Below are 45,775 nucleotides of genomic sequence, written 5' to 3'. Positions count from 1 at the left end.
GAGACTGCAAATCCATCGTCGGCAGCGGCGCCGCCGTCGTTGGTGGAGCGCTTTCTAAACACCTCCAACCAACCCGTCAACCGTTTTTTCACCGTTCCAAACTTTTTTCTCCGCAGCGCCGAAACGCTACAAAAAGCATAGAACCAACCCGGTCAACGGACCATCAAGCAATCAACCCACCAGAACTAAGTCCAGCAGACACAATGCCCAACAGTACGATAGATAAATCCACTTGTCCGAAGGCCTAAACCTTCAAAGAACCGTCGGTGATACTGACCAAAACCACCATCACCCCGTCCCACAACTTGACAAACCAACCGGCCCGCCGTCGTGGGAGGCGCTGTATAGGCGCACAGCAAAACCGATGCAACATCTTTTTTGAAGAAAATTACTGCCCTTCTTTTTCGGCATCGGGCGACGCGGCGGGAAGCGGAAAGCCGCCGCGTCGCTGTCGGTGATATAAGGAGGTGAAGCCCCCCATCAGGAAGGAACCCCCGATGAAGATCCTGATTACCCCGGATTCCTTCAAGGAAAGCTTGGCCGCACAGGCCGTGGCGGAGCAGATCGCGGCCGGCATCCGCGACGCCCTTCCCACCGCCGACTGCCGGATCGCCCCCATGGCCGATGGGGGGGAAGGGACAGTGGCGGCCATGGTGGCGGCCCTGGATGGGCAGACCCGCCAGATCAGTGTCACCGGCCCGCTGGGGGAGCCGGTCATGGCCTGTTATGGGCTGAGCGGCCAGACGGCCATCATCGAAATGGCTGCCGCCGCCGGTTTGGCGCTGGTGCCACCGGCCCGGCGCGACCCGTCGCAGACCACCAGCTTCGGTGTGGGGGAGTTGATCCGCGATGCGCTGGGCCAGGGGGTCCGGCACCTGATCATCGGGATCGGCGGCAGCGCCACCAATGACGGGGGTGCCGGCATGGCGCAGGCGTTGGGGATCAGGCTGCTGGATGCCGAAGACAGGGATTTGCCATTTGGCGGCGGTGCGCTGACGCGACTGGCCCGGATTGATATGACGGGTCTGGATGCACGGCTGCACGGTTGTCGGGTGGAGGTGGCCTGCGATGTGGATAATCCCTTGATCGGGCCGCACGGGGCCTCGGCCATTTTCGGCCCGCAAAAGGGGGCAGATGCCGCCATGGTGCAGCGGCTGGATGAGGCACTTTACCATCTGGCCGAGATTATTCGGCGGCAGAGGGGGCTGGATGTGGCGAATCTGCCCGGCGGCGGGGCCGCCGGCGGCCTGGGCGCCGGGCTGCACGCCTTCCTGGGGGCCACGTTACGCCCCGGGGTGGATATTATCAGCCAGGCCATCGGCCTGACGGATCGGATTGCCTGGGCCGATCTGGTCATCACCGGCGAAGGAAGGCTGGATGGGCAGAGCCTGCATGGCAAGGTGCCGGTGGGCGTGGCCCGGCTGGCGGCAGCACAGGGCAAGCCGGTGATCGCCATCGCCGGCAGCCTGGGGGATGGGGCCGAGCGGCTGCGGGAAATCGGCATCAGCGCCATGGTCAGTTGTGTGCCCGGCCCCTGTACCCTGGAAAAGGCGCTGGACGATGCGGCAGCGAATATCCGCCGCACCGCCCGCACAATGGCTGAGTTGTTGCGCCTGGGGGCGGGGATCAACCCCTGAGCCCCCTCACCGCTCAGCCCAGCGCTTCCGCAGGCCCGAAGAACTCGAAATGGCGGCGCTCCGCCGGCACGCCAATGGTGGCCAGCGCCTTGTTCACCAGGGCCATGAAGGGTTTCGGCCCCAGGAAATAGGTATCCGCCGTTGCCGGCACCCAGGCGCGCAACTGCTCCAGGGTCGGCCGGCCCGCCGGGTTGCCAGGGCTGCCCCCTTCTTCATGCACCAGATGGGCGGTGAAACGGCCATGGTCCCGCGCCCAGGCGGCCAGCACGGGGCCAAACGCCTGGACGGCCGGGTTGCGCGCATAATGGATGAACAGCACGTCGCGCCCGCCGGCTGCCAGCGCCGCCTCTGCCATGGCCAGGGTGGGGGTGATGCCGACACCGCCGCTGATCAGCACCAGCGGATCGCTTCCCGGCTGCAAGGTGAAGGCCCCGGCCGGCGGGAAGACATCCAGCACATCCCCCACCCCCAGCACCTGATGCAGATGGGTGGAGACGAGCCCGCCCGCTTCACGCTTCACGCTGATGCGCAGGTCGCGCCCATTGGCCGCCTGGGACAAGGAGTAATTGCGCCGCACCTCCTGCCCATCGATCACCAGCCGCAGGCCGAGATATTGGCCCGGCTGATGGGCCAGCACCGGGCCGCCATCCACCGGCTCCAGATAAAAGGAGGTGATCTCGGCACTTTCCGGCTGCTTGCGTGCGATGCGGAAGGGCCGCGCCCCCCGCCAGCCGCCAGCCGCCTGGGCCAGCTTGTCATATTCACCGGCTTCCGCGCCGATCAGCAGATCGGCCAATTGTCCATAGGCCGCCGCCCAGGCATCAATCACCGCATCCGTGGCAATCTCCGCCCCCAGCACCTCCCGGATGGCGCGCAGCAGGCAGGAACCGACAATCGGGTAATGTTCGGCCTGGATCTGCAGCGCCACATGTTTCTGGATGATCTGGGCCGGCAAGGCGCCCAGCGCGCCCAGATTGTCGATATGCCGGGCATATTGCAGCACCGCATTGGCCAGGGCGCGCGGCTGGGTGCCGCTGGCCTGATGCGCCTGGTTGAACAGCGGCCGCACCGCCGGATGTTCAGCCAGCATGATCTTATAGAAATGTGTGGTCAGCGCCTCCCCGCCGCTTTCCAGCAGCGGGACGGTGGCCTTGATAATCACGGTCTGGTCGGGGGTGAGCATGGGGGTCATCCTTGGATTGCGGGCGCAAAAAGCCCGTTCCCGCCGGCACAAGGCCGAGGGAATGACATGAAGCCAGGAAAAGCAGAAATGCCCGATCAGGGCGGATCGCGGCGGGCCGGTGGCGCGCCAATCATGGCCGCCCGCTTCATCCACATTCCAAATCATGCATCTGGGATGCTATATATCAGGGAGCGATATAAGATGCAATATAGATGCATGTTTAGGAGCGGCCGTGCGCCTGACCCGATTTTCCGATTACGCAGTACGCGTCATGCTGTTTCTGGCGGCCCATCCCGACCGGCTCTGTTCCATCGGGGAGATCGCCAACGCCTATGAGATTTCGCAGAACCACCTGATGAAGGTGGTGAGCGATCTGGCCGCCCATGGCTATATCCTGTCATCGCGCGGGCGCAGCGGCGGCATCCGGCTGGGAATGCCGGCCGGGGAGATCAATATTGGCAAGCTGATCCGCCATACGGAAGGCCAGATCGATCTGGTGGGCTGTGCGGAATGCAAACTGGCGGGGGCCTGCCGCCTGCCGGGGCCGCTGGATCTGGCGTTGGATGCGTTCTTCGCGGTGCTGGAACGCTATTCCCTGGCCGATGTGCTGGGGGATGATGCCGGGTTGCGGCTGCTGGGCCGGTTGGGGCCGCCGCATGATTAAGGGGAGGCCACCCCTTAAAAAGTACCGCCGCCTTCCACATGGCTGCGGGCAAAGCGCCGGGCCTCTGTCACCAGGGCGGCGGTCAGCGGCGTCATCGGTTCCCGGTTGGGCACCACCAGCCCGATCGTGTGTACGGCATCCGGCTCCACAATGGGGATAGCGCGAATCGGGTCGGTCAGGCCCAGGGTGCTGGCCAGCACCTCCGGCATCACGCTGGCCCATTTGCCGGTGCGCACATGGGAAAACAGCACGATCATCGAATTGCTTTCCAGCGTCGGCGCCGGACGGGCCCCGGCGCCCAGCAGCAACCGGTCGATGATGCGGCGGTTCTGCATGTCCGGCGTCAGCAGGCAGAGCGGGATATGCCCCACCTCCGCCCAGGTGACCTGATCACGGTCGCCCAGCGGGCTGTCGCGGGAGGTGAGCAGGCGGTAATGTTCGCGGTAGAGCGGGATGGAACGTACCCGGCCCAGCGGTTCATTATCCAGATAGGTCAGGCCGGCATCGATCTCCAGATTCTCCAACATGCCCAGCACCTCCTGCGAGGTGCGCGACAGGATGGAGAAATGCACCCCCGGATGGCGTTCACGATAGGGGGTGGTCAAGGCCGAGACCATGGCCAGCGCGGTGGGGATGGCGGCCAGCCGCAAATGCCCCATCAACCCATGGCGCAGGGCATGAACCTCCTGTCGCATGGCGCGGGTATCGCTGACGATGCGCCGCGCCCAATCCAGCACGCGGTCGCCCTCCGGCGTCAGCCCCATGAAACGGGCACCGCGATTGACCAGCAGCACGCCCAGCGTGTCTTCCAATTGCTTGATGCCGGCGGACAGGGTGGGCTGGGTGATGCCACACGCCTCTGCCGCCTTGCCGAAATGCTGTTCGCGGGCCAGCGCGATGAAGAATTCCAGCTTGTCGATCACCGCAAAACGGCTCCGGTCGGGGGCGGAGGCGTCAGCGTGGCATCGCAAAGCCGCTGGGGCAAGCCAAGAGATGTAGAGGATAATGGCTGGATTGAATGGCGGAGAGGGTGGGATTCGAACCCACGGTACCCTTGCGGGTACTTCGGTTTTCGAGACCGACGCGTTCGACCACTCCGCCACCTCTCCGCATAACCCCGCGTGAGGCCATATCGGGAATGGTCAATCCCGGCCGTCGCTGCGAAGTGGCGGGGAACCTACACAAAGCCAAAGGGTGATGCAACAGGTCTTTTCATGATATCTTCAATACGCTCCGATGCTGGTCGGTGGGGGCTATGACGCACCGTTACCATCGCGCCGATGGCTTCATGCGATCCTGCGGCGGCACCCCTGCACCGGATGAAGGGCCAAAACCCTAGGCAGAGAGTCGGTTCCCGGTTGACAGGGCCGTCATGGCGGGTATATTCCCGCGCCTCTGGAACGGGGCTCTTTCGGGTCGCCGATTTCCTTTGTGCGGCTACAATGAAAGGGACCGCCCCAATTGCGGGGTTTCCCGGATCTTTGAAGAAGTGGTGGTTAGAATGTTCGCAGTCATCCGCACCGGCGGTAAGCAGTACAAGGTCGCGGCCGGCGACGTCATTCGTGTTGAAAAGCTGGCCGGCGAGGCTGGCGCCTCGCTGAAGCTGGACGAAGTGTTGCTGGTGAGCAATGCTGGCACCACCACTGTCGGGTCGCCGCTGGTTGCCGGTGCCGCTGTGACGGCCGAAGTCGTTGCCCAGGACCGCAATGACAAGATCATCATCTTCAAGAAGAAGCGTCGCCAGAACTACCGCCGTAAGAACGGTCACCGTCAGGAAGTGACGGTGCTGCGTATCACCGGTATCCAGGCCTGAGCGCCTTCTTGAAGCTATCGTTTGAGGAGTAAGATCCATGGCACATAAAAAGGCAGGCGGTTCGTCCCGCAATGGTCGCGATACCGCTGGCCGCCGTCTGGGCGTGAAGCGCTTCGGCGGTGAGCTGGTTCTGGCTGGCAACATCCTGGTTCGCCAGCGCGGCACCAAGTTCCATGCCGGCGCCAATGTCGGCATCGGCAAGGACCACACCCTGTTCGCGCTGGTCGACGGCAATGTCGAGTTCAAGACCGGCCTGAAGGGTCGCACCTTCGTTGCGGTCAACGAGCTGGTTGTTGAAGACGCCCCGGCGATCGCCGCCGAGTAAGGTGTCCGCCGCCGGCCCCGGCCGGCAGCACCAGAAAAGAGTCCGGTCGGGGGAGCGGGAAACCGTTCCCCCGATTTGTTTTGTTTTTGATTATGCTTTCCAGCGTCCTCAGGCAGCGGTCCCGCGCCAAAGGCCTGTTCCTGCCGTTTTCCATCCCGTGGTGTCGTCATGAAGTTCCTCGATCAGTGCAAGATCTTCCTGAAAAGCGGTGATGGCGGGCCCGGTGCGGTGGCATTCCGGCGGGAAAAATTCATCCCCAATGGCGGCCCCGATGGCGGCAATGGCGGCCGGGGCGGCGATGTGGTGATTGAGGCGGTCGATGGGCTGAACACCCTGATCGATTACCGCTATCAGCAGCATTTCAAGGCTAAGCGCGGCGGCCATGGCATGGGCTCCTCCCGCTCTGGCGGGCGCGGGGAAGATGCGGTGCTGCGCGTGCCCGTGGGCACCCAGGTGCTGGACGAGGATCAGGAAACCGTCATCGCCGACATGACCGAGGTGGGCCAGCGAATCGTGCTGCTGAAAGGCGGCGATGGCGGCTTCGGTAACGAACATTTCAAGACCAGCACCAACCGCGCGCCCCGCAATTTCGGCCCCGGCTGGCCGGGGGAAGAGCGCTGGGTCTGGCTGCGGCTGAAGCTGATCGCCGATGCCGGGCTGCTGGGCCTGCCCAATGCCGGCAAAAGCACCTTCCTGGCCGCCGTTTCCCGCGCGCGGCCCAAGATCGCCGATTATCCTTTCACCACCCTGGTGCCCAATCTGGGCGTGGTGAAGGCCGGTAATGAGGAGTTCGTCATCGCCGATATTCCCGGTTTGATCGAAGGTGCCCATGAAGGCCACGGCCTGGGCACCCGCTTCCTGGGCCATGTGGAGCGCACCCGCGTGCTGCTGCATCTGGTGGATGGCACGCAGGAAGATGTGCAGCTGGCCTATCGCACCATCCGGCGCGAATTGCGCATGTATGGCGGCGGGCTGGCCGACAAGCCGGAAGTGGTGGTGCTGAACAAGGTCGATGCGCTGTCGGAAGAAGAGATCGAGTTCAAGCGCACCAAGCTGCGCCGCTCGGCCAAAAAGCCGGTGCTGGTCATGTCCGGCGCCTCTGGCCAGGGGGTGCAGGAGGCGCTTTATGCGCTGCTGAACCATATCAAGGAAAGCCGCGCCCAGGATGAGGAAGCGGCGGTTGATGCGGCCTATAAGGCCCGCTATCGGCCGATTGAAGAGTAAAAAGCAATAAAATCCCAGGGGCCGCGAGGCCCCTGGACCCCGGATATTTGCGGGGAGAGGCAAGGCCTGATAACAGGGACTGGGACCAAATGGAGTTTCCAGCCTATGAAGAAGCGTTTCCTGCTGGCATCCGTCGCCCTTTGCGCCGGCTTTGCCGCACAGGCCGCCGAACCCACATTCGATATGCAGCGGTTCAGCGGCGATATCCGCACCCTGTCCAGCGATGCCTTTGAAGGCCGTGCCCCCGCATCGGCGGGCGAGGTGAAGACCGTCGATTTCCTGATCCAGCGCATGAAGGAAGCCGGGCTGGAGCCGGGCGGGCCGCAGGGGTCCAACGGCGTGCGCAGCTGGACCCAGGATGTACCGCTGCTGAAATCCGATATTATCGGCACGCCCAGCCTGAGCCTGACAGTGAATGGCAAGGCGAAAGCCCTGAGCCAGGGCAAGGAAATCGCCGTACGCGCGGCGCTGACCGGTGACACGGCCGTGTCACTGAAGGATGTGCCGCTGGTCTTTGTCGGCTATGGCGTCAAGGCGCCGGAACGCGACTGGGATGATTTCAAAGGCGTCGATCTGCGCGGCAAGATCATGGTCGTGCTGGTCAATGACCCGGATTTCGAAGGGCCGGCAGGCCGATTCGGCGGCAAGGCCATGACCTATTACGGCCGCTGGACCTATAAGTTTGAGGAAGCGGCCCGCCAGGGGGCCATCGGCACCCTGATCGTGCATGAAACCGATGCCGCCTCTTATGGCTGGGCCACGGTGGCCAGTTCCAACACCAACACCATGTTCGATATTGTGCGCGACAAGCCGCGCAGTGCCCACAGCCCGCTGGAAGGCTGGATTCAGCGTGACGTGGCGGTGGAGCTGTTCAAAGCCTCGGGCCTGGATTTTGAAAAACTGCGCGTGGCCGCCCGCAGTGCCGATTTCCGGCCCGTGGCCCTGAAGGCCACGCTGGATGCCACCTATCAGGTGAAGCCGGAAACCATCATTTCCAAGAATGTGCTGGGCCGGATCGCCGGCACCAGCCATGCCGATGAAACACTGATCTATTCCGCCCACTGGGACCATCTGGGCGTCGGCGCACCCGATGCCAAGGGCGACCGCATTTTCAACGGCGCCGTGGATAATGCATCCGGCACCGCCGCCCTGCTGGAACTGGCCCGCGCCTATAAGGCCGCCCCGGCCCCGGCCCGGTCGGTGTTGTTCCTGGCGGTGACGGCGGAGGAAAAGGGCCTGTTGGGTTCCAGCTATTACGCCGCCAACCCGGTCTGGCCGCTGGCCCGCACAGTGGGTGTGCTGAACATGGATGCGGTGATCAGCCCCGGCCCGGCCAAAGATTTCACCATCTCCGGTCAGGCAAAGCTGGACCTGCTGGATCTGCTGATTGCCGAGGGGGCCAAGCGCCACCGCACCTATACGCCCGACCCGAAGGTGGAAGCCGGCGGCTTCTTCCGGTCTGACCATTTCCCCTTCGCCAAGCAGGGCGTGCCCGCCATCTCTTACGGTGCCGGGGATGATCTGATCGACGGGGGCAAGGCAGCGGGCAAGGCCTGGGGCGATGCCTATGTGAAGGCAAAATATCACCAGCAATCCGATGAATGGTCCCCGGACTGGAACCTGGAAGGTACCCGCCAGGATCTGGGCCTGCTCTATGCCGTGGGGCGCAATCTGGCCGACAGCCGCATCTGGCCGAACTGGAGCCAGGAGGCCGAATTCCGCGCCATCCGCGATGCCAGTGCCGCCGAGCGGCAGCAATAAGGAGAGTAACCGATGGTTCCCGCCCCCTTTCAGACCCTGGTGCGTGTGGCCAAAGATACGCCCGGCGTGCCGGTGACGCTGGCCGATTTCAACCCGGCCTTCCTGCCGCGCTTTTTCAGCTTTGCGGCGGAAAAGGCGCTGGGTCGCTTTGCCTTTTGCCTGATCAACCCGCTGGGCCGGGTGGTGCTGTCCTATGCCGATCCCGCCACGGTGCTGACCGCCGACCGCACCGCCTTTGCCAAGGCCAGCACGGCGGTACAGATCGGCTATGGCTCCGATATCTGGGGCCAGGGTTTCAACCCGCAACTGGCGGGGATGCCGGGCCTCTGTGCTTATAAGGGGTCCCGCGCCCTGCTGGTGCCCAACGATCCGCAGCCGCTTTATCTCGGCTGTCTGGGGGTCAGCAGCGGGGCGGCAGGCGATGATGATCCGCTGTGCCAGACCCTGGCGGATTTCGTGCTGGAACAGGCCGCCCGCGACCCGGCCAGCGTCATCGCCCTGGCATAAAGAAAACGCCCCCGGAAGTGCCGCTTCCGGGGGCTTTCTTTTACCGGTGCTGCATCAGCAGCCGGGTGACGCCCTGGCGGATCAGCGGCAGGCCGGCGGCGGCGCGCAGGGCGGCATGGCGCACCAGCCGTTGCGGCAGCCTTTCATCGGTATAAAGCCCGACAATCAGGTTGGTGGCGGTGTAAAGCGGCCGGGTGGCCAGCCGGTGCTGCATCTCATACCGGCGCAGCAGCAGCGGGGCTGCGATATCGCGGCCCTTTTCCGCGGCCTCGCGGATCAGGCCGGCCAATGTCTCCTGCCCCTGCAGGCCGAAATTGAAACCATGGGCGGTGACGGGATGCATCCCCACCGCCGCATCACCGATCAGGGCCGCGCGGGTACCGACGAAATTGTGCGAATAGGTGGTGGCCAGCGGATAGACGTAAGGCGCACTGACCGGGCGCATCCCCCCCAGCCGTTCCCGGTAACGCTGGGTCAAATCCTGGCCCAGCGCTGCCGGCGATAGCCGCATCAATTGGTCCATCGCCGCCGTCGGCAGGGTCAGCACCGCCGATGACAGCCGGCCGTTCAGCGGCAGCATGGCCATGGTGTGCCCATGTTCAAACCATTCGGTGGCGACCCCACCATGGTCGCCCTCATGGTCCACCCGGCAGACCATCATGGACCGGCCCAGCCGGTTGATCTCCGCCCCGATGCCCAGCCGCCCGCGCACGTCGGAGAAGCGCGAATCGGCACCGACCAGCAGCCGCCCGGTCAGACAGCGCCCATCGGCCAGCCGCACCAGCCCCTGGTCACGGTCGGCCCGCACCTCCGTCACCGGCTGGCCGGTGATCAGGCTCAGCCCTTCCTGCCCTGCCACGCTGTGGAACAGGCTGCGGCGGATCAAATGGTTGGGCACCAGATGGCCCAACCTGTCCTGCCCCTCCGCTTCCCCGCCAAAGCTGAGCGCGAAGGGGGAGCCGCCATTCAGCACCACCGCCTTGCGCAGCGGGGCAATTTCCGCCGGATCGATGCGATCCCAGGCGCCCAGCGCCGCCATGATGCCGGCGGACCGGTGGGTCAGGGCGATTTCCCGCCCGTCAAAGGCCGGGTCGGCCAGGGCTTCCAGCGGCTGGCGTTCGACGATGGCGATATCCAGGCCACAGCCGGCCAGCGAGCGGGCAAAGGCCAGCCCCGCCGGGCCGCCCCCGATGATGATGACATCGTGATGGGTGCTGGCCTTGTCACGCATGTTCGCTCTCCTGTCCCGGCGCCGATCGATCATTCCTGAAAATCTTGTAGCGCGCGGCGGCGGGCGGGTAACTGCGTCACAGTCACCTTTTGATGCAGCGGGAAACGGTTTCAGCCATTGAACTTTCCCGCCCGTTCCGTCAGTCCTCTGCCCCAGCATTCCCGGTGCGCCGGTGGATCATGAAGTTTCTTTGAAACTTCTTTTGCGATCACCGCCGCAACATGTTCCCCTCCTCCGCCGCGCCGGTTTCTCTAGCGTCAGTCCCACGGAGCCTCCCAGATGGATTTCTTCCGCCGCTTCAATTTCCTGGTCTGTGCCCCCGCCTTCGAGGCCGATGAGCTGGAGGGCACGCGGCTGCACGACATCATCAGCGAGGTGGAGCGGCTGGGCTTTGAAGTCACCAAGGCGCGCCGCATCGAGGATGCCGAACTGGCCATCCGCACCGATGCCGCCATCGGCTGCATGGTGCTGGACTGGGGCAAGCGCTGGTCGGAAGGCAAGGCCGCCGCCCTGATCTCCCTGGTTCGGTCGCGCGGGCTGGAAATGCCCATCGTGCTGCTGGTGCGGCGCAAGCGGCTGGAAGATATCCCGGTGGAGGTGATGCGGGAGATTGACGGCTATGTCTTCCTGGCCGAGGAGACGCCGCAATTCATCGCCAAGAACCTGATCAGCCGGCTGCGCCAATATGCCGAAACCCTGAAGACCCCGTTCTTCGGCGCGCTGGTGGATTATGCCGAAGAAGGCAACCAGATGTGGACCTGTCCGGGCCATAATGGCGGCATCTTCTATAGCCGCAGCCCCATCGGCCGCATCTTCGTGGAACATCTGGGCGAGGCGATCTTCCGCGACGATCTGGATAATTCCGTCGTCGATCTGGGCGATCTGCTGGTGCATGAGGGGCCGGCCCTGCGCGCCCAGAAGGAAGCCGCCAAGATTTTCGGGGCGGAGCGCACCTATTTCGTGCTGAACGGCACCTCGGCTTCCAACAAGGTGGTGCTGGGCGCTTTGGTGGCGGAGGACGATCTGGTCCTGTTTGACCGCAACAACCACAAGGCCGCCCATCATGGCGCCCTGCTGCTGGGCCAGGGTACGCCCATCTTCCTGGAAACCGACCGCAACGCCCATGGGTTGATCGGCCCGATCGATTATGAGGCGCTGGACGAGGACAAGATCCGCGAGAAGATCCGTACCAACCCCTGGGTGAAGGATCCCGATGCCTGGAAGAAGCCGCGCCCGTTCCGCGTGGCGGTGATCCAGCAATGTTCCTATGACGGCACCATCAATAATGCCGATATGCTGGTGCAGAAGCTGGGCCCGCTGTGTGATTACATCCTGTTTGATGAGGCCTGGGCCGGCTTCATGAAGTTCCATCCCCTGTTCCAGGGCCGCTATGGCATGGGGGTGAAGAATCTGGGGCCCGACAGCCCCGGCATCATCACCACCCAATCCACCCACAAGCAGCTGGCCAGCTTCAGCCAGGCCTCCCAGATCCATGTGAAGGACAAGCATATCGGCGATATTGAACGGCGCGTCGAACATCGCCGCTTCAATGAAAGCTTCCTGCAGCACGCCTCCACCAGCCCCTTCTATCCCATCTTCGCCTCGCTGGATGTCGGCGCGCAGATGATGAAGGGCAAGTCGGGCGAAGTGCTGTGGGACGACACCATCCGGCTGGGGATTGAGACGCGCAAGAAGCTGCGCGCCATCGCGCGGGAATTCCTGGACAAGGAAAGCGATCCCGCCCGCCAATGGTTCTTCGACCCGTTCGTGCCCGATCTCACCCGGTTCGAAGGGCGGGACATGCGCTGGGAAGATGTGCCGACCGACGATCTGGCGCGCGACCCGTCGCACTGGATGCTGGAACCGGGGCGGGGCTGGCACGGGTTCAGCCATCTGGGGCCGGATTACGCCATGACCGACCCCAACAAGCTGACCATTCTGACGCCCGGTTTCGATCGGCGCACCGGGGCCTATCTGGAACAGGGCGTGCCCGCCCCTGTGGTGGCGGAATATTTGCGCGAAAACCAGATCGTGCCGGAAAAGAACGACCTGAATTCACTGCTGTTCCTGCTGACCCCCGGCGTGGAAAGCAGCAAGGCCGGCGGGTTGATGAGCGCGCTGATCTTCTTCAAGCGGCTGCATGATGACAATGCCCTGCTGGATGAGATCATGCCCGATTTCGTCCGCCGCCGCGCGCCGCGCTACAATGGCGTGCGCCTGGGCGACCTGTGCCGCGATATCCACAGCTTCTACCGCGAGCATAATATCAGCAGCCTGCAGCGCCAGCAGTTCCGCCCCGAACATCTGCCGGAAATGGCCATGCTGCCCCATGTCGCCGCCAAGCATCTGGTGCGCAACAAGGTGGATTTCGTGCCGCTGGATCAGGTGATGGGCCGCATCGCCACCACGCTGATGCTGGTCTATCCGCCCGGCATCGCCACCGTGCTGCCGGGCGAGCGGTTGACGGAACAAGCCAAGCCGATGATCGATTATATGCGGGTGTTCGAGAAGGGGGCCAACCTGTTCCCCGGCTTCGACAATGAAATCCAGGGCGTCTATCGCAAGCAGGATGCCGATGGCCGCATCCGTTTCTATACCTACGTCGTGCGTGAGTAACAGCGGGCGGCCCCAGGGTATGGACCTTGGGGCCGCCGTGATATCAGGACCATTCTTATCCATGAATGAAACGCCAATACCAGCCGCCCCCACCCTGATCGTCCGCACCTCCACCGATGCGGATGTGGAAGCGATGCTGGCCATCTACAGCCATTACATCCACCGGGGCATCGGCGATTACGAGCCGGAACCGCTGGATGAGGATGATATCAAGCGGCGGCGCAAGAACATGCTGAACAAGCGGCTGCCCCATGTGGCGGCCGAGCTGGATGGCGTGGTGGTGGGCTATGCCTATGCCGTGCCGTTCCGCAAGCGCCCGGCCTATCGCTATGCGGTGAAACATTCGATCTATGTGCATCCCGACCATCTGTCGGCGGGCATCGGCCGGCAGCTGATGCAGTTCCTGATTGATGCCTGTGCGGCAGCGGGATACCGGCAGATGATCGGCTATATCGATGCCGCCAATGAACGGTCACTGCGGCTGCATGAAAGCTTCGGCTTTGCCCGTGCCGGCTATCTGCCCGCCATCGGCTATAAGTTCGGCCGCTGGACGGATTCGGTGCTGGTGATCCGGCCCTTGGGCGAGGGCAGCAGCACCCCGCCGGCCCCCCTGCCGAAAAAGACCAAGGCAAAGGCCCCAGCCGCAGCGGCGGGCGGCACCGGCACTGAGGACGGTGTGGCACCGGTCGCCAGCTGAGAACACAGCGCGGCGACAGCCGCCGGGCCACCCCCGCAAGGTTCGCTCATGACACCCCAAAAACCAATTGCGACCCGTTCGCAGGAATGGGACAAGGGGGGCATGAGCGACCAATCCATGCCCCGCCCCGCCGCCGCCCGTCTGCCCCTGCTGCGCCTGCCATCCGGCTGGGCCGTCACGCTGAGCCTGATCGCCCTGCTGGTGGCCCTGCCGGTGCTGATTGTCGGCAGCCGCATCTTCCTGCCCAGCCATGGCGTGTGGGAGCATCTGGCCGGTACAGTGCTGGGAACCTATCTGGCCAACACGCTGACCCTGGCGCTGGGCACGGCGGGCGGGGTGCTGGTGATTGGGGTGGGTACGGCTTGGCTGGTCACCATGTGCCGCTTTCCCGGCCAGCGCTGGCTGGAATGGGCGTTGCTGCTGCCCATGGCCATGCCGGCCTATGTGATGGCCTATGTCTATACCGACCTGCTGCAGTTCATCGGCCCGGTGCAGACGGCCCTGCGCGATCTGTTCGGCTGGACCCGGCATGATTACTGGTTCCCCAATATCCGTTCCCTGGGCGGGGCGGTGGCGGTGCTGTCCTTCGTGCTGTACCCCTATGTCTATCTGCTGGCCCGTGCCGCTTTTCTGGAACAGTCGGTCTGTGTGCTGGAGGTGGCGCGCACGCTGGGGGCGGGGCCCTGGCGCAGCTTTGCCCGCGTGGCGCTGCCGCTGGCCCGCCCCGCCATCGCCGCTGGCCTTGCTTTGTCGATGATGGAAGTGCTGGCCGATTTCGGCACCGTGCAATATTTCGCCGTCGATACCTTCACCACCGGCATTTACCGTACCTGGTTCGCCCTGGGCGAACCGGTGGCCGCCGCCCAGCTGGCCTCTGTGCTGATGCTATTCGTCATGGCGCTGGTGGTGATGGAACGCTACAGCCGGGGCCGGGCACGCTATTTCCATTCCACCGGGCGGTACCGGGCCCTGCCCAGTTACCGGCTGCATGGTCTGCGCGGCGGGCTGGCATTGCTGGCCTGCCTGCTGCCGCTGGCGCTGGGTTTCATCATTCCGCTGATGGTGCTGACCCGGATGGCGGTGACAGAGGGGGATTCCCTGTTCGGCCCCACCTTCATGAATCTGGCCGGTAACTCCTTCACCCTGGCCGGCATCACCGCCTTGCTGGCGGTGGGTCTGGCCAGCCTGATGGCCTATGGGCTGCGGCTGCAGCCCACGCCCTGGCTGAAGGGGGCGGCACGGGTGGCCGCCATGGGCTATGCCGTGCCCGGATCGGTGATCGCGGTCGGCATCCTGATCCCGGCGGCACGGCTGGATAATGCGCTGGATGGTTTCATGCGCGCCCAGTTCGGCCTGTCCACCGGGCTGCTGCTGTCTGGCACGGTAACGGCGCTGATCTATGCCTATCTGGTGCGCTTCCTGGCCGTGTCCTTCAACACGGTGGAGGCCAGCCTGGGCAAGATCCGCCCCAGCCTGGATCAGGCCGCCCGTGTGCTGGGCCGCACGCCGGGTGCCACGCTGGCCCGTGTGCATATGCCCATCATGAAGGGCAGCCTGCTGACGGCGGGCCTGCTGGTCTTTGTCGATGTGATGAAGGAATTGCCGGCCACCATGATCGTGCGGCCGTTCAATTTCGACACGCTGGCCGTGCGCGTCTATACGCTGGCCAGCGATGAACGGCTGGGGGAGGCCAGCACCGCCGCCCTGATCATCGTGCTGGTGGGCATCATCCCGGTGGTGCTGTTGTCACGCGCCATCACCAAAAGCCGGCCGGGTTCCAGCAGTGAGCCATCGTAAGACAAGAGGGCGTCACGCCAGCGTGTTGATGGCTTCGCGCTGCATGTCATCCTGGGTGCGGATGACGGCCAGATTGGCCTTATAGGCGGACAGCGCGCCGATCTGGTTGGTGGTTTCGGTCACCGGGTCCACATTGGGCGCAGCGACCAGCCCATTGCCATCGGCCTGCGGGCTGTCGGGCTGATATTCCGGGATATAGGCGGGGGTGACGGGGCGGGACACGGCCCGCGTGCCACCGCCATCGGCCGCCACCGTATCGGTGGCGCTGGGGGCATAGGCCGCATTCTTGCCCGCCGGCACCGTGCCATCGGCACCGGGAATGGCCCCGGTGCTACGGGCATTGGCGACATTGCCGGCCGAATTGGACAGGCGCTGCGTCTGCGCCAGCGCGCCGGAAAGCGCGCTGGTCAAACTGCTGCCAAGTCCGTTGATGCCAGCCATTGCCCCTACCCCCGATCAGGCCGCGCCGTCGGCCAGATCCTGCAACGCGTCGCGGTCATTGATCTTGACCTTGCCGCCTTCCATCAGGGCGATGACGCGGCTGGTCTTCAATTGGGTAAAGGTGCGGCTGACGGTTTCAGTCGTCAAGCCCAGATAGTCGGCTATATCCGAACGGCTCATCGGCACATGCACCGGATTGTCCTTGAAGCCACGCCGCACCGCGCGCTGGGAGAGCAGCAGCAGGAAGGAGGCGATGCGCTCCTTGGCATTCTTGCGCCCCAGCAGCAGCATCTGATCCTGCGCGGCAGCCAGCTCATTCGAGGCCATGGCGAACAGGCGGCGCTGCATCTTGGGATAATCTTCCAGCAGCGCCTCCAGCCGGCGGCGCGGGAAGCGGCAGAGCGTGGCCTGGGTCACCGACTCCGCCGAATAGGCATAGGTGTCATTGACCGACAGGCCCATGAAATCACCGGCCAGCAAGAAACCGGTGATCTGCCGCCGCCCGTCGGGCAGCAGCTTGTACAGCTTCATGGTGCCGGAAGTGACGTTGAACAGCATGTCGGCCTTGTCCCCTTCCGAGAACATGGTGTGGCCGGGTTCAACCTTCATATTAACCAGGATTTCGGCCAGACGCCGCAATTCCTCCTGCTCCAGCGCGGAACAGACGGAGAGGGAGCGCACCGGGCAGGCGCTACAGGGGTTGATATCCGTACCTGCCGCATTGTTGGCAGGGATCGGGGCCAATGCCGCGTGCGTACCCGTCGCTGGTTCCATGAAGCCACCCCCCATCCTGATATACCCCGGCAACCCAATGAACAACGCAGGCTGCGCAGCCCCGGGGCAGCGATGATAACGCTTCCAATCCGGGCCGCGGCCTGCTGTTCAACCGCCGTGGTCTGGTGGACCATATTGCCACCAATTGAAACGATTCCACAACCGTTCAGCCGTGAACAGATATACTTGCCCATCATGGCCCTGCCTTGACCTGGATCAAAGCTTTTTCGCGGAGGGTCTGGCATCAGGTTACGTCAGGGGCGGTGGCTGTCCCGTTCCTCCAGACGAAGAATTCGACCCCCATGATGTCCGACCGTTTCACCGTTACGCCCCTGGACCGGCGCCGCATCGATCAGGTCTATCCGCTGATCCAGGCGGGGAAATCCGGCATCAGCCGGGAGGAATGGCGCGATTATGCCGCACGCATGATCGCGGCGACCGAGGGCGGCATCCGCGTGGCCCAGGTGGATCATGGCTATATCCACGGGCTTTACGCCTTCCAGGCCATGCCCAGCCCCAAGCACGGCACCGTGCTGCAGGTGGACATGTTCCTGGCAATGGACCTGTTTGAGCCGGAGGTGGCGATCGACCTGCTGCTGGCCGACATGGACCGGGAAGCGCTGGACAGGGGCTGCGGGGCCGTGCATCTGCACCTGCCGCAGGCCGATGGGCCGGCGGCCCCGTCGCGCGCGCTGGAACGCGCCATCAGCCATGGCCATCATCGGGAAGATCTGCGCCTGTGCCGCGTGCTGGTCTGACGCGCAAAGCCTGAACGGGTGCCGCCCTTGGCGGGGCTGGGGCGGCATTGTATTTTCCGCCCCATGACTGAGAATGCTGCCGCGACGGCCCCCGACACCACCCCTGTTGCCAAACCTGCCGCCCTGCCGGTGATCCGCCTGCAGGCGGGCCGGCACAAGCGCGCCCAGCATGGCCATCCCTGGGTCTATTCCAACGAAGTGGATATGGACAAGGCGACCAAGGCGCTGCCGGCCGGCTCCATCGTGCGTGTCACCGATGCCGGCGGTACGACGCTGGGCATTGCCACCTTCAACCCGCATACGCTGATCGCCTCGCGCTTTCTGTCGCGCGATGCCGCCACGGTGGTTGATACTGGCTTCTTCGTGAACCGCATCCGCCGCGCCGTGGAAATCCGTGACCGGCTGTTCGACCGGCCCTTCTATCGCCTGATCCATGCCGAAAGCGACGGGCTGCCGGCGCTGATCATCGACCGCTATGGCGATGTGGTGGTGGTGCAGGCCAATACGGTGGCCATGGATCGCCGCATCCCGATGATCCTGGCCGCCCTGGACGAGGTGCTGAACCCGCGCGCCATCGTGCTGCGCAATGACAGTGCCGCCCGCACCTATGAAGGTCTGCCGGAGGAGGTGCGCGTCGCCAAGGGCAGCATCGAGGGGCTGATCCCGCTGGAAGAAAACGGCGCTACCTTCTTCGCCGACCTGTCGGAAGGCCAGAAGACCGGCTGGTTCTTTGACCAGCGCGACAACCGCGCCTTCATCGCCAACCTGTGCAAGGGCAAGTCGGTCGTCGATTTCTATACCTATGCCGGCGGGTTCGGCGTGCTGGCGGCCAAGCGCGGTGCGTCCCATGTCACCCTGGTCGACCGCTCGGCCCTGTCGCTGTCCATCGCGGCCAAGGCGGCAGAGGCCAATGGCGTGGCCGACCGGGTGGACACGGCCAAGGGCGATGCCTTCAACCTGATGGATCAGTGGGTGACGGAGGGCCGCACATTTGAGGTGGTGATCGCCGATCCGCCGGCCTTTGTGAAATCCCGCAAGGATCTGGCTGTGGGCAGCCGCGCCTATCGCCGCATGACCAAGGCCGCCGCGCGGCTGGTGGCACCGGGCGGCATGTTGCTGGTGGCAAGCTGCTCCCACAACATGGAACCGCCCTTGTTCCACCAGGAGGTGGCGCGCGGCCTGGGTGAGGCTGGCCGCCAGGGCCGCATCCTGCGCTTTGCCGGCGCCGGGCCCGACCATCCGGTGCATCCGCTGCTGCCGGAAACCCAGTATCTGAAGGCCATGGTCTTCGCGCTGGATTGAGACCAATCTGCCTAAAGGTTGACCTTTAGGCAGATTGGAGGCCGGCGACCGCCGGCCCGCCGCCCATGCGGCGCAAGCCAAGCCGCCGGATGGCGGCGCCCGGCGCCTGAGGGAACGCGAAATCTCCCTGGATCGGTCACGATCAAGGGAGATTGGTAGAAGCGAAAGGCATCCGTCGGGCTGGCTTGTCGGGGGGCTGCCGGGTACGAGGCCGCCCCCTATCCCTGCGCGTAAGCCGCCACGATGGGCAGGCGGGCCGCGCGCAGGGCGGGGAAGAAGCCGCCAATCAACCCCACTACCAGCGCCAGCACCACCCCCTGCACCATCAAAGCCGGGGTCAGTGACAGGCTGAAAACGATCTGGGTGAAGCCCTGGCCCAGGGTGGAGGTGGTGAAGCCATCGAACAGCAGCCAGACCACCAGCGTGCCCAGCAACCCGCCGATCAGGGAAAGCGCCAAGCTCTCCACCAGGGTGCCGACAAAGGCCGGAAACCCACCAAAGCCCAGGCAGCGCAAGGTGGCAATCTCCCGCGAGCGGGAGGCGACCGAGCTGTACATGGTGTTGAGCGCGCCGGCCAGGGCCCCCACGGCCATGGCGATGGACAGCGGCCAGCCGGCATATTGGATCAGCTTCACCGTGCCCGATGACTGGCCGGCGAAATATTCCTTTTCCGAGAAGGCCTTCAGCTTCAGCCGGGGTTCATTGTCGCTATAGCCCTGCAGCCCGGCCAAAGCCTCCGGCCCGGTCAGGCGCAGCCGCACCGTCTGGGTGATGGAGCCCCGGCGGAACAGGCCCTGCACCACCGGCAGGTCGGCCCAGAGTTCCGATTCGAAGACCGATCCCTGCATGGCGAAAACGCCCACCACCTTCCAGGTGACGCCGCCGATACGGGGTTCCTGGCCCAGATCGAAGCCGGCAAATTCCTTGGTCAAGGCCTGACCGACGATGATTTCATTGCTGCCGGGCTGCAGCATCCGGCCCGCCACCAGGGTGAAGCCGTCGCGCAGGGCCGGCGCATCCTGCCCCACCCCGCGCAGGGGGATGTTGGATTTCAGCCCGCTGGCCCGCTTCACCGCATCGACAATGACATAAAGTTCCGCCGACATCAGGGCGCTGCCATCCGGCTTGCGTACAATCCCCGGTGCCTCCGCAATCAGGCGGGTCTGTTCCAGGGTGATGGTGCTGTTCACTTCCTGCTGTGAGCCATCGCGCAGCAGCAGGGCGACATTGGCCGAACCGGTGCCGTTCAGCGTCTGCTGGAAACCGGCGGCCATGGCCAGAAAGGCCAGCAGCACCCCCACCACCAGCGCCACCGCCATCACGGTGGAGAGCGACAGCCAGAAGCGCTGCGGCAGGCTTTTCAGGTTGATGGTGCAAACGGCGATGATCTGATTGAGGATTCGCATCCGCCCCTTCCCCCTATTGCCGGCCAAGCGCGGTGACGATATTGAGCCGCAGCGCCTTCCAGGCCGGGATCAGCCCGGTGATCAGGCCCAGCGCCAGCATGAACAGAAGGCCCAGCGCCAGATAGGGCGGGGAGAGTTCCAGCCCCGGCAAGGCAACGAGCTGGCGGATCATCCCCAGCATCACCGCCGCCAGCCCCAGCGCCGGCAATCCGCCCAGCAGGGCCAGCAGCAGCGATTCGCCCAGCACCAGCCGGAAGATGCGGGCATCGCGGAAGCCCAGCGTCTTCATCACCCCGATTTCCCGCGTGCGTTCGCGCACCGCCATCACCATGGTGTTGCCGACGATCATCAGGATGGTGAAGAAGGCCGAGCCCACCACCAGCAATATGATCAGGGTGATATTGCCCAACTGGCTGGCAAAGGCCTTGTTGAAGGCCTTTTCGGTATCGGTGGCGGTTTCGGCCGGGGAATTGGCGAACATGGCATCAATCTTTTCCGCCACCGCCGCATTGACCGATTTATCCACCGTGCGCAGCAGCGCATAACCGGCCGTGTTCTGGCCAAAGGTCACCGATTCATTGAAATATTTATGGTGGAACAGCACGAAATTGGGGTTCGCCTCTTCCTTCACCGGTTCCAGCAACCCGACCAGGGTGAAATCCCAGACGCGCTTGCCGGTCGCCTTGTTGGTATAGATATTGGAATTCAGCGGGATCTTGTCCCCCACCTTCCAGCCATTCTTTTCCGCCAGCTTGGCCCCGGCCACCATGGCCGTGCGGTCGGCCAGAAAGGCGGCCTCGGCCGCCGGTGTCAGGGCGAAATCGCTGCGATAGATATCGAGATAGGTTTCCGGCTCCACCGCAAAGGTCACCAGCACATTGCGCGGTTCCTGATAGAAGCCGCCGAACCAGTTGGCATAGGTGACCTTCTCCACCCCCTCCACCGCGCGGATGCGGTCAATATAGGAAATGGGCAGCGGCTGGGTGAAATTGATCTTGTTGGTGGTGACCAGCCGGTTATCGGCCCCGCTATTGCCAATATTGTCCCAGCCATTCTGCACCCCGGCCAGCACGCCGAAGATCAGGAAGGCGAAGAAGATGGCCACCAGCATCAAACTGGTGCGCAGCTTGGCCCGGAACAGGTTGGCCAGCACGATGGAAAAATCATTCATGCCATGGCCCCCTGCTCAATGAAGCGGCCCTTGTCCAGATGCAGCACCCGGCTGGCATAGCGGGCCGCTTCCGGATCATGCGTCACCATGATGATGGTCTTGCCCATCTCCCGGTTCAGCAATTGCAGCATGGAGAGGATTTCATCGGCCGTCTTGCGGTCCAAATCGCCCGTCGGCTCATCGCAGAGCAGCATCTTCGGGTCGGCAACGATGGCGCGGGCGATGGCCACGCGCTGCTGCTGCCCGCCCGACATTTCGCGCGGGAAATGTTTGGCCCGGTCGCCCAGGCCGACAATTTCCAGGGCCGCCTGCACCCGGCGGGCGCGATCCCCCTTGCCCAGCCGGGTCAGCAGCAGGGGCAGTTCCACATTGCGGGCCGCGTTCAGCATCGGCATCAGATTATAGAACTGGAAGATGAAGCCGACATTGGCCGCCCGCCAGCCGGAAAGCTGGCCTTCGGTCAATTGATCCAGCCGAGCGGCGCCAAAGCTGATCTCCCCCTCCGTCGCCCGGTCGATGCCGCCCAGCAGGTTCAGCAAGGTGGTCTTGCCCGATCCGCTGGGGCCCATGATGGCAACGAAGTCGCCTTCATTGATCACCAGATCCAGCTTGTCGAAAATGGTGATGGTCTCGCGGCCCTTGACGAAGCGCTTGGAGGCCCGCCGGATATCGATCAATGCGCCCATGAACCTCTCCCCAAGCTCGTCCCCTGCCGGCCTGCCCGCATGGGCGGCATCAGCTTTCGATGAATGTCACCTTGGCGCCCATTTCGGGCAGCACGCGCGGATCCGTCTCCGCCAGCCCGATCCGCACCTTGATGGTGGCCTTGTCGCGGTTGGCGGTGGGAATGATGGCAATGACGCTGGCCTTGATCTTCCAGTCGGGATAGGCGTCCAGCACGGCTTCCACCGGCTGGCCGGGGCGGACGCGGCCGATATTGGCCTCGTTCACATCCACCTCCACCTCCAGGCTGTTCATATCCACCAGGGTACAGACGCCGGTGCGGGTAAAGCCGCCCGACGACATGGGCGAGATGATTTCCCCCGGCTGGGCATTCTTGTCGATCACCACCCCATCGAACGGTGCGCGGATGATATGGCGGTCGACGGTTTCAGCCTGCCGTTCCACGGTGATGCGGGCAACCTCCAGATCGGCCCTGGCCCCCTTGATCTGGGCCCGCAGCGTGTCGGCCCGCGCCTGGGCGCGGGTCAATTCCGCCTCAGACGCGTTGGCGGCACGTGAGAGGGAGGAAATGCGCTGCAAAATGCGTTCGGCATCCTTCAGATCGGCGGTCAGTGCATCGATCTGCGCAGCGGCAGAGGCCACCCGCGCCTTGGACAGCTCCAGATCGATGCGGGCCAACGTGTCATCCAGGCGCGCCACCTCCTGCCCCTGGCGGACCACCATGCCATCATCCACCAGCACATCCTGCACCCGGCCGGTGATTTCCGCCGAGACGGTGGCCGTGCGCCGGGCCACGACATAGCCCGAGGCAATCAGGCCAGACGCACGGGTCGCCGCCGGTGCGGCGGGGGAAGCGGCTGCCGGTGCGGCCGCACCCGTGACCGAAGGCGAAGGCCGGCTGACCAGAGGGGCCGCCGGTTCCGGCGCAGAGGCCCGGCCCAACATATAGGCACCCCCGCCCACCAGCAGCAGCAAGACGGAAACCAGCGTCAGCGGGGGCCGACGGCGGGGTGGTGCCGATGCTTCATCGCGGCGCTGGTCCGGTTCGATCCGCAAGGACCGCAGCAATTCCCGTTTATCGTTCATCATCCACCGTTCAGACCGTGGAGCGGCCAAACCCCGCATCACCCAAGGAGAAAACCGGCTGAGAGTGTAGTGCGGAATGGATAGGTGGAAAGGGCCGGTCGGAAACAGGGCGGGACGTCCACTGGGAGACGTCCCAACTTACCATGGACCATAGCAGGGTGCGGCCCTTTTCAACCGATATCGTCAGCCGACATCGATGGCCGCTGTGGCCAGGGTACCGCGCTGCCGGTCCAGGCGCAGCGTATAGCGGACCAGGGCGTCCGGTCCCCCGGTCAACTGGTCATAAAGGGCGCGGGCCGGCTCATTATTGACACGGGTCATCCAGTAAAGCCGGCTGAGACCCTTTTCCCGTACCTGCTGGATCAACCGCAGCAGCAGCGCCCGTGCCACGCCCTGGCGGCGGGCCTCGGGTGCGACGAACATATCCTCCAGATACAGCACCGGTTCGATGGTCCAGGTGATTTCATGCTGGATGGTATGGCAAAAGCCAATGCCCCGGCCATCGGCATCGCGGGCGATCAGCCCTTTGGTCGCGGAGAGCGGGTCCAGCAACCGATGCCAGACCTTATCCGTCGTCGCCGGCGCCACATCGACCTCATAGCGGGTCAGATAGAGCGCCCAGTTCCGCCGCCAGTCGGCTTCGTCTGAGGGAACCGGTGCTGAAATCGTGAAATCCGCCACGGCCACGCATCCTCTGCTGCTGACAACATCCCTCGCAGGGCTCACAGCAGGATACGTCTTTTGCGTGCAGATAGACAATGACGATACTCTCCCGCGGATAGGATGCGGGGGCCGGCGGGTTCAATGCCCTGTCGGCCGCACATCCATGGCCAGCGTCAGCCCATCCCGCCGGTGGGGAAAATCCAGGCTGGCGCGCATTGCCCATACCCGCCCGCTATGGACCAGCGGAATCAGCGGCACATCCGTCTGCTCCAGCATGGCAACCTGGTGATAGATTTCAGCCAGGGCCGGGGCATCGTCAGCCAGTGTCATGGCATCGGTCACCAGCCGATCCATGACCGGGCTGTCATAGCCGCCATAATTCAGCATGGCATAGCCGGCCCCCAGGCGGGCAGAGCCCAGCAGGGACCGCATCAGGCCAGTATAGTCGGTCGACAACATATTCACGGACACCAGCAGCAGCTGAAACGCCCCCGACCGCGCCCGATCATGATTGGCGGTCAGATTATTGACCCGGATGTCGGTACGGATAGCCAGCTGGGAAAGCGACCGGGCCAGCACCTGGCCCAGCTTTTCGGCCATTTCCGGCACATCCAGGGTCAGCGACAGGCCGGCTTGCAGCCCGGCCTGTCGCATCAGGGTCTGCGCGGCCGGCAGGTCAATATCCAGCCGGGGCAAATCGGGCTGAAAGCCGCTATGCCCGGACGGGATCAACTGCCAGCCCGGCTCCGCCCCGGGCATCATCAGCCGCTCCGCCAGCATCGGCCGGTCGATCGCCAACATGATCGCCCGGCGCACCCGCGCATCGGCCAGCGGGTTGGCCTTGGCATCCGGAAGGGCCCCCGGGCGCTGGTTCAACAGCAGCAGCCAACTGCGCTGCAGCGGTCCATAGACCAGCTTGATGTCGGGTCGGTCCGCGAAATGGGCCAGACTTTGCGGCATCACCGCATTGACCAGATCAACCTCCCCCGACAGCAGGGCGCGGTTGCGGTCAGTCGGATCATCCATCCGCAGCAGTTCCACCAGCGGCCAATCCGGCTTCCTGCCCCAATAACCGTCAAAACGGCGCAAGCTCGCCCGCGCCCCCGGGCTGAAGGCGGTGAGGATATAGGGACCGGTGCCATTGGCGATGCTGAGATCATCGACCATGTCCGCCTTATCAGTCACCGGCTGATCACAGCCGCCGTCACGGTAATGACCGGCCCAGCCGGGCGGGGCATCCAGGATGAAGATGGTTGACAGATTTTCCGCCAGCGCCGGGTCCGGCAGGGACAGGTGCAGCAGCAGGCTGTCTGCCGCCTCCACCTCCACCTCCCGGACCCGCCCCACCAGCGGCACCCGCGCCGTGCCAATGGTAGTCAACCTGCAGAAACTGTAGGCGACATCCCAGGCATCGAAACGGCCGCCGCGATGGAATGTCACATCATGGCGCAGATGAAAGCGCCAGAGCGTGTCCGACAGTTTTTCCCAGCCCGTCGCCAGGGCCGGCTGCGGCCGGTCTTCCGGGTCCAGCACCGTCAACCCGTCGAAAATATGGGTGGAAAGGGTGCGGCTGGTCAGGACGAAAAAGCGATGCGGATCGGCCGTTTCGGGCAGCGCTTCCAACCCGATCCGCAAAATGCCGGCCGGGGTGCCGGCCCGCGCGTCCATTGCACCGGGCAGCAGGGTCAACAGGCAAAGCAGCAGCGGCAGCAGGCGGCGGCAATAAACCAGACACGCCATCATCGGTCCGCAGGCGTGACGCAGTAGCGCACGAAACGGTCACGGCCACCGGTCACCTTGTCATAAAGCCGGCGGGCGGTGCTGTTGCCCTCCTCCGTGTGCCAATAGACACGGCGCCAGCCACGCGCCACTGCCAGATCGCACAGATGGTCAATCAGCGCCCGGCCCACCCCGGCCCCGCGCCGATCCTCCCGCGTGTAGAGATCTTCCAGATAACAGAGCAGGTCCGGCGACCAGGTATGGGGGTGCAGCACATAATGGCAGATACCGACAATCTCCCCGCCACCATCGAGGGCCACCAGCCCGTTGACGGGGCTGTTGGGGTCGCCCAGGCGGCCCCAGAGCAGATCGGTGGTGCGGGGCGGCACGTCCGTCTTATAGAAAGCGCAATAGTTCGCCCACAAAACTTGCCAATCAGCACGATCCACCGGCTGGATTGGCCGCACCACCACCTTGCCCGTCATCACCATCTATCCCGAATAGCGGGTGCCGCTTTTCCACCCTGCGGTTAGCATATGGCATTCTTTACCCGTGCTGTCCATGCGGCGGCCCGTCCCGGCCGGGGCACCGCCAACGGGTAAAGGGGTAGCTTTGCCTTGTCAGCGCCGGCTGGCCTGTGGCACAGCTTTGTATGATCCGCCGGGCCAAATCCGGCGGCAGCGGAGCGTTTTTACGGATGCGGACACTTTTCCACCACCCGATTTCCCCCTTTGCCCGCAAGATCCGGCTGGCGCTGGCGGAAAAGCGCCTGGATTTCGCGCTGGCGCTGGAGAAGCCCTGGGATCGGCGGGAGGAATTCCTGGCCCTGAACCCCGCCGGCGAGGTGCCGGTGCTGGTGGAGGAGGATGGCGCCATCATTGCCGATCAGGCCGCCATCACCGAATATCTGGAGGATGCCTATCCCTCCATCCCGCTGCTGGGCCGCGACGTGTTGACACGGGCGGAGGTGCGCCGTCTGGTCGCCTGGTTCGACGTGAAATTCACCCGCGAGGTGACGGACCTGCTGGTGGGCGAAAAGCTGATCAAGCGCTTCTCCGGTCAGGGCACGCCCCATGCCCAATCCATCCGCGCCGGCCATGCCAATATCCATTACCATCTGGATTATATTGGCTGGCTGACCGAACGGCGGACCTGGCTGGCCGGGGATGCCTTCTCCATGGCGGATATTGCGGCGGCAACCCAGCTTTCCTGCCTGGATTATCTGGGGGATGTGCCTTGGGACGATCATCCGGACGCCAAGGATTATTACGCCCGCATCAAAAGCCGGCCCACCTTCCGCCCGCTGCTGGGTGACCATCTGCCGGGAATGCCCCCGCCCAAACATTATACCGACCTAGATTTCTGACGGGGCCCCAGCCCCTCAGCCCAGCCAGCCATTCAGGGCGAACAGCACACCGCCGATCGCGGCCCCCAGGATCGTGCCGTTGATGCGGATAAATTGCAGGTCACGCCCGACACGGGTTTCCAGCCGGCGGGTGAACTCCCCCACATCCTGCGCCTTCAGCGTGCCGGTGATGAAACGGTGAATACCCCGTCGCCAGCGGGGAATCGCCGCCTGGAACGCCTGTTCCACACTATGGTTGATGCGCCCGCGTATCGTCGGGTCGGCCAGCTGCTGGCCCAGCGAGCCGACAAAGCCCTGGACCAGTTCACGGATGCGGCCATCATCGCGGGCCATGTCGCTGAGAATGGCTTGCCGCAGCCCGCCCAGCAGATCACTGATCAGCGGCCCCATGCTGTCCGGCCCCAGCAGGCGGCGGGCGGCGGCGATCAGCCGGTCAGCCAGGGGGCTGCCCTGTTCAATCTCCGCCGGCAAGGCGTCCAGCCAGCGGCGCAGATCCTGCCCGGCGGGGCTGTGCGGGCTGCGCAGATCATAAAGATGGCCCAGCAGCGCCTCTGTCATCGTGTTGGCCAGGGATTTATCCACCGAGGATGGCATCCACCAGCGCGACCGGCCCGACACCACCTCTTCCAGCCAGCCGCGCCTTGTATGGACGAAATCGATCAGCCGGTCGGCCAGTTCCGTCAGCAGCGGTTCCAGATTGTCGCTGCGCAGCAAGGCGCGCAGGGCCTGGGCCAGCACGGGCCGCAGGTCGGCCAGCTCCATGCCGCGCGCCATGGCGGTCAGCAGCGTGTTGCGCACCGCCGCCTCATGGTCCGGGCGCAGCAGCCCCGGCAGGGCGCCGATCAGCAGGGCCGTCAGCCGCTCCCGCGTCTGCGGATCATCCAGCAGGCGGCCGATGCGGGCGGCCGGGTCCATGCGGCGCACCTGCTCCACCAGCATGGTGGGTTCCAGAAATTCCCGGTCAATATAGGTGGCGATGCCGTCGGCGATGCGGTCGCGGTTGCGCGGTACCAGGGCCGTGTGCGGGATGGGCAGGCCCAGCGGCCGGCGGAACAGGGCGGTGACGGCAAACCAGTCGGCCAGCCCGCCGACCATCCCCGCCTCTGCCACCGCCCGCAGGCCCGCCGCCGCGCCGGGCGGCAGCAGGCCGGCATGGCTCACCCCCCAGCCCGCCGCCGCCACGGCCAGACAGCCACCGGCCACCCAGCGATATTGGCGCAGTTCCGCCACCAGGGCGGCATTGCCATCATCGGGCGGCAGCGACACGGGGGCGGGGGCGGCAGGTTCGGCCATGGGCATCGGCTCCGTTCTTGGTCCTTCCATAACAGGTTAAGCGCCGATATGGGGCCGGCGGGCCGGATTTACCCGCCGGTTACATGATTTTTTCCGGGAAAGCGTGACGCCACTCCCGGAAAGATGAGGCAAGACTCAACAAAATAGCGCATATCAAGCCACTTTAAGCCGATTTTCCCGCTCAAGCCTTGACCCAAGACTCAACTTGTTCGGCCAGCACATCCAGCGGCAACCGGCCATGGCGCAGCACAATATCGTGGAAGCCCTTGATATTGAACCGGCTGCCCATCTGCCGCTGGGCCGCCTGCCGCAGTTCCAGAATCTTCATCATGCCGATCTTGTAGGCGGTGGCCTGCCCCGGCCAGCCGATATAGCGGTCAATTTCCCGCGTGGCCCCGTCCACATCCATCGGGGTGTTTCCCGTGAAATAATCGATGGCCTGCTGGCGATCCCATTTCTTGGCATGGATGCCGGTATCCACCACCAGCCGCACGGCGCGCCACAGCTCCGCCACCAGCCGCCCGTAATCACTATAGGGGTCTTGGAAGCCGCCCATCTCCTTGGCCAGCTGCTCGGTATAAAGCGCCCAGCCCTCGCCATAGGCGGAATAGCCGCCGCCGAATTTCTGGAAATCCGGCACGCCTTCCAGCTCTTGGGAAATGGCGACCTGCATGTGATGGCCGGGAATGCCCTCGTGATAGGTCAGCGTCTCCAGCCCGAAGATCGGCCTAGCCCGCATGTTGGACAGGTTGGCATAGAAGATGCCCGGCCGTTTGCCATCGGGCGACGGGCCGTTATAGAAGGCGCTGGGGGCCGATTTCTCCCGGAACGGCTCCACCGCCCGCACCTCCATCGGGGCCTTGGGCTGCAGGCCGAACCAGCCATCCAGCCGGGCGCGGATGAAATCCGTATAATCCTGCGCCTGTTTCAGATAGGCGGCCTTGCCCTCTGCCGTATCGGGGAAATAGAAACGGTCATCGTCGCGGGTATAGGTGAAAAAGGCCGTCAGATCGCCCTGGAAGCCGACCTTGGCCATGATGGCGCGGATTTCGCCCTGCACGCGGGCCACCTCTGCCAGCCCGATGCGGTGCACCGCCTCAGCGGTGAGCGGCAGCGAGGTCCAGCGTTTCAGGCAGGCGGCGTAATAGGCCTGGCCATCTGGCAGGCGCCAGACCCCATGATCCGGGTTGGCACGCGGGGCCGCCCCCTGCAGCCATTTAATCAGCGATTGATAGGCGGGCGCCACCGATCCGGTCAGCGCTGCCTCCGCCGCGGCCAGCAGGGCCGGCTGCTCGCCTTCCGGCAGCTTGGCCAGCTTGGCTTTCAGGTCGGCATAAAGCGGGGCATCCACCGGGGCCGAGGGTTCGAAGGGTCGCCCGTCAATCTGGTTACGGCAAGCGCTGATCAGGTCGGGGAAGAAATAACGCGGCGGCAGCACGCCCGCCTGATCGGCCAGCCGCAACCGTTCCTCCACCTGCCCGAAATAGCGGGGGAACTGGTTCAACCGGCTGAGATAGGCCTGGAAATCGGCCACGCTCTCCACCTTATGCTGGTTGATCAGCTGGACGGGCAGGTTGGTGTGCGGGCCGCTGACCAGTGTCAGGGCATAATCATGGTGGCGCCAGGGATAATCGGCCCGCGCCTGTTCCAGCCGCAAGCGCAGCAGCCGCGCATAAAGCCTTGCCTGGGGCGACAGGTCGGGCGTGGTCAGCCGGGCCAGTGTGGCCAGATCGGCCGCATCGCGTTCATGGTCGGCGGCGCGGCGGGCGGCACTGATATCATCCAGCTGGTCATAGCCGGTCTTGCGGCCCAGCTGCAGCGCCCGCAGCGGGCTGGCGGCGACGTCGCGTTCAAAGCTGGTCTGGAAGAAATCATAGAGCGCTCTGTCCGCCGAACCGGGCGCGGCCTGGGCTAGGGCGGCAAGCGGTAAGGCAGAAAGGCAGGCGCTGGCGGCAACAGCGCCACCAGCGGCCAGAAAATCACGGCGATGCAGCATTTTTTTATCCCTGTCCGACGGTTTGTGCCGGCAAGGGTGCTGGAAAAGGGCCGGAAGCGTCAACCACCGGCGAGCCTCGCCCTTTTCCAGCCGGCAACGCTTATCCGGCGCGGATGCGCTGGATGAAGCCATCCACCTCCCGCCGCAGGGTTTCCGCCTCCCGCGACAGGGTGCCGGCGGCATCCAGCACATTGCCGGCCGACTGGCTGGTGCTCTGCGCGGTTTCCTGAACCCCGCTGATATTGCTGCTGATTTCCTGGGTGCCGACGGCGGCCTGCTGCACATTGCGGGCGATTTCGCGCGTCGCCGCATCCTGTTCTTCCACCGCCGCCGCGATGGTGGTGGCGATCTCGTTGATCTCCCCGATGGTGCGGGTGATTTCCAGGGTGGCGCTGACGGCGCTGTTGGTGGCCTGCTGGATGCTGTTGATGCGGGCGGAAATATCCTCCGTCGCTTTCGCCGTCTGGCTGGCCAGGCTCTTCACTTCCGATGCCACCACGGCAAAGCCCTTGCCGGCATCGCCAGCGCGCGCTGCCTCGATGGTGGCATTCAGCGCCAGCAGGTTGGTCTGGCTGGCGATCTCAGCGATCAGCTTCACCACGGCGCCGATGGCGTCGGCCTCAGCCGCCAGATTCTGGATGGTCTGGTTGGTGCCCTGGGCCCGCTCGGCCGCCGTGCGGGCGATATTGGCAGAGGCACCAACCTGACGGGTGATCTCCCCGATGGAGCTGGTCATCTCTTCCGCCGAGGCGGCGACCGTCTGCACATTGGCGGAGGTCTGTTCGGTCGCGGCCGACACGATGCTGGTCTGGCTGCGGGCCTGTTCGGCCCCGGCGGCCAGCGATTGGGCATTGGCGTTCAGTTCCGTGGCGGCGGAGGCCACCAGCGACACCACCCCCATCACACTGGATTCGAAATTATCGGCCATCTGCAACATGGTGCGGCGGCGTTCTTCCGCCGCCCGTTCTTCGGCCCGCTGGGCCTCCGCCTCCAGTTCCCGGGTGCGAATGGCATTGGCCTTGAAGGTTTCCAGGGCAGCGGCCAGCTGGCCAATCTCATCCCCCCGGCCCAGGCCGGGCACGGGGATGGTCAGGTTGCCGCCGGCCACCCCCGTCATGGCGTCGGTCAGGCGGCCGATGGGGCCGGAAATGGTGAAGCGGGCGATATAAAAGGCAAGACCGCCGAACAGCAACAGCCCGGCCAGAGCCACACCATAGACAAGGTTGCGGGTATCCACCGCCATGGCGGACAGCCGCTTAGACTGGGCGAACATGGCATCCCGGATGCCATCCGCCACCTGCCGGCTGTCGTCGCGCAGCGCGTCAAGCTGGGGGTCGAACCGGCCGGTGATTAGCGGCAGCGCTTCCGCGTCCTTATCAGCCAGCAGTAAGGGGGCGATGGTGCGATATGTCGTCACCACCTGATCGAATTCCCCTTCCAGCTTGCTGATCTGGGCGGTGAATTGCGGTGCCACCTCCCGGCTACGGCGAAGAGCTTCGCGCTGGTTGGTGATATTCTGTTCCGCCCGGTCCGCCGCTTCTTTGATGGTGTCGGCATCATCGCGGGCCATCATGCGGTAAACCTGCCGCCCCAGCGCGGTCACCTCCCGGCTGCCGCGCGCCAGTTCCACCGCTGCCGATGCCTCCTCCCGGGTCAGACCGGAATATTCAGCATCGGCCTGCGTCAACCGCATATTGGCAAAGATACTGATCGCTAATACCAGCACGCCCAAAAGCGCGATGATCGACAGTATCCTGACGGAAATGCTGAAATCCGAGAGCTTCATCGACCCACTCCTTAAGCAAAGCGCGTGTTAAACTGGGTTTGTTTCTTATTTGGAAAACAAACAACAGTTAAACATTACAAAAGTAACCTATTCTATGTTCTCGAATGAGAAATACGATCAGTTTGGTTGTTTTTAATAATTAAAGTCATAGATAAATTGTCCTATTAATCCATTTGTCCTATGCCAGTCGATATTAGGGTGCCCATGGCTGAACAGGCGGAACACCCCCATGCTCTGGCGACAGTGGCAGTCATGGATGGCGACCGCCTTTCTATCGCCGGCGCCATGGGCAGTGACTGATAACGCGGCAGGCAATTCTTTCATGGCGCTGTGCTATCTTTTCAGCACAACAGGGGCCGACACGGCCCTTCTTGAGCCCTTGCCAGCCGAATGGAGTTGAAAAACAGTATAACCGCCCTTCCCACTTTCCAAAGGAAAGGCGGGCAGCCCCCCTTTAATGCCGGGCGATATACATCAATGCTGCCCGACAGAAAGCGGACCTAAACAAGTGGCCAGCGGCCCCGGCATTAGGACGGCGGAGAGGTTTTTGCGTCTTCAGGGTTCCATGGGGAAATGTCCAGAAATGCTGACGAAGCTAGAGATGCATCAAAAATCACTCTATTTCAACCATAAAAATTTCCAAATAGCATCAGAAATTGGACAGTCCAATGCAGGAACTTTCCAAAAATCACATCCAGACCCCACCGGCAAAAATGGCTTATCTCCTCGATTTTACTACATAAATAGAATGTCATGCTGGCATGTCGGATTGGGGAGGGGAACGATATGACCGTCTCCAATCGTTTCCGCTCCCTGCGCGAAAAATGGTGCCTTAGCCAGACAGATATGGCCAACCGAGCGGGTGTGACGCGCAACAGCTGGCAGCGTTACGAGAAAGGCGAACTGCCAAACGGGGAGACCTTGCTGCGGCTGGCGGAACTGGGCGGCAATGTGCAATGGCTGTTGACCGGCCAGGGGCCGATGCTGGTGGAGGCCGTCGCGCCCCCGGATGCCGCCAGCATCCCCGATAATGGGGATGCCAGGGCCGTGATGTCCTATCTGCAGGCGGAGAATGCGCGCCTGACTGTCGCCCTGTCCCAGGCGCAGGGCGCCCTGCTGGCGGAACGGGCCCGACGACAGCAGGGGTTGGCGGAGATGCGCCCCTTGTTGGCTGCCTGTGTCACAGCGGTGGATCACCTGAAACAGCAGCCGCATGTGCAGATGAATGCGCAGCAGACGGCCGATCTGATCGTGGGGATGCTCAATCAGATACAGCTGGCGCCCAGCGACAGTTTGGCGGTCCCGGACGTCACCCCAGCAGCCCCATAAATAAAACCCGGCCGGCATTGGGGGTGCCACCCAATGCCGGCCGGGCCGGTGCCGATTGTTGCCCCCTTTCCCGCTGGGGGAAAGGGGGGCGATATGATGATCAGGCGGCGCGGACACGCTGAATGAAGTTGATCACCTGCGCCCGAAGGGTTTCTGCTTCGCGTGACAGGCTGCCGGCGGCACCCAGCACGCTGCCGGCCGACTGGCTGGTTTCGTGGGAAGTCTGCTGCACGCCGGTGATATTGTCGGCGATTTCCTGGGTGCCGACGGCGGCCTGCTGCACATTGCGGGCGATTTCGCGGGTCGCTGCATCCTGTTCTTCCACCGCCGCTGCAATGGCGGTGGCGATCTGGTTGATCTCCGCGATGGTGCGGGTAATTTCCAGCGTCGCGGTCACGGCATTGTTGGTGGCCTGCTGGATGCTGTTGATGCGGGCGGAGATATCCTCCGTCGCTTTCGCCGTCTGGCTGGCCAAGCTCTTCACTTCCGACGCCACCACGGCAAAGCCCTTGCCGGCATCGCCGGCGCGGGCGGCCTCAATCGTGGCATTCAGGGCCAGCAGGTTGGTCTGGCTGGCAATCTCGGCGATCAGCTTCACCACGGCGCCGATGGCGTCGGCCTCAGCCGCCAGATTCTGGATGGTCTGGTTGGTACCCTGGGCCCGCTCGGCCGCCGTGCGGGCGATGCTGGCAGAGGTGCCGACCTGGCGGGTGATCTCCCCGATGGAGCTGGTCATTTCCTCCGCGGAGGCGGCGACCGTCTGCACATTGGCGGAGGTCTGTTCGGTAGCGGCCGACACGATGCTGGTCTGGCTGCGGGCCTGTTCGGCCCCGGCGGCCAACGACTGGGCATTGGCGTTCAGCTCGGTCGCGGCAGAGGCCACCAGGGAGACGACACTCATCACGCTGGATTCGAAATTATCCGCCAGGGTCAGCATGGCACTGCGGCGTTCTTCTTCCGCCCGCAGCTCGGCGCGCTTGGCCTCTTCTTCCAGTTCACGGGCGCGGATGGCATTGTTCCTGAACGTTTCCAGACCGGCAGCCAGCTGGCCGATTTCGTCACCCCGCCCAAGGCCCGGCACAATGATGGTCAGATTGCCACCCGCCACCTCTGCCACGGCCCCCGTCAGCTTGCCGATGGGGCCGGAAATGGTGAAGCGGGCGATGTAAAGGGCCAGACCGCCGAACAGCAGCAGACCCAGTGCCGACAGTGACAGGATAAGGTTGCGGGCGAAAATAGAGTCTGCCGTAAGCTGGTCGGAATTTTCGTTCATATTCTTACGAACCAGATCGGTCAGCTTGACATTATTATCCCGCAAAGCATCAAGCTTGGGATCGAATTTTGCATTTAAAATAGACAGGGCTTCTTCATTCTTGTTGGCCAATGCCAAAGGCTTGATCTGATCGTAATCGCGCATCAAGTCCTCAAACCGACCCCGCAACTGTGCAATTTCATCGGCATGTTCGGGTATAATTTTGGCGACACTCTCATAAGCCGTCAGCACAGCGTCACGGTTGCGACTGACGTTCTCGATCGCTGCCTGCATCCGGGCATCGTCTGACTGGGCAATAAGCTTGTAGGTCTGGCGACCAACGGCGGTGATGGCGCGGTTGGCGCGGGCCAGTTCAATCGTGGCCGTGACGTCGCCGGCCAACAGGTCACTGTAAGCATCATCGACCTTCGTCAGCCGCTGGCTGGCGAAGAGAGAGACAAACAGTGTCAGCAGTCCCAGCAAAATGATGACGCCGAGAATGCGGGCAGAGATACTGAAGCGAGAGAGGTTCATCACGGCACCCGGACAGGAGGTGGATAAATCCCGAGCAGGATTAGGCGCATTCCTTCAATAGTCATGGACGAAACAGATTACATATACGTCGGTATAGGAAATTATCGCTTTGATTGCGCTAACATTCATCTGGGATCAGTAAGTTTTCTGGCAAATATAATAATCCCCCGCCCCATCATTATTTTATTTCAATCATGTTGAAATTTCCCGTCCCTTCAACACGGTCCGCCCACCCCCGTGTGCCCCATCACAGCCGGCCTGGGCTGCCGGCCTTATGCTGATGGTTCATTATTGAGCCGGATGCCGCCGCTATGAATGCCATCCCCTTTTCCGTGCTGGACCTGTCGCCCGTACCGCGCGGGGCCGATATCGCCCAGGCGCTGCGCAACAGCGCCGATCTGGCCCGCCATGCCGAGGCGCTGGGGTACCGGCGCTATTGGCTGGCCGAACATCATGCCATGCCGGGCATCGCCAGTGCCGCCACCGCGGTGGTGATCGGCCATGTCGCCGCTGCGACCAGCCGCATCCGGGTGGGGGCGGGCGGCATCATGCTGCCCAACCATGCGCCGCTGCAGGTGGCCGAACAGTTCGGCACGCTGGAAGCGCTGTTCCCCGGCCGGATCGATCTGGGGCTGGGCCGCGCACCGGGCACCGATGGGGCGACGGCGGCCGCCCTGCGCCGCACCCTGGCCGGGTCGGGCGACAGTTTTCCGCGCGATGTCGTGGAACTGCTGGGATATTTCGGCCCGGTGGATGCGCTGGCGCGGGTGCGCGCCGTACCGGGGGAAGGGATGGATATCCCGGTCTGGATTCTGGGATCATCCCTGTTCGGGGCGGAACTGGCGGCGGAACTGGGCCTGCCCTACGGTTTCGCCTCCCATTTCGCGCCGGATTATGTGGTGGAGGCACTGGAGCTGTACCGGTCACGCTTCCGCCCGTCGGCCCGACTGGCCAAGCCCCATGCCATGGTGGGGCTGAATGTCTATGCCGCCGATGATGATGAAACGGCGCGGCTGCTGTTCACCTCCATCCAGCAGCAGTTCCTGGCCCTGCGCCGGGGCAACCCCGGCCTGCTGCCACCGCCCGATGCGAATGTGGAAGCCGGCATGGCCCCGCATGAGCTGGCGGGCATCCGCCGCGCCCTGGGCTTTGGTGCGGTGGGCGGGCCGGAAACGCTGCGCGACCGGCTGACCGCCCTGCTGGCCCTGACCCGGCCGGATGAGGTCATCGTCGCTGCCCAGATCTACGACCATCAGGCCCGCATCCGGTCATATGAAATCCTGGCCGGGGTGCTGCGGGAGATGGGGCTGATGCCGGTCGGTGGACAGTAAAATTCCGCCTTGAATTTTATTAACAGACTGGAAAAGAAGTGAAAACTCTTTGAGAGGCTCTTAAAGATACGATAGAAATTTTCCTCCAGAATATCGTCTGTTGTCGAGACGAACTCCAACCCCTTCTACCACTTAGATTCCAACCCATCGGGAAATCATAGCCCAAGGATTCTTCCAGCATTTGGGTATATAAAAAAGGGGGGCGGTGGCAATACTGCCCCCCTTTTTTTGGGCTTTTGTTATATCAACGGTCACCATTGATGACCGTTGGTAATGCTGCGACCGCCGCCGCGCCGCACGTGCTGCGTAGCCAAGCCAGCGGAGGCTGCGCGGCGATTAAGGGGCGCGAAAGCGTGACCATCGGCCATGATTTCGTGCCGCTGGTATTACTTGGCGGCAAAAGCGGCCTTCAGTGCGGCAGCGCCCTGGGCAATGGCGGCCTTGGCGGCGGGCGTATTGGCCAGCCCGTTCAGCATCACGAAATCATGAATGGTGCCGTTGTAACGGGTGCTCATCACCGACACGCCGGCCTGGGTCAGCTTGCGGCCATAGGCTTCGCCCTCTTCCCGCAGCAGGTCATTTTCCGCCACCAGGATGGTGGCCGGGGGCAGGCCGCGCAGCTGTTCCACATCCGCTTTCAAGGGGAAGGCGATGGGGCTGTTGCGCGTGTCGGCCGGGAAGGTGGCATCCAGGAAGTAATGCATGGCCTTTTCCGTCAACCACGGCCCTTCACCGAAGGCCTGATAGGAGGCATTGGCCGACACATCATCGGTCACCGGATAGAACAGCAGCTGGTGGCTGATCTTCGGGCCCTTGCGCTCCTTGGCCAGCAGGGTGATGGAGGCGGCCATGTTGCCGCCGGCACTGTCGCCCGCCACGGCCAGCCGGCTGCCATCCAGCCCCAGGGAGCGGGCGTGCTGCACCACATATTCCACCGCGGCATAGGCCTGTTCATTGATGGCGGGGAATTTCAGTTCCGGGGCCCGGTCGTAATCGACAAAGACGACGGCGGCTTGGGCGGCGGCGGACAATTCGCGGATCAGATGATCATGGGTGTTGCGGTCGCCCATCACCCAGCCGCCGCCGTGGAAATACATCACCACCGGCAGGTCACCCTTGGCCCCGGCGGGCCGCACGATCCGCACATTCACCTTGCCGGTGGGGCCGGCCGGGAAGCTGGTATCCTGCACAATGGTGGCGGCACTGGCCAGTTTCTGCGCCTGGGCGCCGGCCAGCACATTGCGGGCCTCTTCATAAGACAGGCTGTAGATCGGCCTGCCGCCCGATGCCGCGACGGCATCCACAAAGGCCTGGGTGCCGGCCTCCAGCACCGGGGCGGCGGCGGCCCCCGGCAGGCTGCTGCCCAACAGGGCGGCGGCGGAAAGGGCAATGGCGGCGACGGTGGAACGAAGCGTGTTCATGGGAAATCTCCCTTTGTCTCTGGCGCTGCGGCGCGGGTTGCACCGGCTGATGGGAGATTGGTAGCGCCAAATTAGATCGTGCACTATGTATTATATCGGCGCAGAGCCATGCGATAATAAGATAACGATTATATCGTGTGCTATTTATTATGGCGGGTTTGGGACTGCGCCCCCTGGCCGTTCACTCTCCGGGGCCGGGCCCCAACGGCTCGCGGCCGCGGGTGGCCTGGGGCAGCAGTTCGACAATGGTCAGGCCCAGCCGGCCATCCACCACCACCAGTTCGCCGCGCGCCACCATGCGGTCATTGACGAAGACATCGACCGGATCGCCCACCACGCGTTCCAGATCCACCACATCGCCCGGCCCCATGCGCAACAGCTGGCTGATGCGCAGGCGACGGCGGCCCAGGCGAACCGACACCTGTACCGGCACCGACATGACGGAGGAACGGTCGATATCGTCGCCGGACAACAGGTCATTCATGGGAGGACGGCTCCGGCACGGGGCAGGGGGCACCGCCCGGCGGGCGGCAGGGCTTGAACTATAGCGGTAATGGCCCCACCGGGCCAAGCCCGGAACGGAAAAGGCCCGGCCCCGCATCACGCGGGGGCCGGGCCTTGCTCGGGCGGGTGGATTCCGGAAGGGGCCGAAATCAAGCCGCCTTATCAGCGGGCCGTGCTGGTGGCGGTGCTGGTGCTGGTGGCGGGCGGGGTGCTGCCGTTCGGTTCATCATCATTCCCACCAGAGGCGGCGACGGCGATGATGCCGGCAGCCGCAACGGCCCCGACAACGGCGGCGGTGGTCAGGGTGCCGCTGGCGACACCGGCGGCACCGGCCCCGGCGGCACTGCCAGTGGCCTGGGCCCCTTCCGCGGCGGCCGGCGTGGAGTTGCTCTGCGCCAGCGCCGGCAAGGCACTGCCGGCGGCGAGAAGGACCGCGAGCGCGGCGGCGATGGAACGACGCATCTGCTTTTCCCTATATTCTGTGGAACGCCGCCAAAATGACGGACGCATGGGGTTCGAGCCGAAACCCTGCCACAAACAAACGCCGGGAAGCTGTGATCGGACGGGGACATGCCCGTCTTTTACTGAGTAGCCCAAAGGGGTTAGGGTGCTGCTGCGGGGCTGGATCGGCCCGTGATGGCACCCTGGATGGCGGGATGCCACAGGCCGATATTGCCGCCGGTCCCGGCGGCGATGTTCAGGCCGACCACCCGCCAGACGCCGCCTTCCTGCTGCAGCACCGGCCCGCCGCTGGTGCCCCGGCTGGCCGAACAGCCATGGATCAGCAGCCGGCCGGCATCGGTTTCCTGCAGGTTCCGCAGCGGGCAATCGCGGTCCACCATCAACAGATGCGTGCGGTCCTGGCTGAAACCGGCCACCGCCACCATCTGCCCCGCCATCGGTGCCGTACCCTGCCAGGGCAGCGGCCGCACGCCAGCATCGCCGGACAGGCGCAGCAAGGCCCAGTCGCGCCCCAGGCTGGCCCCTGGTTTGGTACCGTCATAGCCGGCCCCCACCTGCAGCGATTCCACTGTCAGATGGGTGCGATACTCCCCCAGCGCATAGCCGAACAGCACATGCAGGGAAACCGGCTGCAACAGCTGGCGGGTGCGGTGATTATAAAGGCAATGCGCCGCCGTCAGCACCAGCCGGGGCGCCACCAGGGTGCCGGTGCAGCGGCTGCCGATATTGGTCTGCACCCGCGCCACGGCATCCCAGGGCGGGCTGTTGATATCAACAATGCGCCGCGCATCATCCGCCGCCACGCCGGGGGCCCGCAGCGGCGGCGCATCGCCCACCCCCGCCAGGGCGGGAAAGGGGCTGAACAGCAGCAGCGCTGCCAGGACAACCGAACCCGGAAAGCAGCGACGCCGCCCGCCGCCTCTCAAAGCCGGTGGTCGGGACCACCCGGATCGCCGGTCAGCATCATCCAGATGGCGTAATAGAAAATGCCGGCGAACGGCAGGCCGATCAGCAGCCCGAGGGCCATGTAAATCACGTACATCGCAAACATTATCCATAGATCGAACCCCGCTGGTGGTCCGGCATCGGGGGGACGGTTTGCCGTTCCAGTAACCCCGCCGCACCAGCGGTCGAACAAGCATGATGGGGCGACACCTGCCTTCGGCACCCGGACATCACGTTCCACGTCTTTATAATGATGTTCCTGGCGCACCACCAGTCGGCCCTGATGCCGCACCCCCATGCGTTGGCGAGGCGTACCATCGTGTGCTGCCCGCAATTGTCACACCCCCGATCCCCCGGCACCCTTGTTGCGCCGCAGGGATGGGGTTGTTAAGAGAGAGGTAGATCATTCCGGCACCGCCCGTCACCGGGACCGGTGCCGGCATCGGAGGGGCTGGGGCCAAACCGGCAGGGGAGCCATGGCGGATCATCACGGGCGATCACAGGATATGCGCGACATGGCGGGGGCTGCTGCGGCGGAACCGCCGCCGGTCGCCGGCCCGCGCCATGTCGGCGAATGGCTGCGCCAGCAACGCGAGGCGCTGGGCTATGGGTTGCCGGAGCTGGCGGCGGGCCTGCGCATCCGCCAGCATTACCTGGAAGCGATTGAAGAGGGGCGCTGGGGCGACCTGCCCGGTCAGGCCTATACGGTGGGCTTCCTGCGCACCTATGCCCAGACGGTGGGGCTGGATGCCGGCGCCGTTTTGCAGCGTTTCAAGCAGGACTCGGCCGGCCAGGATCAGGCCCAGGAACTCTATTTCCCCGAACCGGTGAATGAAAACCGTGTGCCGGGCGGGGCGGTGATGCTGATTGCGGCCCTGTTGGGCCTGCTGGTCTATGGGGGCTGGTATGCGCTGTCGGCGTCCGACCGGTCGGTGGGCGATCTGGTGCCGGAACTGCCGGAACGTCTGTCCAAGCTGATTTATGGGGAGCAATTGCCCACCCCGCCGCCGCCCACACCCACCACCACGCAGATGAGCGCGGGGCAGGTGGAAGCGCTGGTCGGCGCCTCCAGCCCCACCGCGCCTGAAATCGGGGCCAGCGGTGCGGCACCCGGCGCGGCCCTGCCGCCGGCCAACCCGGCCGGTACCGCCGCTGATGCCGGGATGCCCGCCACCGACACCAGCCCCGCCGGCCCGATGGGCGAGGAGGAGAGCGAGGTGCCGCAGCTGCCCGATCTGGGCCAGGGCATGACGCCGCCGCCGCCAACCGATCCGGCCGTGCCGGAATCGGAGCCGGTGGTCACCACCGATGCGGCCCCGCCCGCCGGGGCCACCCCGGCACCCAAACCGGCGGTCACCAGCGATGTGCCGCCCAGCGGCCGGGTCTATGGTCTGGCGGAAGGCACTGCGCGCGTTACCATCCGCGCGCTGGAAGACAGCTGGATTGAGGTGAAGGACGGCAAGGGCACGCTCTGGGCCTCGCGCGTGCTGCGCCGCGGTGACCTGTTCCGCGCGCCCGACGTGCCGGGGCTGATCTTGAATACCGGCAATGCCGGCGGGCTGCTGGTCACGCTGGACGGGCGCGATCTGGCCCCGCTGGGCGCCAAGTCGCAGGTGATGCGCGGGGTGCCCCTTACGCCCGACGCGTTGACCGGGCGCTGAACGGCAACGCGGCGGAAGCCTGTTGGAAAAGGGGCGGACCGGGCATACCGGTGCCGCCCCTTGTTTTTGCCCGGCCGATGGCCGATTTTCAGCAGCAACAGTTCCCTTCATGAAGCCACGGCCCGGACGCCCATCGCCATGACCGCCGATCACAGCCACCACCGCCCCTGGCGCCAGATTCTGCGCCGCAAGTCCCGCCTGATCCATGTCGGGTCGGTGCCGGTGGGTGGCGATTCGCCCATCACTGTGCAGACCATGACCAACACGGTCACCGCCGATGCCAAGGCCACGATCGAACAGATCCGCCGGGCGGAGGAGGCCGGGGCCGATATTGTCCGCGTCTCCTGCCCGGATGAGGAAAGCACGGCGGCGCTGAAGGAAATTGTCGCCGCCGCCCGCGTGCCCATCGTGGCCGACATCCATTTCCATTACCGTCGCGCGATCGAGGCGGCAGAGGCAGGTGCGGCCTGCCTGCGCATCAATCCCGGTAATATTGGCAGCCCGGAGCGGGTGCGGGAGGTTGTTGCCGCCGCCAAGGACCATGGCTGTTCCATGCGCATCGGCGTCAATGCCGGCAGCCTGGAGCGGGAATTGCTGGAACGCTATGGGGAGCCCTGCCCCGACGCGCTGGTGGAAAGTGCCCTGACCCACGCGAAAATCCTGGAAGACCATGATTTCCGCGAATTCAAGATTTCGGTGAAGGCGTCAGACGTCTTCATGGCCGTTGCCGCCTATCAGGGGCTGGCCGATGCCTGTGACTACCCGCTGCATATCGGCATCACGGAGGCCGGGGGCCTGCGCGCCGGTACGGTGAAAAGCTCCATCGGGCTGGGCATGTTGCTCTGGTCCGGCATCGGCGACACGATCCGCGTCTCGCTCTCCGCCGATCCGGTGGAAGAGGTGAAGGTAGGCTACGAGATGCTGAAAAGCCTGGGCCTGCGCCGCCGGGGTGTGACCGTCATTTCCTGCCCGTCCTGTGCGCGCCAGCAGTTCGACGTGATCAAGACGGTGGAGGTGCTGGAGGAACGGCTGTCCCACATCACCACGCCGCTGACCGTTTCCGTCATCGGATGCGTGGTGAATGGGCCGGGGGAGGCCACCATGACCGATATCGGCCTGACCGGTGGCGGCAAGAACACCCATCAGATCTATCTGGGCGGCGTGTCGGCGCACCGGCTGAAGGACCAGGGCATTGTCGACCATCTGGTCGGGCTGGTCGAAGCCAAGGTCGCGGAGATCGAAGCCGCCAACAAGGCGGCGGAATAATACCAATGGTCATAATTTATGACCATTGGTACGGCGGCGACTGCCGCCGCGCCGCACGTGCGGCGTAGCCAAGCCAGCGGATGCTGGCGCCGGCGATTGAGGGGCACGAAAGCGTGACCATCGGTCATGATTTCGTGCCGATGGTATAAAGCGGGTTCATTGGCGACGGAGGCGGCTTTGCGCAATGGGTGGGCCCTGGCCCTGGCTGGTTTCCTGCTGTTGGCGGTACCGGGTGCTCTGGCCGCCGATCCCCCCAAACCGCAAAGCCTGCGCACGCCGGGCAAGGGCGCGCCCGATCCCATCGGCAGCTATGCCAATGGCTGCATCCGGGGGGCGGTGGAATTGCCCGCGGAAGGGGCGGGATATCAGGTGATGAACCTGTCCCGCCGCCGCAACTGGGGCCACCCGGACCTGCTGGCCTATCTGCATGATCTGGCGGGCAAGGCCAGTGCGGAAAAACTGGGCCGGCTGGCCATCGGCGATCTGGGTATGGTGCGCGGCGGGCGGATGCCCACCGGCCATGCCAGCCACCAGATGGGGCTGGATGCCGATATCTGGTTTGTGCTGGACCTCCCCCCGCTGCCCCCGCCGGAACGGGAGCGGGAGGATTTCGCCAGCATGGTGGATGCCAAGGCCCAGCGGGTGGACCCGGCCCGTTTCGGCCCGGCCCAGGCCAGATTGCTGCAACTGGCGGCCGAAGATACCCGCGTGTCGCGCATCTTCGTCAATCCGGCCATCAAGCTGGCTCTTTGCCAGCAGACGGCCGGCGACCGGGCCTGGCTGGCCAAGCTGCGCCCCTGGTTCGGCCATGCGGCGCATTTCCATGTCCGCCTGTCCTGCCCCGCCGGGGCCGGCCAGTGCGAGGGGCAGGAACCGCCGCCACCCGGCGATGGCTGCGGGGCGGAACTGATGAGCTGGTTTGAACCACCCCCGCCCAGCCCCAAGCCGCCGTCCCCGCCCAAGGCCCCGCCACCACCGCCCGCCGCCTGTCTGGCGCTTTACGCGGAACCTTGAGCCCATGAGCCATGGATCATGGCACTTAGGATAACACCCCCCGTGCCACGATCCGCCCCACCTCCGCCAGCACGGCGTTGCGGCCTTTGCCGTCCAGGTCGGGCTGGCGGTAATAGCTGGTGATCAGCAGCGGGGCGGTGGCGCCCTTGGGCCAGATGATGGCAATGTCGTTGGCGGCATCATCCCACGCCCCCGTCTTGTCCCCCACCTTCCACCCCGCCGGCAACCCGGCGCGCAGGCGGGTGTCGCCAGTCGTATTGGCGATCAGCCAATCGGTCAGTTGCGTGCGCGACGGGGCCGACAGGGCGTTACCCAGCAAGATGATGCGCATCAGGCCCAGCATGGAAACCGGCGTGGTGGTATCCCGCAATTCCCCGCCCGGCACCAGATTGGCCGTTGGTTCCGGCCGGTCACAACGGGTAATCGTGTCACCCAATTGGCGCAGCCAGGCCGTCAGCGCCCCTGGCCCGCCCGTCGCCTCCAGCAGGATATTGGCCCCGCTATTGTCGCTCTGCGTGATGATGCCATGGCAGAGGGCGGCAATATCCATGTTGCCACCGGCATGGGGCGTCGTGGCCGGCGACCAATCCAGCAGCTTTTCCTTGGGGGGCACGGGCAGGGTACGGTCCAACCGTTCCTGACCCGCATCCACTAGGGCCAGCACATGGCCGGCCAGCAGGAATTTGAAGGTGCTGCACATGGCAAACCGCTCATCCCCGCGCCAATCCATGGCGCGGCCGCTGGCGGTATCCAGCACGGCCACGCCCAGCCGCCCCCCTCTGGCCTTCTCCAGCGCCTCTATATCCTTCCTCATGCCGATAAAGCCGGCGGCACTGCCCGTGCCGGCCTGGGCCATGCGGTAAACCAGCGGTGCCGCCAGGCTGGCCGCACCCAACAAACCAATATATGTCAATAGATTACGCCGTTCCATCGCTGATATCCCCATCGATTGACTGGCCACAGGGTAGGCATCTGGCGGCCTTACGACAAACTGTGTAAAATCGGCAAAGCCATTAAAAAAATTAGGGCATAGCACCATGACCCGCCCGCATCTGCCGCTGAACGCGCTGCGCGCGTTTGAGGCATCGGCCCGGCATCTTTCTTTCACCAAGGCCGCCATCGAACTCTGCGTCACCCAGGCCGCCGTCAGCCATCAGGTGAAGGGGCTGGAAGCGCGGCTGGGCGCGAAGCTGTTCCGCCGCCTGCCACGCGGGCTGGTGCTGACGGATGAGGGCATTGCCCTGCTGCCGGGCGTGCGCGACAGTTTCGACCGTATCGGCCGCCTGCTGCATCGGTTTGAGGTGGGGCGGGTGACAGAGGTGCTGTCGGTGGGCGTGGTGGGTACCTTTGCCGTCGGCTGGCTGCTGCCCAGGCTGGCCGATTTCCGCGAACGCCACCCCTTCATCGATCTGCGCATCATGACCAATAATAACCGGGTCGATGTCGCCGCCGAGGGGCTGGATGCCGCCATCCGCTTCGGTGATGGCGCCTGGCACGGGATGGAGGCGCTGAGCCTGTTTGAAGCACCGATGAGCCCGCTTTGCCCGCCGGCCGTCGCCGCCCGCCTGCGCCAGCCGGCCGATCTGGCAGGCGAAGTGCTGTTGCGATCCTACCGCGCCGATGAATGGCCGCACTGGTTCGCGGCAGCGGGGTGTGACGGTCCGGCGGTGCGGGGCCCCATCTTTGACAGTTCCTGGCTGATGGTGGAGGCGGCCTTGCAGGGCCATGGCGTCGCCCTGGCCCCGGTGATGATGTTTGCGCGTGAAATGGAGGCCGGGCGGCTGGTGCAGCCCTTCGCCACCAGCACGGTGAATGGGCGCTACTGGCTGACCTGGCTGAAATCCCGCCCGGCCAGCCCGGCCCTGTCCGCCTTCGCCGACTGGCTGGGTGATGCCCGCCCCGGTGACTGACCGGGGCGGGCATCACCATACTGATTGTCCGCTTCTTCACCATCCATGCAATAGAGCGGATCGCGGAAAAGCGGAATCGCTTTGGAGCGTGAATCCGCTCGCTGAACAAGGACTTGGAGCCGGGTGCGTTTCCGTTTAAACGCACCCGGCTCTAGTACTACAGTTGCGGTTATTGATTTATCGTGATTCCCTGTGCCTTCGGGATATGGAGGTTGAGGCATGGGAGTATCGGATTGGTCTGGGACG

General features: G+C 64.5%; 40 protein-coding genes and 1 tRNA gene. 19 read left to right on the top strand and 22 right to left on the bottom strand.

What is annotated here, in order from left to right; all coding sequences use genetic code 11:
* The first annotated feature begins 497 nt into the window (after window positions 1-497).
* Window positions 498-1,637 (top strand): glycerate kinase, encoded by a 1,140-nt coding sequence (locus CHB97_RS24340; RefSeq protein WP_089290620.1) that lies wholly within the window; start codon window positions 498-500, stop codon window positions 1,635-1,637.
* A gap of 13 nt (window positions 1,638-1,650) precedes the next feature.
* On the opposite strand, the gene hmpA is transcribed toward CHB97_RS24340, so the two are convergent.
* Window positions 1,651-2,820 carry an NO-inducible flavohemoprotein gene (gene hmpA, locus CHB97_RS24335; protein ID WP_089290625.1) on the bottom strand — a complete coding sequence of 390 codons (1,170 nt, stop codon included), beginning with the start codon at window positions 2,818-2,820 and terminating at the stop codon, window positions 1,651-1,653.
* 232 nt (window positions 2,821-3,052) lie between these two features.
* Here hmpA and CHB97_RS24330 point away from each other — a divergent pair, with 232 nt between their 5' ends.
* Entirely contained in the window at window positions 3,053-3,484 is a 432-nt protein-coding gene (locus CHB97_RS24330; RefSeq protein WP_089290619.1) for an Rrf2 family transcriptional regulator, read from the top strand.
* Window positions 3,485-3,498: 14 nt separating this feature from the next.
* Here the strand turns inward: CHB97_RS24330 and CHB97_RS24325 are convergent, their stop codons facing one another.
* Together CHB97_RS24325 and CHB97_RS24320 are read right to left on the bottom strand one after the other, a co-directional pair.
* Complete coding sequence (locus tag CHB97_RS24325) at window positions 3,499-4,407, bottom strand: LysR family transcriptional regulator (protein ID WP_143271177.1); 909 nt, start codon at window positions 4,405-4,407, stop codon at window positions 3,499-3,501.
* A gap of 96 nt (window positions 4,408-4,503) precedes the next feature.
* A tRNA-Ser gene (locus CHB97_RS24320) sits at window positions 4,504-4,593 on the bottom strand.
* A gap of 392 nt (window positions 4,594-4,985) precedes the next feature.
* Here CHB97_RS24320 and rplU point away from each other — a divergent pair.
* From rplU to CHB97_RS24295, 5 genes are all read left to right on the top strand, one after another.
* The gene (gene rplU, locus CHB97_RS24315; RefSeq protein ID WP_089290617.1) at window positions 4,986-5,297 is read left to right on the top strand and encodes a 50S ribosomal protein L21; all 312 of its coding nucleotides are present in this window, start codon (window positions 4,986-4,988) and stop codon (window positions 5,295-5,297) included.
* Window positions 5,298-5,334: 37 nt separating this feature from the next.
* On the top strand, window positions 5,335-5,622 hold the full coding sequence (gene rpmA / locus CHB97_RS24310) for a 50S ribosomal protein L27 (RefSeq protein ID WP_089290616.1): 288 nt from the start codon (window positions 5,335-5,337) through the stop codon (window positions 5,620-5,622).
* 168 nt (window positions 5,623-5,790) lie between these two features.
* Window positions 5,791-6,846 (top strand): GTPase ObgE, encoded by a 1,056-nt coding sequence (gene obgE / locus CHB97_RS24305; protein ID WP_089290615.1) that lies wholly within the window; start codon window positions 5,791-5,793, stop codon window positions 6,844-6,846.
* Between the two features lie 105 nt (window positions 6,847-6,951).
* Window positions 6,952-8,607: a M28 family metallopeptidase gene (locus tag CHB97_RS24300; RefSeq protein ID WP_089290614.1), complete on the top strand. Its 1,656-nt coding sequence runs from the start codon at window positions 6,952-6,954 to the stop codon at window positions 8,605-8,607.
* Between the two features lie 12 nt (window positions 8,608-8,619).
* A complete protein-coding gene (locus CHB97_RS24295) occupies window positions 8,620-9,114 on the top strand; it encodes a hypothetical protein (protein ID WP_089290613.1) in 495 nt (164 codons plus the stop codon).
* A 40-nt stretch (window positions 9,115-9,154) separates the two neighbouring features.
* Here the strand turns inward: CHB97_RS24295 and ubiM are convergent, their stop codons facing one another.
* Window positions 9,155-10,345: a 5-demethoxyubiquinol-8 5-hydroxylase UbiM gene (gene ubiM, locus CHB97_RS24290; RefSeq protein WP_089290612.1), complete on the bottom strand. Its 1,191-nt coding sequence runs from the start codon at window positions 10,343-10,345 to the stop codon at window positions 9,155-9,157.
* 279 nt (window positions 10,346-10,624) lie between these two features.
* Here ubiM and CHB97_RS24285 point away from each other — a divergent pair, with 279 nt between their 5' ends.
* From CHB97_RS24285 to CHB97_RS24275, 3 genes are all read left to right on the top strand, one after another.
* Entirely contained in the window at window positions 10,625-12,961 is a 2,337-nt protein-coding gene (locus CHB97_RS24285) for an Orn/Lys/Arg decarboxylase N-terminal domain-containing protein (RefSeq protein WP_089290611.1), read from the top strand.
* A gap of 61 nt (window positions 12,962-13,022) precedes the next feature.
* Complete coding sequence (locus tag CHB97_RS24280; protein ID WP_200820110.1) at window positions 13,023-13,658, top strand: GNAT family N-acetyltransferase; 636 nt, start codon at window positions 13,023-13,025, stop codon at window positions 13,656-13,658.
* A gap of 102 nt (window positions 13,659-13,760) precedes the next feature.
* Window positions 13,761-15,455 (top strand): iron ABC transporter permease, encoded by a 1,695-nt coding sequence (locus CHB97_RS24275; RefSeq protein ID WP_089290609.1) that lies wholly within the window; start codon window positions 13,761-13,763, stop codon window positions 15,453-15,455.
* A gap of 12 nt (window positions 15,456-15,467) precedes the next feature.
* Here CHB97_RS24275 and CHB97_RS24270 read toward each other — a convergent pair whose 3' ends face one another.
* Together CHB97_RS24270 and CHB97_RS24265 are read right to left on the bottom strand one after the other, a co-directional pair.
* A complete protein-coding gene (locus CHB97_RS24270; RefSeq protein WP_089290608.1) occupies window positions 15,468-15,896 on the bottom strand; it encodes a flagellar basal body rod protein FlgC in 429 nt (142 codons plus the stop codon).
* A 15-nt stretch (window positions 15,897-15,911) separates the two neighbouring features.
* A complete protein-coding gene (locus CHB97_RS24265) occupies window positions 15,912-16,670 on the bottom strand; it encodes a Crp/Fnr family transcriptional regulator (RefSeq protein WP_089290607.1) in 759 nt (252 codons plus the stop codon).
* Between the two features lie 302 nt (window positions 16,671-16,972).
* Between CHB97_RS24265 and CHB97_RS24260 the strand changes: the two genes are divergently transcribed.
* Both CHB97_RS24260 and CHB97_RS24255 read left to right on the top strand, forming a co-directional pair.
* Window positions 16,973-17,428 carry a hypothetical protein gene (locus tag CHB97_RS24260; RefSeq protein ID WP_089290606.1) on the top strand — a complete coding sequence of 152 codons (456 nt, stop codon included), beginning with the start codon at window positions 16,973-16,975 and terminating at the stop codon, window positions 17,426-17,428.
* A gap of 63 nt (window positions 17,429-17,491) precedes the next feature.
* Window positions 17,492-18,730, top strand: coding sequence for a class I SAM-dependent rRNA methyltransferase (locus CHB97_RS24255; protein WP_089290624.1), 1,239 nt, complete (start codon window positions 17,492-17,494; stop codon window positions 18,728-18,730).
* Between the two features lie 218 nt (window positions 18,731-18,948).
* Here CHB97_RS24255 and CHB97_RS24250 read toward each other — a convergent pair whose 3' ends face one another.
* The 7 genes from CHB97_RS24250 to CHB97_RS24220 all read right to left on the bottom strand — a co-directional run bounded on the left by CHB97_RS24250 (window position 18,949) and on the right by CHB97_RS24220 (window position 25,944).
* Complete coding sequence (locus tag CHB97_RS24250; RefSeq protein WP_089290605.1) at window positions 18,949-20,136, bottom strand: ABC transporter permease; 1,188 nt, start codon at window positions 20,134-20,136, stop codon at window positions 18,949-18,951.
* Window positions 20,137-20,149: 13 nt separating this feature from the next.
* Window positions 20,150-21,307, bottom strand: coding sequence for an ABC transporter permease (locus tag CHB97_RS24245; RefSeq protein ID WP_089290604.1), 1,158 nt, complete (start codon window positions 21,305-21,307; stop codon window positions 20,150-20,152).
* Window positions 21,304-21,993 carry an ABC transporter ATP-binding protein gene (locus tag CHB97_RS24240; protein WP_089290603.1) on the bottom strand — a complete coding sequence of 230 codons (690 nt, stop codon included), beginning with the start codon at window positions 21,991-21,993 and terminating at the stop codon, window positions 21,304-21,306. The genes CHB97_RS24245 and CHB97_RS24240 overlap by 4 nt, the downstream gene beginning before the upstream one ends.
* Before the next feature lie 49 nt (window positions 21,994-22,042).
* On the bottom strand, window positions 22,043-23,080 hold the full coding sequence (locus CHB97_RS24235; protein ID WP_244559690.1) for an efflux RND transporter periplasmic adaptor subunit: 1,038 nt from the start codon (window positions 23,078-23,080) through the stop codon (window positions 22,043-22,045).
* Window positions 23,081-23,260: 180 nt separating this feature from the next.
* The gene (locus CHB97_RS24230; RefSeq protein WP_089290602.1) at window positions 23,261-23,758 is read right to left on the bottom strand and encodes a GNAT family N-acetyltransferase; all 498 of its coding nucleotides are present in this window, start codon (window positions 23,756-23,758) and stop codon (window positions 23,261-23,263) included.
* Window positions 23,759-23,878: 120 nt separating this feature from the next.
* Window positions 23,879-25,483, bottom strand: coding sequence for an ABC transporter substrate-binding protein (locus CHB97_RS24225; RefSeq protein ID WP_089290601.1), 1,605 nt, complete (start codon window positions 25,481-25,483; stop codon window positions 23,879-23,881).
* A complete protein-coding gene (locus tag CHB97_RS24220) occupies window positions 25,480-25,944 on the bottom strand; it encodes a GNAT family N-acetyltransferase (RefSeq protein WP_089290622.1) in 465 nt (154 codons plus the stop codon). Before CHB97_RS24220 ends, CHB97_RS24225 begins: the two co-directional genes overlap by 4 nt.
* A 212-nt stretch (window positions 25,945-26,156) precedes the next feature.
* Here CHB97_RS24220 and CHB97_RS24215 point away from each other — a divergent pair, with 212 nt between their 5' ends.
* Complete coding sequence (locus tag CHB97_RS24215; protein WP_089290600.1) at window positions 26,157-26,825, top strand: glutathione S-transferase family protein; 669 nt, start codon at window positions 26,157-26,159, stop codon at window positions 26,823-26,825.
* 15 nt (window positions 26,826-26,840) lie between these two features.
* Here the strand turns inward: CHB97_RS24215 and CHB97_RS24210 are convergent, their stop codons facing one another.
* The 3 genes from CHB97_RS24210 to CHB97_RS24200 form a co-directional block, all read right to left on the bottom strand.
* Window positions 26,841-28,118, bottom strand: coding sequence for a DUF445 domain-containing protein (locus tag CHB97_RS24210; protein WP_160106231.1), 1,278 nt, complete (start codon window positions 28,116-28,118; stop codon window positions 26,841-26,843).
* Window positions 28,119-28,299: 181 nt separating this feature from the next.
* Window positions 28,300-30,114: a DUF885 family protein gene (locus CHB97_RS24205; protein WP_089290598.1), complete on the bottom strand. Its 1,815-nt coding sequence runs from the start codon at window positions 30,112-30,114 to the stop codon at window positions 28,300-28,302.
* A gap of 100 nt (window positions 30,115-30,214) precedes the next feature.
* Window positions 30,215-31,900, bottom strand: coding sequence for a methyl-accepting chemotaxis protein (locus CHB97_RS24200; protein ID WP_089290597.1), 1,686 nt, complete (start codon window positions 31,898-31,900; stop codon window positions 30,215-30,217).
* Between the two features lie 786 nt (window positions 31,901-32,686).
* On the opposite strand from CHB97_RS24200, the gene CHB97_RS24195 reads away from it, so the two are divergent.
* Window positions 32,687-33,229 carry a helix-turn-helix domain-containing protein gene (locus CHB97_RS24195; RefSeq protein ID WP_160106229.1) on the top strand — a complete coding sequence of 181 codons (543 nt, stop codon included), beginning with the start codon at window positions 32,687-32,689 and terminating at the stop codon, window positions 33,227-33,229.
* Window positions 33,230-33,329: 100 nt separating this feature from the next.
* Here the strand turns inward: CHB97_RS24195 and CHB97_RS24190 are convergent, their stop codons facing one another.
* Window positions 33,330-35,015, bottom strand: coding sequence for a methyl-accepting chemotaxis protein (locus CHB97_RS24190; RefSeq protein WP_089290595.1), 1,686 nt, complete (start codon window positions 35,013-35,015; stop codon window positions 33,330-33,332).
* A gap of 311 nt (window positions 35,016-35,326) precedes the next feature.
* Here CHB97_RS24190 and CHB97_RS24185 point away from each other — a divergent pair, with 311 nt between their 5' ends.
* Complete coding sequence (locus tag CHB97_RS24185; protein WP_089290594.1) at window positions 35,327-36,346, top strand: LLM class flavin-dependent oxidoreductase; 1,020 nt, start codon at window positions 35,327-35,329, stop codon at window positions 36,344-36,346.
* Window positions 36,347-36,732: 386 nt separating this feature from the next.
* On the opposite strand, the gene CHB97_RS24180 is transcribed toward CHB97_RS24185, so the two are convergent.
* The 4 genes from CHB97_RS24180 to CHB97_RS24165 all read right to left on the bottom strand — a co-directional run bounded on the left by CHB97_RS24180 (window position 36,733) and on the right by CHB97_RS24165 (window position 39,659).
* Window positions 36,733-37,767 (bottom strand): alpha/beta hydrolase, encoded by a 1,035-nt coding sequence (locus CHB97_RS24180; protein WP_089290593.1) that lies wholly within the window; start codon window positions 37,765-37,767, stop codon window positions 36,733-36,735.
* A 181-nt stretch (window positions 37,768-37,948) separates the two neighbouring features.
* Entirely contained in the window at window positions 37,949-38,251 is a 303-nt protein-coding gene (gene fliN / locus CHB97_RS24175; RefSeq protein WP_153202677.1) for a flagellar motor switch protein FliN, read from the bottom strand.
* A 182-nt stretch (window positions 38,252-38,433) separates the two neighbouring features.
* Complete coding sequence (locus CHB97_RS24170; protein ID WP_160106227.1) at window positions 38,434-38,733, bottom strand: hypothetical protein; 300 nt, start codon at window positions 38,731-38,733, stop codon at window positions 38,434-38,436.
* Between the two features lie 140 nt (window positions 38,734-38,873).
* Window positions 38,874-39,659 (bottom strand): serine protease, encoded by a 786-nt coding sequence (locus CHB97_RS24165; protein ID WP_160106225.1) that lies wholly within the window; start codon window positions 39,657-39,659, stop codon window positions 38,874-38,876.
* Between the two features lie 534 nt (window positions 39,660-40,193).
* Between CHB97_RS24165 and CHB97_RS24160 the strand changes: the two genes are divergently transcribed.
* The 3 genes from CHB97_RS24160 (at window position 40,194) to mepA (ending at window position 43,619) form a co-directional block, all read left to right on the top strand.
* Entirely contained in the window at window positions 40,194-41,339 is a 1,146-nt protein-coding gene (locus CHB97_RS24160) for a helix-turn-helix domain-containing protein (RefSeq protein ID WP_160106223.1), read from the top strand.
* 138 nt (window positions 41,340-41,477) lie between these two features.
* A complete protein-coding gene (gene ispG, locus CHB97_RS24155) occupies window positions 41,478-42,605 on the top strand; it encodes a flavodoxin-dependent (E)-4-hydroxy-3-methylbut-2-enyl-diphosphate synthase (RefSeq protein WP_089290621.1) in 1,128 nt (375 codons plus the stop codon).
* A 177-nt stretch (window positions 42,606-42,782) separates the two neighbouring features.
* Window positions 42,783-43,619 (top strand): penicillin-insensitive murein endopeptidase, encoded by an 837-nt coding sequence (mepA, locus tag CHB97_RS24150; RefSeq protein ID WP_200820109.1) that lies wholly within the window; start codon window positions 42,783-42,785, stop codon window positions 43,617-43,619.
* Window positions 43,620-43,644: 25 nt separating this feature from the next.
* On the opposite strand, the gene bla is transcribed toward mepA, so the two are convergent.
* Window positions 43,645-44,550: a class A beta-lactamase gene (gene bla, locus CHB97_RS24145; RefSeq protein ID WP_089290588.1), complete on the bottom strand. Its 906-nt coding sequence runs from the start codon at window positions 44,548-44,550 to the stop codon at window positions 43,645-43,647.
* Between the two features lie 106 nt (window positions 44,551-44,656).
* Here bla and CHB97_RS24140 point away from each other — a divergent pair, with 106 nt between their 5' ends.
* Complete coding sequence (locus CHB97_RS24140) at window positions 44,657-45,529, top strand: LysR family transcriptional regulator (protein ID WP_089290587.1); 873 nt, start codon at window positions 44,657-44,659, stop codon at window positions 45,527-45,529.
* Window positions 45,530-45,775 lie beyond the last annotated feature (246 nt).

Origin of the sequence: Azospirillum sp. RU38E, from assembly GCF_900188385.1 — a bacterium.
GTDB lineage: Bacteria > Pseudomonadota > Alphaproteobacteria > Azospirillales > Azospirillaceae > Niveispirillum.
This window is presented reverse-complemented; position numbering and strand designations above follow the sequence as displayed.

Excerpts from the sequence above, each read along its gene's own strand:
- CHB97_RS24340 (WP_089290620.1), top strand. The coding sequence starts at position 498 with ATGAAGATCCTGATTACCCCGGATTCCTTCAAGGAAAGCTTGGCCGCA.
- hmpA (WP_089290625.1), bottom strand. The coding sequence starts at position 2,820 with ATGCTCACCCCCGACCAGACCGTGATTATCAAGGCCACCGTCCCGCTG.
- rplU (WP_089290617.1), top strand. The coding sequence starts at position 4,986 with ATGTTCGCAGTCATCCGCACCGGCGGTAAGCAGTACAAGGTCGCGGCC.
- rpmA (WP_089290616.1), top strand. The coding sequence starts at position 5,335 with ATGGCACATAAAAAGGCAGGCGGTTCGTCCCGCAATGGTCGCGATACC.
- obgE (WP_089290615.1), top strand. The coding sequence starts at position 5,791 with ATGAAGTTCCTCGATCAGTGCAAGATCTTCCTGAAAAGCGGTGATGGC.
- CHB97_RS24300 (WP_089290614.1), top strand. The coding sequence starts at position 6,952 with ATGAAGAAGCGTTTCCTGCTGGCATCCGTCGCCCTTTGCGCCGGCTTT.
- CHB97_RS24295 (WP_089290613.1), top strand. The coding sequence starts at position 8,620 with ATGGTTCCCGCCCCCTTTCAGACCCTGGTGCGTGTGGCCAAAGATACG.
- ubiM (WP_089290612.1), bottom strand. The coding sequence starts at position 10,345 with ATGCGTGACAAGGCCAGCACCCATCACGATGTCATCATCATCGGGGGC.
- CHB97_RS24285 (WP_089290611.1), top strand. The coding sequence starts at position 10,625 with ATGGATTTCTTCCGCCGCTTCAATTTCCTGGTCTGTGCCCCCGCCTTC.
- CHB97_RS24280 (WP_200820110.1), top strand. The coding sequence starts at position 13,023 with ATGAATGAAACGCCAATACCAGCCGCCCCCACCCTGATCGTCCGCACC.
- CHB97_RS24275 (WP_089290609.1), top strand. The coding sequence starts at position 13,761 with ATGAGCGACCAATCCATGCCCCGCCCCGCCGCCGCCCGTCTGCCCCTG.
- CHB97_RS24270 (WP_089290608.1), bottom strand. The coding sequence starts at position 15,896 with ATGGCTGGCATCAACGGACTTGGCAGCAGTTTGACCAGCGCGCTTTCC.
- CHB97_RS24265 (WP_089290607.1), bottom strand. The coding sequence starts at position 16,670 with ATGGAACCAGCGACGGGTACGCACGCGGCATTGGCCCCGATCCCTGCC.
- CHB97_RS24260 (WP_089290606.1), top strand. The coding sequence starts at position 16,973 with ATGATGTCCGACCGTTTCACCGTTACGCCCCTGGACCGGCGCCGCATC.
- CHB97_RS24255 (WP_089290624.1), top strand. The coding sequence starts at position 17,492 with ATGACTGAGAATGCTGCCGCGACGGCCCCCGACACCACCCCTGTTGCC.
- CHB97_RS24250 (WP_089290605.1), bottom strand. The coding sequence starts at position 20,136 with ATGCGAATCCTCAATCAGATCATCGCCGTTTGCACCATCAACCTGAAA.
- CHB97_RS24245 (WP_089290604.1), bottom strand. The coding sequence starts at position 21,307 with ATGAATGATTTTTCCATCGTGCTGGCCAACCTGTTCCGGGCCAAGCTG.
- CHB97_RS24240 (WP_089290603.1), bottom strand. The coding sequence starts at position 21,993 with ATGGGCGCATTGATCGATATCCGGCGGGCCTCCAAGCGCTTCGTCAAG.
- CHB97_RS24235 (WP_244559690.1), bottom strand. The coding sequence starts at position 23,080 with ATGATGAACGATAAACGGGAATTGCTGCGGTCCTTGCGGATCGAACCG.
- CHB97_RS24225 (WP_089290601.1), bottom strand. The coding sequence starts at position 25,483 with ATGATGGCGTGTCTGGTTTATTGCCGCCGCCTGCTGCCGCTGCTGCTT.
- CHB97_RS24220 (WP_089290622.1), bottom strand. The coding sequence starts at position 25,944 with ATGACGGGCAAGGTGGTGGTGCGGCCAATCCAGCCGGTGGATCGTGCT.
- CHB97_RS24215 (WP_089290600.1), top strand. The coding sequence starts at position 26,157 with ATGCGGACACTTTTCCACCACCCGATTTCCCCCTTTGCCCGCAAGATC.
- CHB97_RS24210 (WP_160106231.1), bottom strand. The coding sequence starts at position 28,118 with ATGGCCGAACCTGCCGCCCCCGCCCCCGTGTCGCTGCCGCCCGATGAT.
- CHB97_RS24205 (WP_089290598.1), bottom strand. The coding sequence starts at position 30,114 with ATGCTGCATCGCCGTGATTTTCTGGCCGCTGGTGGCGCTGTTGCCGCC.
- CHB97_RS24200 (WP_089290597.1), bottom strand. The coding sequence starts at position 31,900 with ATGAAGCTCTCGGATTTCAGCATTTCCGTCAGGATACTGTCGATCATC.
- CHB97_RS24195 (WP_160106229.1), top strand. The coding sequence starts at position 32,687 with ATGACCGTCTCCAATCGTTTCCGCTCCCTGCGCGAAAAATGGTGCCTT.
- CHB97_RS24190 (WP_089290595.1), bottom strand. The coding sequence starts at position 35,015 with ATGAACCTCTCTCGCTTCAGTATCTCTGCCCGCATTCTCGGCGTCATC.
- CHB97_RS24185 (WP_089290594.1), top strand. The coding sequence starts at position 35,327 with ATGAATGCCATCCCCTTTTCCGTGCTGGACCTGTCGCCCGTACCGCGC.
- CHB97_RS24180 (WP_089290593.1), bottom strand. The coding sequence starts at position 37,767 with ATGAACACGCTTCGTTCCACCGTCGCCGCCATTGCCCTTTCCGCCGCC.
- fliN (WP_153202677.1), bottom strand. The coding sequence starts at position 38,251 with ATGAATGACCTGTTGTCCGGCGACGATATCGACCGTTCCTCCGTCATG.
- CHB97_RS24170 (WP_160106227.1), bottom strand. The coding sequence starts at position 38,733 with ATGCGTCGTTCCATCGCCGCCGCGCTCGCGGTCCTTCTCGCCGCCGGC.
- CHB97_RS24160 (WP_160106223.1), top strand. The coding sequence starts at position 40,194 with ATGGCGGGGGCTGCTGCGGCGGAACCGCCGCCGGTCGCCGGCCCGCGC.
- ispG (WP_089290621.1), top strand. The coding sequence starts at position 41,478 with ATGACCGCCGATCACAGCCACCACCGCCCCTGGCGCCAGATTCTGCGC.
- bla (WP_089290588.1), bottom strand. The coding sequence starts at position 44,550 with ATGGAACGGCGTAATCTATTGACATATATTGGTTTGTTGGGTGCGGCC.
- CHB97_RS24140 (WP_089290587.1), top strand. The coding sequence starts at position 44,657 with ATGACCCGCCCGCATCTGCCGCTGAACGCGCTGCGCGCGTTTGAGGCA.